The sequence below is a fragment of the Paenibacillus sp. G34 genome (assembly GCF_056856875.1).
In genome coordinates this window covers 6,286,192-6,343,862 of record NZ_CM166469.1, presented here as the reverse complement: position 1 = coordinate 6,343,862, position 57,671 = coordinate 6,286,192, and the positions used below count along the sequence as shown (strand labels likewise).

Annotated in this window: 54 protein-coding genes (2 of these 54 only partly in view); 41 read left to right on the top strand and 13 right to left on the bottom strand. The window is 44.8% G+C overall.

What is annotated here, in order from left to right:
* Window positions 1-364: the 3' portion of a sialidase family protein gene (locus AC1VYS_RS28575; RefSeq protein WP_482912461.1), read on the top strand. The gene continues 1,568 nt to the left of window position 1, outside the view; 364 of the gene's 1,932 nt are visible here — the last part of the coding sequence; its start codon lies off the left edge, out of view; it ends in the stop codon at window positions 362-364.
* Window positions 365-490: 126 nt separating this feature from the next.
* Here AC1VYS_RS28575 and AC1VYS_RS28570 read toward each other — a convergent pair whose 3' ends face one another.
* Both AC1VYS_RS28570 and AC1VYS_RS28565 read right to left on the bottom strand, forming a co-directional pair.
* The gene (locus AC1VYS_RS28570) at window positions 491-679 is read right to left on the bottom strand and encodes a hypothetical protein (protein ID WP_482912460.1); all 189 of its coding nucleotides are present in this window, start codon (window positions 677-679) and stop codon (window positions 491-493) included.
* Between the two features lie 261 nt (window positions 680-940).
* Window positions 941-2,032: a substrate-binding domain-containing protein gene (locus tag AC1VYS_RS28565; RefSeq protein ID WP_482912459.1), complete on the bottom strand. Its 1,092-nt coding sequence runs from the start codon at window positions 2,030-2,032 to the stop codon at window positions 941-943.
* Window positions 2,033-2,482: 450 nt separating this feature from the next.
* Here AC1VYS_RS28565 and AC1VYS_RS28560 point away from each other — a divergent pair, with 450 nt between their 5' ends.
* From AC1VYS_RS28560 to AC1VYS_RS28530, 7 genes are all read left to right on the top strand, one after another.
* The gene (locus AC1VYS_RS28560) at window positions 2,483-4,150 is read left to right on the top strand and encodes a xylulokinase (protein WP_482934445.1); all 1,668 of its coding nucleotides are present in this window, start codon (window positions 2,483-2,485) and stop codon (window positions 4,148-4,150) included.
* 2 nt (window positions 4,151-4,152) lie between these two features.
* Complete coding sequence (locus tag AC1VYS_RS28555; protein WP_090923505.1) at window positions 4,153-4,848, top strand: L-ribulose-5-phosphate 4-epimerase; 696 nt, start codon at window positions 4,153-4,155, stop codon at window positions 4,846-4,848.
* A gap of 500 nt (window positions 4,849-5,348) precedes the next feature.
* Window positions 5,349-6,773 carry an L-arabinose isomerase gene (gene araA, locus AC1VYS_RS28550; RefSeq protein ID WP_482912457.1) on the top strand — a complete coding sequence of 475 codons (1,425 nt, stop codon included), beginning with the start codon at window positions 5,349-5,351 and terminating at the stop codon, window positions 6,771-6,773.
* Between the two features lie 291 nt (window positions 6,774-7,064).
* A complete protein-coding gene (locus AC1VYS_RS28545; protein ID WP_482912456.1) occupies window positions 7,065-7,835 on the top strand; it encodes an AAC(3) family N-acetyltransferase in 771 nt (256 codons plus the stop codon).
* A 49-nt stretch (window positions 7,836-7,884) separates the two neighbouring features.
* Complete coding sequence (locus AC1VYS_RS28540) at window positions 7,885-8,064, top strand: hypothetical protein (protein ID WP_482912455.1); 180 nt, start codon at window positions 7,885-7,887, stop codon at window positions 8,062-8,064.
* 376 nt (window positions 8,065-8,440) lie between these two features.
* Window positions 8,441-10,141, top strand: coding sequence for a histidine kinase N-terminal 7TM domain-containing diguanylate cyclase (locus AC1VYS_RS28535; protein WP_482912454.1), 1,701 nt, complete (start codon window positions 8,441-8,443; stop codon window positions 10,139-10,141).
* A gap of 139 nt (window positions 10,142-10,280) precedes the next feature.
* On the top strand, window positions 10,281-11,591 hold the full coding sequence (locus tag AC1VYS_RS28530; protein WP_482912453.1) for an anti-phage deoxyguanosine triphosphatase: 1,311 nt from the start codon (window positions 10,281-10,283) through the stop codon (window positions 11,589-11,591).
* Window positions 11,592-11,649: 58 nt separating this feature from the next.
* Here the strand turns inward: AC1VYS_RS28530 and AC1VYS_RS28525 are convergent, their stop codons facing one another.
* Entirely contained in the window at window positions 11,650-11,982 is a 333-nt protein-coding gene (locus AC1VYS_RS28525; protein ID WP_482912452.1) for a helix-turn-helix domain-containing protein, read from the bottom strand.
* A 219-nt stretch (window positions 11,983-12,201) separates the two neighbouring features.
* On the opposite strand from AC1VYS_RS28525, the gene AC1VYS_RS28520 reads away from it, so the two are divergent.
* The 5 genes from AC1VYS_RS28520 (at window position 12,202) to AC1VYS_RS28500 (ending at window position 16,152) form a co-directional block, all read left to right on the top strand.
* Window positions 12,202-13,005: a DNA-binding protein gene (locus AC1VYS_RS28520; RefSeq protein ID WP_482912451.1), complete on the top strand. Its 804-nt coding sequence runs from the start codon at window positions 12,202-12,204 to the stop codon at window positions 13,003-13,005.
* A 193-nt stretch (window positions 13,006-13,198) separates the two neighbouring features.
* A complete protein-coding gene (locus AC1VYS_RS28515) occupies window positions 13,199-14,476 on the top strand; it encodes a WXG100 family type VII secretion target (RefSeq protein ID WP_482912450.1) in 1,278 nt (425 codons plus the stop codon).
* Window positions 14,477-14,487: 11 nt separating this feature from the next.
* Window positions 14,488-14,991: a hypothetical protein gene (locus tag AC1VYS_RS28510; RefSeq protein WP_482912449.1), complete on the top strand. Its 504-nt coding sequence runs from the start codon at window positions 14,488-14,490 to the stop codon at window positions 14,989-14,991.
* 119 nt (window positions 14,992-15,110) lie between these two features.
* Window positions 15,111-15,602, top strand: a complete 492-nt coding sequence (locus AC1VYS_RS28505; protein WP_482912448.1) for a hypothetical protein — start codon at window positions 15,111-15,113, stop codon at window positions 15,600-15,602.
* Between the two features lie 151 nt (window positions 15,603-15,753).
* Window positions 15,754-16,152 (top strand): Imm7 family immunity protein, encoded by a 399-nt coding sequence (locus AC1VYS_RS28500; RefSeq protein WP_482912447.1) that lies wholly within the window; start codon window positions 15,754-15,756, stop codon window positions 16,150-16,152.
* 73 nt (window positions 16,153-16,225) lie between these two features.
* On the opposite strand, the gene AC1VYS_RS28495 is transcribed toward AC1VYS_RS28500, so the two are convergent.
* From AC1VYS_RS28495 to AC1VYS_RS28485, 3 genes are read right to left on the bottom strand one after another with little or no spacing between them, the layout of a single operon-like run.
* Complete coding sequence (locus AC1VYS_RS28495; protein ID WP_482912446.1) at window positions 16,226-16,672, bottom strand: hypothetical protein; 447 nt, start codon at window positions 16,670-16,672, stop codon at window positions 16,226-16,228.
* Between the two features lie 25 nt (window positions 16,673-16,697).
* Window positions 16,698-17,474 (bottom strand): hypothetical protein, encoded by a 777-nt coding sequence (locus AC1VYS_RS28490; protein WP_482912445.1) that lies wholly within the window; start codon window positions 17,472-17,474, stop codon window positions 16,698-16,700.
* Window positions 17,475-17,493: 19 nt separating this feature from the next.
* The gene (locus AC1VYS_RS28485) at window positions 17,494-17,856 is read right to left on the bottom strand and encodes a WXG100 family type VII secretion target (RefSeq protein WP_482912444.1); all 363 of its coding nucleotides are present in this window, start codon (window positions 17,854-17,856) and stop codon (window positions 17,494-17,496) included.
* Between the two features lie 341 nt (window positions 17,857-18,197).
* Between AC1VYS_RS28485 and AC1VYS_RS28480 the strand changes: the two genes are divergently transcribed.
* The 19 genes from AC1VYS_RS28480 (at window position 18,198) to AC1VYS_RS28390 (ending at window position 32,391) form a co-directional block, all read left to right on the top strand.
* Window positions 18,198-18,689: a hypothetical protein gene (locus AC1VYS_RS28480; protein ID WP_482912443.1), complete on the top strand. Its 492-nt coding sequence runs from the start codon at window positions 18,198-18,200 to the stop codon at window positions 18,687-18,689.
* A gap of 21 nt (window positions 18,690-18,710) precedes the next feature.
* Window positions 18,711-19,112: a hypothetical protein gene (locus AC1VYS_RS28475; protein WP_482912442.1), complete on the top strand. Its 402-nt coding sequence runs from the start codon at window positions 18,711-18,713 to the stop codon at window positions 19,110-19,112.
* The gene (locus AC1VYS_RS28470) at window positions 19,105-19,683 is read left to right on the top strand and encodes a hypothetical protein (protein WP_482912441.1); all 579 of its coding nucleotides are present in this window, start codon (window positions 19,105-19,107) and stop codon (window positions 19,681-19,683) included. Before AC1VYS_RS28475 ends, AC1VYS_RS28470 begins: the two co-directional genes overlap by 8 nt.
* 23 nt (window positions 19,684-19,706) lie before the next feature.
* Window positions 19,707-20,006, top strand: coding sequence for a hypothetical protein (locus tag AC1VYS_RS28465; protein WP_482912440.1), 300 nt, complete (start codon window positions 19,707-19,709; stop codon window positions 20,004-20,006).
* 14 nt (window positions 20,007-20,020) lie between these two features.
* Window positions 20,021-20,623, top strand: a complete 603-nt coding sequence (locus AC1VYS_RS28460; protein ID WP_482912439.1) for a pentapeptide repeat-containing protein — start codon at window positions 20,021-20,023, stop codon at window positions 20,621-20,623.
* Window positions 20,624-20,673: 50 nt separating this feature from the next.
* Complete coding sequence (locus tag AC1VYS_RS28455) at window positions 20,674-21,084, top strand: hypothetical protein (protein WP_482912438.1); 411 nt, start codon at window positions 20,674-20,676, stop codon at window positions 21,082-21,084.
* Window positions 21,085-21,160: 76 nt separating this feature from the next.
* Window positions 21,161-21,574, top strand: a complete 414-nt coding sequence (locus AC1VYS_RS28450) for a hypothetical protein (RefSeq protein WP_482912437.1) — start codon at window positions 21,161-21,163, stop codon at window positions 21,572-21,574.
* Window positions 21,575-21,816: 242 nt separating this feature from the next.
* Window positions 21,817-22,491 carry a hypothetical protein gene (locus AC1VYS_RS28445; protein ID WP_482912436.1) on the top strand — a complete coding sequence of 225 codons (675 nt, stop codon included), beginning with the start codon at window positions 21,817-21,819 and terminating at the stop codon, window positions 22,489-22,491.
* A gap of 81 nt (window positions 22,492-22,572) precedes the next feature.
* Window positions 22,573-23,040, top strand: coding sequence for a hypothetical protein (locus tag AC1VYS_RS28440; protein WP_482912435.1), 468 nt, complete (start codon window positions 22,573-22,575; stop codon window positions 23,038-23,040).
* A 386-nt stretch (window positions 23,041-23,426) separates the two neighbouring features.
* Entirely contained in the window at window positions 23,427-23,885 is a 459-nt protein-coding gene (locus tag AC1VYS_RS28435; protein ID WP_482912434.1) for a hypothetical protein, read from the top strand.
* Window positions 23,886-23,887: 2 nt separating this feature from the next.
* Entirely contained in the window at window positions 23,888-24,217 is a 330-nt protein-coding gene (locus AC1VYS_RS28430; RefSeq protein WP_482912433.1) for a hypothetical protein, read from the top strand.
* 71 nt (window positions 24,218-24,288) lie between these two features.
* Window positions 24,289-24,786: a hypothetical protein gene (locus AC1VYS_RS28425; RefSeq protein WP_482912432.1), complete on the top strand. Its 498-nt coding sequence runs from the start codon at window positions 24,289-24,291 to the stop codon at window positions 24,784-24,786.
* Between the two features lie 48 nt (window positions 24,787-24,834).
* Window positions 24,835-25,356, top strand: a complete 522-nt coding sequence (locus AC1VYS_RS28420; protein WP_482912431.1) for an SUKH-4 family immunity protein — start codon at window positions 24,835-24,837, stop codon at window positions 25,354-25,356.
* A gap of 190 nt (window positions 25,357-25,546) precedes the next feature.
* Complete coding sequence (gene nikA / locus AC1VYS_RS28415) at window positions 25,547-27,106, top strand: nickel ABC transporter substrate-binding protein (protein ID WP_482912430.1); 1,560 nt, start codon at window positions 25,547-25,549, stop codon at window positions 27,104-27,106.
* Window positions 27,106-28,053, top strand: coding sequence for a nickel ABC transporter permease (gene nikB / locus AC1VYS_RS28410; RefSeq protein ID WP_482912429.1), 948 nt, complete (start codon window positions 27,106-27,108; stop codon window positions 28,051-28,053). Before nikA ends, nikB begins: the two co-directional genes overlap by 1 nt.
* Window positions 28,050-28,904, top strand: a complete 855-nt coding sequence (gene nikC, locus AC1VYS_RS28405; RefSeq protein WP_145414568.1) for a nickel transporter permease — start codon at window positions 28,050-28,052, stop codon at window positions 28,902-28,904. Before nikB ends, nikC begins: the two co-directional genes overlap by 4 nt.
* On the top strand, window positions 28,901-29,701 hold the full coding sequence (locus tag AC1VYS_RS28400; protein ID WP_482912428.1) for an ABC transporter ATP-binding protein: 801 nt from the start codon (window positions 28,901-28,903) through the stop codon (window positions 29,699-29,701). Before nikC ends, AC1VYS_RS28400 begins: the two co-directional genes overlap by 4 nt.
* Window positions 29,698-30,480 carry an ABC transporter ATP-binding protein gene (locus AC1VYS_RS28395; RefSeq protein WP_482912427.1) on the top strand — a complete coding sequence of 261 codons (783 nt, stop codon included), beginning with the start codon at window positions 29,698-29,700 and terminating at the stop codon, window positions 30,478-30,480. The genes AC1VYS_RS28400 and AC1VYS_RS28395 overlap by 4 nt, the downstream gene beginning before the upstream one ends.
* Window positions 30,481-30,885: 405 nt before the next feature.
* A complete protein-coding gene (locus AC1VYS_RS28390) occupies window positions 30,886-32,391 on the top strand; it encodes a malate:quinone oxidoreductase (RefSeq protein ID WP_441925199.1) in 1,506 nt (501 codons plus the stop codon).
* A 145-nt stretch (window positions 32,392-32,536) separates the two neighbouring features.
* Here the strand turns inward: AC1VYS_RS28390 and AC1VYS_RS28385 are convergent, their stop codons facing one another.
* Window positions 32,537-35,674, bottom strand: a complete 3,138-nt coding sequence (locus AC1VYS_RS28385) for a hybrid sensor histidine kinase/response regulator (protein WP_482912426.1) — start codon at window positions 35,672-35,674, stop codon at window positions 32,537-32,539.
* A gap of 175 nt (window positions 35,675-35,849) precedes the next feature.
* On the opposite strand from AC1VYS_RS28385, the gene AC1VYS_RS28380 reads away from it, so the two are divergent.
* Window positions 35,850-36,995: a response regulator gene (locus tag AC1VYS_RS28380; protein ID WP_482912425.1), complete on the top strand. Its 1,146-nt coding sequence runs from the start codon at window positions 35,850-35,852 to the stop codon at window positions 36,993-36,995.
* Window positions 36,996-37,111: 116 nt separating this feature from the next.
* Here AC1VYS_RS28380 and AC1VYS_RS28375 read toward each other — a convergent pair whose 3' ends face one another.
* Window positions 37,112-38,209, bottom strand: coding sequence for a hypothetical protein (locus AC1VYS_RS28375; RefSeq protein WP_482912424.1), 1,098 nt, complete (start codon window positions 38,207-38,209; stop codon window positions 37,112-37,114).
* A 576-nt stretch (window positions 38,210-38,785) separates the two neighbouring features.
* On the opposite strand from AC1VYS_RS28375, the gene AC1VYS_RS28370 reads away from it, so the two are divergent.
* Window positions 38,786-40,903, top strand: coding sequence for a TerD family protein (locus AC1VYS_RS28370; RefSeq protein WP_482912423.1), 2,118 nt, complete (start codon window positions 38,786-38,788; stop codon window positions 40,901-40,903).
* Window positions 40,904-41,287: 384 nt separating this feature from the next.
* On the top strand, window positions 41,288-41,521 hold the full coding sequence (locus AC1VYS_RS28365; RefSeq protein WP_482912422.1) for a hypothetical protein: 234 nt from the start codon (window positions 41,288-41,290) through the stop codon (window positions 41,519-41,521).
* Between the two features lie 586 nt (window positions 41,522-42,107).
* Here AC1VYS_RS28365 and AC1VYS_RS28360 read toward each other — a convergent pair.
* A complete protein-coding gene (locus tag AC1VYS_RS28360; RefSeq protein ID WP_482912421.1) occupies window positions 42,108-43,763 on the bottom strand; it encodes an extracellular solute-binding protein in 1,656 nt (551 codons plus the stop codon).
* A gap of 20 nt (window positions 43,764-43,783) precedes the next feature.
* Window positions 43,784-46,123: a helix-turn-helix domain-containing protein gene (locus AC1VYS_RS28355; RefSeq protein WP_482912420.1), complete on the bottom strand. Its 2,340-nt coding sequence runs from the start codon at window positions 46,121-46,123 to the stop codon at window positions 43,784-43,786.
* 289 nt (window positions 46,124-46,412) lie between these two features.
* On the opposite strand from AC1VYS_RS28355, the gene AC1VYS_RS28350 reads away from it, so the two are divergent.
* On the top strand, window positions 46,413-48,803 hold the full coding sequence (locus tag AC1VYS_RS28350) for an S-layer homology domain-containing protein (RefSeq protein WP_482915154.1): 2,391 nt from the start codon (window positions 46,413-46,415) through the stop codon (window positions 48,801-48,803).
* A 184-nt stretch (window positions 48,804-48,987) separates the two neighbouring features.
* Complete coding sequence (locus tag AC1VYS_RS28345) at window positions 48,988-49,605, top strand: hypothetical protein (protein WP_482912419.1); 618 nt, start codon at window positions 48,988-48,990, stop codon at window positions 49,603-49,605.
* A gap of 88 nt (window positions 49,606-49,693) precedes the next feature.
* Here the strand turns inward: AC1VYS_RS28345 and AC1VYS_RS28340 are convergent, their stop codons facing one another.
* On the bottom strand, window positions 49,694-50,314 hold the full coding sequence (locus AC1VYS_RS28340; RefSeq protein WP_482912418.1) for a hypothetical protein: 621 nt from the start codon (window positions 50,312-50,314) through the stop codon (window positions 49,694-49,696).
* Between the two features lie 100 nt (window positions 50,315-50,414).
* Window positions 50,415-51,200 carry a hypothetical protein gene (locus AC1VYS_RS28335; RefSeq protein WP_482912417.1) on the bottom strand — a complete coding sequence of 262 codons (786 nt, stop codon included), beginning with the start codon at window positions 51,198-51,200 and terminating at the stop codon, window positions 50,415-50,417.
* A gap of 890 nt (window positions 51,201-52,090) precedes the next feature.
* Between AC1VYS_RS28335 and AC1VYS_RS28330 the strand changes: the two genes are divergently transcribed.
* A complete protein-coding gene (locus AC1VYS_RS28330) occupies window positions 52,091-53,716 on the top strand; it encodes a rhamnogalacturonan lyase B N-terminal domain-containing protein (RefSeq protein ID WP_482912416.1) in 1,626 nt (541 codons plus the stop codon).
* Between the two features lie 197 nt (window positions 53,717-53,913).
* Window positions 53,914-54,876, top strand: a complete 963-nt coding sequence (locus AC1VYS_RS28325; RefSeq protein ID WP_482912415.1) for an SMI1/KNR4 family protein — start codon at window positions 53,914-53,916, stop codon at window positions 54,874-54,876.
* 237 nt (window positions 54,877-55,113) lie between these two features.
* Here AC1VYS_RS28325 and AC1VYS_RS28320 read toward each other — a convergent pair whose 3' ends face one another.
* Window positions 55,114-55,611 carry a DinB family protein gene (locus AC1VYS_RS28320; protein WP_482912414.1) on the bottom strand — a complete coding sequence of 166 codons (498 nt, stop codon included), beginning with the start codon at window positions 55,609-55,611 and terminating at the stop codon, window positions 55,114-55,116.
* A 244-nt stretch (window positions 55,612-55,855) separates the two neighbouring features.
* On the opposite strand from AC1VYS_RS28320, the gene AC1VYS_RS28315 reads away from it, so the two are divergent.
* The gene (locus AC1VYS_RS28315) at window positions 55,856-57,172 is read left to right on the top strand and encodes a sensor histidine kinase (protein WP_482912413.1); all 1,317 of its coding nucleotides are present in this window, start codon (window positions 55,856-55,858) and stop codon (window positions 57,170-57,172) included.
* Window positions 57,144-57,671, top strand: the 5' portion of a protein-coding gene (locus AC1VYS_RS28310; RefSeq protein WP_482912412.1) for a response regulator. The gene runs 375 nt beyond the window's last position; the window shows 528 of its 903 coding nt (coding positions 1-528); the start codon lies at window positions 57,144-57,146; its stop codon lies off the right edge, out of view. Before AC1VYS_RS28315 ends, AC1VYS_RS28310 begins: the two co-directional genes overlap by 29 nt.

Genomic DNA, 57,671 nt, shown 5'->3' with positions numbered 1-57,671 from the left:
AGGTCATAACTATGATATAACATGGGGCGATGGCAAATTTGTCGTGACCACGGCCAGTTATTATGGCAATGCGAGCACTGCAGTGATTTTGACATCTGCTGATGGCCTGAAGTGGACAGAATCCGGCTTCCCTGACCAATTATATGCTCATGGGATGGCAACAGGGTTCTTTGGTATTGCACATGCTGGGGGGCTGTTTATCGCAGTAGGCAGTGAGGGCTCTATTTTCGTATCTGAAGATGCAAAGAAGTGGACCAAGCAAGAGGTGTTATCTACGGAAGATTGGTATCAGGTGGTGGAGTTCGGAGGAAAGATTTATGTCTTTGGCAACACGGGTAAGATTGTCACGGCTAATCTTCCTTGATTGAAATCGTTGAAGAGAGTGGCATAGGAATGGAAGCAAAAAAGAGAACATATCTGGATACGAAAAATAATCTAGAGAAAGGCTGCCGAGGGGCAGCCTTTTTCCTGTTCTTATTCATCCTCTTAATCAACTCTGACTCAGGAAAATGAAGGATAGCGCTCGCCAGCTGCGGAACCTCTTGGGGAGTCCTACTTGCTCGGATTGAAGCCGGGCGCGTCGTGATTTTAAATAATCTCCCAACGTTTTGGCACGCATGCTGTTCAAGTCCCCAGGTGACAGATGGGCTGGTTGTGACAGGCCGTTCATTTCAACCATGACGAGATCACCTCCTAAGCTCTTTTTATCCCAATTCGTACTGCTCGTGTAAATGTGAATAAACGCAAATTCTACGGAACTCTACGCTATCCGTAGGATATATGTTACTCCGTGACCCATCTATTATATCACCCTCGTATCCATTGCTACTGGCTCATAGCGTTTTTTGTGTTTACAGAGTAGAGCAAGCATAAAGGTAAGGAAGTGCGGAGAATATGATTGCGAGCATGGGCATGAGCATGAGTATGAATATGAGTATACTTACTCCACCTCCATCTCCTTCACCGTCTCGCCTTCCACCAGCTCAGGCTGATAGTAGGTTTGATTGGGGAGGTCTTTCTTCCCCTGCAACTTGCGGATGACCCAATCGGCAGCATCACAACCCATCTGCTCTTGAGGATGGGTGAGTGTGGTGAGCCTAATGTTTGCATTTTTGGCGATGTAGGAATTGTCCTGACCAATAATCGACAGCTCATCCGGGATCGAAATACCGAGCTGGCGACAGGCATGCACTACCTCCAAACCAACCTCGTCGTTATAACAGACAATTGCGGTGAGTGCATCCCGATTTTCTTGCAGATAGGTTGTCACGTTCGCAGATAGATCAGCCTTTGATGCGGTGTCAAACGAGAGTACATGCTCAGGATGGAACCTCAGCTTTGCTTCCCCTAGTGCTTTAATGTACCCCTTCATCCGGTACTTGCCCTGCAGATCATCCATTTTGGCAATAATCCCAATCTGGGTATGCCCTTTAGAGATTAACTCTTTAGTGGCGAGATAACTGGACTGCACATCATCCAGACAAAAGAAAGGCACCTCTAACTCCTCATAAAATGCGTTGATCATGGCAAACGGCACATCCTGCTCTTTAAAGGACAGATAGTACGCAATATTCGGGTTGTACAGATTGCTTTTCGTCGGTTCAACAATCAGACCATCCACACCATACGAGAGCATCATTTCAAGTGCTTTTTTCTCTTGTGCTACATCATTATTCGTACTGGCGAGCAACAAAGAATAGTTGTCCTCATTCAGACGACGTTCGATACCGCGAATAATGGACGGGAAAATATAGTCCGAGATATAGGTGGTGATGACACCAATCGTCTTCTTGGAAGTACTGCCACCTGCTCGCGATCGGTATTGATTGCTGACATAGGTGCCAGACCCCTTTTCACTGCGTAAAAATCCTTCGTTGGATAATTCCAAAATGGCCTTGCGAACCGTCTGCCGGCTCACGTTATAACTTTCTTGCAAAGCCGATTCCGTGGGAATCTGCTCACCCATGCTGTATATTCCCGACAGGATATCGCTCTTTATATCATCAATAATCACTTGGTATTTCGGCTTCACATCGTCCACTTCTTTCGTTGTAACTTCTATATAAATTGAACTATAGGTTCTTGCACTGTACTTTGATGGCAAAACAACCTTATATCTATATTATTTCGATAAATAAGTTATTAAATCACCGCCTAAGTTGTACGTACATATTCTAGCATGATCCGCTTGACTTGCAAGTAAAACCGTACATTTTTCGGAAAGATACGTACAACTGACAATCCATTTGTCGAAATGAACCTTACATATATATTAGAAAAATGAATAAAAATTCGTTGGTATTATTGGATATTTTACAAAATCAGTTCTTTGTGAGTATAACTTGGATATCTCATTGACAAATGTACGTACAAAAAATATACTAAGGCTGTCAGAACAGGAAAGCGCATTCTTGGAATGCTGAAATAGATTATAGCCATAAGCGGAAGTGGAGCTGCACTTAGTGTGCGTGCACCTGAATAGATGCCATTCCTCGGACGTAGATGGCAACGAGAGAGGGGATATGCGGAAGTGACAAGTCATGTGGATGTGAAAGAGGCAATTGCCCAGGGCGCAACCTCACTTGGGATTGAGCTTGGATCAACGCGCATTAAAGCGGTATTGATTGATGAGCATTTTGAGACGATTGCCTCTGGCAGTTATGAATGGGAGAACCTGCTGAAAGACGGCTATTGGACGTACAATCAGGAGGATATCATTACGGGTTTGCAGACGGCATACCGCGAGTTGAAGCAGGATGTAGAGCAGAAGTATGGTGTACCGCTGAAGACTGTAGGTTCAATCGGCTTCTCTGCAATGATGCACGGATATATCGCGCTGGATCAGGCGGGGGAAATGCTCGTACCGTTCCGTACGTGGCGTAACTCAACGACAGGTGCGGCTGCACGCGAGCTGACAGAGCTGTTGCAATTCAACATCCCTGAACGCTGGAGCATTGCCCATCTGTATCAGGCGATTTTGAACGGAGAGCAGCATGTGCCTCAGATTGATTACCTGACCACACTGGCAGGATATATCCACTGGTTGCTGACGGGCAATAAGGCGATTGGGATCGGCGATGCATCGGGGATGTTCCCGATTGACGAGACAACGCATAATTACCACCCGGCAATGATCAATCAGTTCAATGAGCATATTGCTGGCAAAGGTTATCCGTGGAAGGTCGAGAATTTGCTACCTAAAGTGTATCTCGCAGGTGAACATGCAGGTGCATTGACGGAAGCTGGAGCAAAGCTGCTGGATCCGTCAGGAGAACTGGCATCAGGAATTCCACTCTGTGCACCTGAAGGTGATGCAGGAACAGGTATGGTCGCAACAAACAGTGTGCGCAAACGGACAGGGAACATCTCCGTGGGCACGTCAGTCTTTGCGATGATCGTGTTGGAGAAGGAATTGTCCAGCGTGTATCCCGAGATTGACATGGTGACCACGCCAGACGGCAGTCCGGTCGGCATGGTGCATGCGAACAATTGCTCCAGTGATCTGAACGCATGGATTGCATTGTTCCGCGAGTTCGCTCAGGCGATGGGCATCGAGGCCGATTCCGGCAAGCTGTTCAGCGTGTTGTTTAACAAGGCGCTTGAAGCTGACCCGGATGGGGGCGGATTGCTTAGCTACGGGTACTACTCCGGTGAAAATATTACAGGGCTGGAACAAGGACGACCGCTGTTTGTCCGCTCTCCGGAAAGCAAGTTCAACCTGGCGAATTTCATGCGCACACATCTGTTCAGCGCCTTTGGCGCACTCAAGCTGGGCATGGATATCCTGACCGAGAAGGAGCAGGTTGCGATCGACAGCATTTTGGCACATGGCGGTCTGTTTAAGACACCTGTAGTGGGACAGCGGATCGTAGCCGCAGCTATGAATGTTCCGGTATCTGTGATGTCTACCGCTGGTGAAGGCGGAGCATGGGGAATGGCTTTGCTGGCTTCGTACCTGATTAACCAGGATCAGCAAGAATCACTGGACGTGTTCTTGGAGCAGAAGGTGTTCAAGGACGTAGAAGGGGTCGAAGTGGCGCCAGACGCTGCCGATGTGAAGGGCTTTGAAGCATTTATCGAACGCTACCGGAGCGGACTTGCCATTGAACATGCCGCTGTAGAGCATCTGGTAGAGAACGGAGGAAACTAAACATGTTAGAGCAACTGAAACAAGAGGTATTCGAGGCCAATCTGGAGCTTCCAAAGCACGGACTGGTGAAGTTCACTTGGGGCAATGTGAGTGCGATTGATCGGGAAAGCGGTCTGTTCGTTATTAAACCAAGCGGAGTCGATTATGAAAAAATGAAAGCCAGCGACATGGTTGTCGTCGATCTCGACGGTAACGTGGTGGAAGGGGAGATGAGACCTTCCTCGGACACTGCTACGCATGCTGTCTTATATAAACACTACAAGGAAATTGGTGGCATTGTGCATACACACTCCACCTGGGCAACGATCTGGGCACAAGCGGGGCTGGATGTACCTGTCATGGGAACAACTCACGCGGATACGTTCTACGGAGCCGTGCCATGTGCACGTTTCCTGAACCAGGATGAGATTGATCGCGGATACGAAGCAGAGACGGGCCGTGTAATCATTGAAACGTTCGAACAACGCGGACTGGATGTAATGGCGATCCCAGCAGTGCTCCTGCATGGTCACGCACCGTTTACTTGGGGCAAAGACGCCAAGTCGGCTGTAGTGAACAGCGTTGTGTTGGAGGAAGTGTGCAAAATGAACCTGTACGCCCGCCAGCTGAACAACTTTGCTAAAGAACTGCCACAAGGCATCTTGGATAAACACTACCTGCGCAAACACGGCAAGGACGCATACTACGGCCAGAAGTAATCTGGAACTGTATAAATACGAGATGCTGCAATCGCGGCGTCTCGGTGTAACGACCCTGCCAACCCGAGGTTGTATAGAACTTTTACACCAATTAACGGAGAGTGCAGAACCAATCTGTAGAAGCGAAGCTAAAAGCTTTCGGCACGAAAGCTACTTCGGAAGGATATGCTTGGCGTTTATCATCGGATTTCCCCCTTAAGAGGGGAATGGAAAGAAATCCGAGGATAACCAGCGATCGAAAGATGGTACTGCAATCGGAGTGTCCTGGTGTAACTACCCTGCCTAACCCGCAGTTGAATAACCTTTTTACACCGATTAACGGAGAGTGCTGAACCAATCTGTAGAAGCGAAGCGCTCGCGTTTATCATCGGATTTCCTCCTTAAGAGGGGAATGGAAAGAAATCCGAGGATAACCAGCGATCGAAAGATGGTACTGCAATCGGAGTGACCCGGTGTAACCAGCCTATCCAACTATAATCTAACGAAATGAGGATGATTCCATGTCAGCAACAGCAGCAAAAGAGTTTTGGTTCGTTGTCGGTTCACAACATTTGTACGGTGAAGAAGCACTCGGTGAAGTTAAAGCAAACGCACAGAAAATTACAGATGCCCTTAATGCTAGCGGCGTACTCCCTTATCCACTCGTATTGCAAGATCTGGCTGTAACCGCAGACAAAATCACCAGCATCATGAAAGAAGTGAACTATCGCGACGAAGTAGCGGGTGTCATCACTTGGATGCATACCTTCTCTCCAGCAAAAATGTGGATTCGCGGTACGAAATTGCTGCAAAAGCCATTGCTTCACCTCGCAACGCAATATAACGAGAGCATTCCATGGGCAACCATTGACATGGACTTCATGAACCTGAACCAAGCGGCACACGGTGACCGTGAATATGGCTTCATCAATGCTCGTCTCAGAAAACAAAATAAAATTGTTGTGGGGTACTGGGAGCGTCCAGAAGTGCAACAGCAGGTTGCAGACTGGATGGACGTAGCGGTGGCATACAACGAAAGCTTTAACATCAAAGTTGCTCGTTTTGGCGATAACATGCGTAACGTAGGGGTAACCGAAGGGGATAAAGTCGAAGCTCAAATCCAGTTTGGCTGGACTGTAGACTACTACGGCATCGGTGACCTTGTAGAGTACGTGAACGCTGTAACTCAGCAAGAGATCGATGAATTGATCACACAATATGCCGACCTGTATGAATTCGATTATGGCACCAACAGCAAAGAAGCATGGGAAGCTAGTGTGCGCGTGCAAGCAAGCTATGAAATTGCGATCAAAAAGTTCCTGGATAACGGCGGTTACACGGCCTTCACAACGAACTTCGAAGACCTGCACGGCATGAAGCAGCTTCCGGGTCTGGCAGTACAACGCCTGATGGCTCAAGGCTACGGTTTCGCGGGTGAAGGGGACTGGAAAACAGCCGCACTGGACCGTTTGCTGAAAATTATGGCTCACAATGAAAACACAGGCTTCATGGAAGATTACACGTATGAAATGGCATCTGGCCAAGAGGCCATTCTGCAATCGCACATGCTTGAGGTTGATCCAACACTTGCGAGCACTAAACCGAGAATCATCGTATCTCCACTGGGGATCGGCGATCGTGAAGACCCGGCTCGTCTCGTATTTGACGGCAAAGCTGGCGAAGGTGTCGTGGTATCCATGGCAGACTTCGGTACGCACTATAAATTGCTGATCAACGAAGTATCTGCCTTCGAACCAACGGTTCCGGCGCCAAATCTGCCAGTAGCACGTGTACTGTGGACGGTAAAACCGAACTTCCAAGACGGCGTTAAAGCTTGGATCGAAAACGGTGGCGGACACCATACGGTGGTATCCCTGAATCTGACTACAGATCAGATCGTAACGTATGCGAAGCTGGTGAATCTGGAGTACGTTATTATTAAATAGTCATACTGACAAACATGGAATTATGAGATTATAAAGTGTATATATCGTTTTAAAATCTTCACTAAGGTCTTTAATCCACACCTTGATTCCAATTACAAAGGATGAATCTCGGTTGTAATCCGATCATGCCTGAAGTATGATCAGTGTATCTGAGATCAAGCCAGCAAGCATACTCAACGTTAAAGCGAGCATCTGCTTGCCGTATAAAAGTTTATTACAGAGGCCGAGAACCTATCTCGGCTCTTTGTTTTATTTTTCGATACATCATTCGATCCCAAGGAGGTTACCAAGATGACACATACATACGACAGTCTTATCGCGCAGCTAGAGGAATTAGGCATAGATCGTCACGGCACCTTGCTGATGCATTCTTCCATGAAGAGTATGGGGGAGGTGGAAGGCGGAGCAGATACCGTACTGGATGCGCTGAGTGATTATATGAAGGATGGGTTGCTCGTTTTGCCTACGCATACGTGGTCTACCATTAACAAAAGCAATCCATTGTTCCACGTGGAAACGTCTTCCTGTTGTGTGGGCATTCTACCGGAGTTGTTCCGTAAACGTGATAACGTTGTCCGTTCCTGGCACCCTACACACTCTGTAGCAGCATTAGGCAAGGACGCACGGGCGTTCACGCAGGACGATCATCTCTTCGATACGCCATGTGCACGTGGTTCTGCATGGGGCAAGCTACTCGATCGCAAAGCGACAATCCTGCTGGTGGGTGTCGATTTGAAACGGAACACGTTTATTCATGGAATCGAGGAATGGGTGGATATTCCGGGCAGAATGACCGATGAACATGAGATGCTCTATACCGTATTGCCTGACGGAACTAAAATCTCCGTGCCTTCACGCAGACATTGCGGATTATCTTGGTCAGAGCACTTCTGGAAGGTGGATGAGGTGCTGGTTCAAGCCGGCGCGATGCACAAAGGAAGCTTCGGGGATGCTGTCGCAAGTGTCTGTGATGCCGCTAGAACAACCGAGGTGCTTACGGAGATGTTGAAGGAAAATCCGGATCTATTTTCGGACAATGAGCCGCTGTCAGATGTGAAGTAAGCGGACTTGAATCGTCGATATCAGGTACGAAAAGGGAGTCTGATTTTTTATGGAAAGCAAGCGGTCTTCTAATCAATTGGATGGAAACAACGGACTAGCTGAGGCGAGACACGAGCTTCAACTTCGTTTAATCGTTGCAGAGAAGCAGATTGCTGCTAAAGAACCTTTGATGGATCATGAGCAAGTTATGGACAGATTAAAAAGAAAAATAGAAATAGTACGGACATAGGAGAGTTACGGGTAGTGAAGCTTTCTTTTCGAAAAAGTAAATCACGTATCCCGCTACATGCTGGATGACGCTCAGTTGAAAGCTGGGCGTTTTTTTGACGTGGAGCTTTCAAAAAACGTTCACAAAAGTGCAAAAAATGAATGCGATTTCAATCAGAGGTTGGGCTGACTTCCAGTGAATGGGCTACTCAGCGTATCAGGGGTGTGGTACGATATGGGTAATTTAACCAGAACAAAATCAAATCGTTGCAGAAGTATCTCGTCATAGTTATTTCTAGAACGATCAGAAGAAAAATCAAAGTTCAACGTTTGGCAACGTATCAGAGTTATCCTTGATAACCATGGAATCAGTGTCACATCCAAGAAGGAGAAGATTTGTGAACCCATTAGTGTGGTATGATCTTTCGTTATTCGTGCTATTGTTTGGTGTGGGCGTGTATGTGTTTGCTACCGTTAGAATTACCAATTTACATAAGGTATATTTTTTGTTTCACGGTTTGATGATGATGTGGCCTTTCTGTCAATTTGCGAGTACGCTCACCGATGATCCGGGCCTGCAATTATTCTATGTTTTGTTGTCCTTTGTGGCGGTATCTCTGCTGGGGAGCGGATGGCTGCTACTGACTCTATTTATTACCGGTTATGCGGAACGATTAAGCCAAAGGCGGCTGGTGTTGCTGTTTGTACCTGCTGTGTTCGGAGCAATTGGGGTTGTTGCGAATCCATGGCATGATTTTGTCATGCCTCTGGAGGGCGGTTATATCGACCGTGCCTACGGCCCGTGGTTCTGGGTGGTTATGTTCATTTTGGTGAGCTATTTCCTTACTTCCCTCGTCATTATGTTTCGTGCGGTATTCTCGTCCAAGACACCCGTCATGATTCAAAAGCAGGTCAAAATCACCCTTTGGGGTATTTTTGTGCTGGCCATGTTCGCGACGCTGGATGCGGTCCTCAATGTGCTACTGAGCCGCTGGTTGCCGATTATTCCGGGTCTGACTTCGCTGGGTATTTTCCTGTCCGACCTGTTCTTCGTGTATGTGATCAAAAGGTACAACGTGTTCAACCTGGTCTCCATCGCCCATGAGGACGTCATTAATACGATCCCGTATGGCATAATGGTGCTGGATGAGAACGAAGTGATTGTGGAGGTGAACAAGGCCTCTCGTTTTTTCATAGAACAACATGTAGGGGATGTCTGGGACATGGAGGCATTTCTCGCTGGGGTGTCTGTGGAGGGGAATAGTCGGAAGTTCCTGAACAAGTATCGTTTGAAAAAAATGGAGCTGTGCCAGATCGAAGTGATCGTGGAGAAAGACGGCCAGCTCTGCCACTATATTCTGCAATCTTCTCCGATTGTAGACTCGGCGCTTGCACCGCTAGGGCACCTGCTGACGTTCCAGGATGTCTCGCAGGAGCGCTTCTATGCGAAAACGATGAACCAGCAGTACAAGACGCTACAAGAGCGCAATGAGGCACTGGATCTGATTCGGCAGGAGTTATCCGATGCCAACCGCAAGCTGGAAGAACTGGTGCTGACGGACAGTCTGACGCAGTGTTATAACCGCCGCTACCTGACGCAACATCTGAATCATGAAGTACTCACGAACCTTCAATATAAAATGCCGTTTTCCCTCATGCTGCTTGATATTGACCACTTCAAAGCTATTAATGACCACTATGGTCATGTTGTTGGGGACGAAGTACTGATGCGCACGGCAGAGGCACTCCGGCAATCAGTGCGCAGTACCGATATTCTGACCCGGTATGGTGGAGAGGAGTTCATGATCTACCTGCCGCATACCGAGCATGATCTAGCGATTGATATGGCGGAGCGTGTAAGACAGACCGTGGAGTCCAACCGTATTTCATTGAATTATGGGATGGGAGAAATAGCAATTACCATTAGCGTCGGGATTCTATCGATTGATGATTTTGCATATGAGGACGAAGACGTGCCGGAAGATGGCGAACGCTATTTAATTCAGCTATTTGATGCAGTGGACAAGGCGCTGTATCAGGCGAAGCAAAAGGGCCGAAACCGGGTGGAGTATGGGGTGTTGGCGCGGGGAGTGGTGTGAGTTGTTGTAACTTTAATCCAATTCTCTTGAAAATTAAGGAAAGTGTTTATGATAGAATGTAGAATACAATGAAAATTTGAATTAAAACTTTTAGCGAATATTGTGTGGGTTCAAATACTAATAACTAGGGGTTGTTTAAATGATTCAGACGAAGTTGAAATCTAATAGTCTATATAATGCTAAGGATATTCAAAGAATTAAAGAACTACCTGCTCGCTCTGGATATCCTGTCAGAGACGATTTTGAGAGAGATTACAGCAGAATAGTTCATTCAGCTGCTTTTCGTAGGTTGCAATCAAAAACACAAGTAATAGGCGTGGGTGAGGGAGACTTCCATCGTACACGGTTAACGCACTCTATGGAGGTAGCCCAAATAGCAAGGGGGATTGTTTTATCTCTTAATCTTAAATCAAATCATTTAAATAAAGAGCACAAACAAATCGATACATCCCTGATAGAAGCTGCGGCTCTTGCACATGATTTTGGACATCCTCCATTCGGCCACCAAGGAGAGCGTGCATTAAATGAGATGATGTACAAAAAGGCTAAATCCGGTTTTGAGGGGAATGCGCAGACACTTAGAATTTTGACGCGGCTTGAAAGAGGAGTTGGATTGAATCTGACACGCGCAACATTGCTAGCAATATTGAAATACCCAATTAAATTTGATGAAGCAGTTGAAGAAAGTAGATACAAAGATCTATCACAGTTCAGTCCGCCTAAATCCAATATATATCCAGAAGATTCTGAAATATTTAATTGGCTTTTATTACCTTTTAATGATAAGGAAAAAGATTTCTATCTTACTTTGGAAGCTAAACATGCTAAGGAACATAAACAAACTAGTTATAAAACCTTTGAATGTTCAATTATTGAGTTAGCAGATGATATTGCTTATGCAACACATGATCTTGAAGATGCCATGAGATTGGATTTTATTAAGGTAGAAGAAGTTATTGAATTGTTGGAAAATAATAATCAAATTAATGGAGTACCGGCAGTAATTGAAAAGTTTAAAAAGAAAGTTAAAGGTCATTTATCTGAACAAATCAAAGATGCAACAGCTGATTTAATATCTATTTTTATTTCTAGTGTTGAAATTAAAGTTCGGGATGAAATAAAACACCCCCGATTGAAGTATTATGCTTATCATGATAAAGAGATTAGAGAACTTATTAAATCATTTAAGAATTTAGTTTATGCTAATGTAATCAGATTACCAAGAGTACAAACTATTGAATGGAAAGGTGGACATATTATAAGAGAAATGTTCAATGCCTTCTTTGATGAGACTAAGTTGTTACCGTTAGAAGACCAGGAACTGATTAAGAATGGTTACGATAAAGCAAGAGTAGTATGTGATTATATAGCTGGTATGACCGATTCTTATGCATTGAAAATGTTTTCTAGATTATACGAGGCTAGAGAGAGCAGGTTATTTGATATTTAATATGATGTGCGTAAAAGGCCCTTAAGGGCCTTTGCCTTATGCTTGTATAGAGATAAATCTAATGGAAAGCTAATTTAACTTTATTCAGAATTTCTCTTAAAGTTTGAACTTGAGCAGAGTCGAGCTCACTTATAATTCCGATATATTCCACAATAGCATCTTTATGAGAATTGTCCTCGTTGTTTAAAGCTATTAAATCTCCGAATGATATATTTAAACCTACAATAATTTTTTCTAAAGTATCAATCGAGAAGTTTCTTTCCCCGCGCTCTAGTGATCCTATATAGGCATCGTCCAATCCCGATAATTCTGCTAGTTGTTGTTGTGTCAAACCCTTCGCTTTCCGTATTGCTCTTATCCGTTCTCCAACTGAATTACGTAATTTTGTCATAATAACCACCTCTCCTAAAGGTTAGGAGAGTATAGATGTATTTAGCAGAGACTTAAAGGCGGTAAAATCTATTGAAAAAACTGCAATTAAGTACTATATTTGATTTATTGTACTACTTCTTTGGAGTTTCTGAAAGTGAATAAATGAAAGGCTGTATCTTAAAGCATAAATAGCTTTGTTTCATTATCTCTAATATTCATATTATAAGGAGGCTTCCTTTTGCGATCATCAATCCTGAAATCCCTCAAACCGGACATTATCGTTGAGATGCTGGATATGGCTGTGGCTTTTGAAAATTGGAGCAAGGTGCTGGAGACAGCGGATGTGTTGTACCAGTGCGCGCAGTATATTTATGAAGAACGGGTGGAGTGTAAGGAGAAAGGTGGGTATAAACCTCATATCCATACGGAGCGTCCATTGGTTTATTACATGGGATGGAGTCATATGATGCGAGGTATGGCTTATCAGAAGCTGGGGCAGATTGATCAAGCGCGAACTTATATCCGTCAGTATGCAGCATTGGGGTGTATGGAAGGAATGGATGAGGCAGAGCTGCAAGTTGTGCAGGAGTTCAAACGTAAAGCCGAAATCCATCGCTATGCACTCGAGATTGAAGCAGGGCAGGTTGAGTTGCTGGAGGGATATGTGAACCTGTTGCTGGAGTATCCGAAGGAACGTTTGTCAGGGTTGAAGGTGATCACAGAGGCCGCGGTGCGGCATGGGTGGCGGATTGATTTTATCATACAGATGCTTGAGGAGAAGGTTGATGGGTCAGGAGTGGGGATGGATTCGTTAAACAACGATGATATGTACCACTATTGTTACCAAAGGGCTTTATATGAACAGTGGATGGGAAGGCCGCAGGATGCGGTGGAATTTATTTTGAAGGCGATGTGTATATCGTACAGACTGGGGCTGGAAAGGCAAATTATCAGGTGTACAGCAGTTTTGGAATCATTGCGAGAAATGGCGACGGAGGAGCAGATTGAGCGGTATCGGGTGTTTTTGGAGGGGATAAAGTAGGGGGCGTTATTGGGTTTACTGAAAATGGTAGGATATGCTTGGATGTGGGTATATGCATATAGGACTATAGCACCGATGAGTGGTGTGTCAGATGTCGGGTTATAGGTAAATTCAGGATGTTAGCCGGATGGTTTTACATATTACACTTCTGCTAACATGGGATAATCCTATTTCGAATGAGCGGAGAAAGCGTATGAGTACAATTAAAGTGACCCCTGAACAATTACATCACGTATCGAATCAAGTGGATCAGGCGAGACAACAGTTGGAGCATATCCAGGATAACCTTTCAAGGCAGATCATGTTCCTTCAGGCCGTATGGCTGGGTGTGACGCAAGAGCGTTTTTATGGTGATTTTGCACGGTCACGTCCTGTATTACAGAAAGCACTGGAGAGCATGTTGCATACTTCAAAAGAGTTAAAGGATATTGCTACGAGGTTTGAGCAGGCAGATGCGGAAAAGGGCAGTCTGGGTGGTATTATTGGTGCTGTAGGTGCGGCAACGATGATGAAGAGTTCTGGGAGTGATATGGGTTCAGAGGATAAGGGCTACCGGATGGCACAAGTGAATGTGTTTGGGAGACTGGTGCAGATGCCTGTTAATGAGGATGGCGTTACCGATCAGGCAGCTCTGCAGGCGTATCAGAAGGATCAGGGGCATTTGGATTTTAATCGGATGCAAGCTGTGGGGACTGAGGAATCAGGGGAGGATATTATTGCCTTGCAGATTAAAGCCTTTGAAAATGGAATTCATCCCTTCACAGGCGAACCAGTGAACGATAGATATGCACAAATGATGGTGATTTCTCTGAAGTTCAGCCAGATTTTAATGGCTTTTCAGATGGTTCGCGGAAGTATGCCTGGGCGCAAAGGCCCGTTTCACTTGCCTTCCTCTCATCCGACTGTGGCGAAGATGAAGGCTAATGTGGCAAATGCAGAGAAGGCTAGCGTAAACAACAAGATTCACGAAGTGAATCCAAGTCATAAGTTTACCGGCTCCGGGATGAAGGATTATGATAAAGTGGCAGAGATGGAGTATGAGTCCATAAGACAAACAAAAATGCATGATATCAAGGACGTCGCGGCAAATACTGGATTAAGTGTAGATGAAATAAGAGCCATGAAGAAACATTTATTCTTTGGCAAGCATCAGGTACCTCAACCTGGTGGTAAAGAGTTTAAAATGGAACGGTTCATAGCAGACGACGAAATAGCATACGCATGGAAAACTGCTCAAAAGGGTGAACTGAGCGTTGAACAAAAATCTTGGTTCAAGCAATTGGCAGATCATGAACTAGTTGAGCGGAAGTTGATGGCAGAGGGACAAAAGTATCGGACTTTAGAATCATGGAATCCAATAACGGGAAGATATGATGGATTTCCACCTGGAGCCCATGAGAATGCTCCTAAACAACCTAGAGCTACTTTTCCTGGATATGAAGAGTATTTCTTTAATAAATCTTTTAAGTAGGTGGAAGATAAATGGAATATTTATTAAATAAAGCTGCTGAACGTCTAAAGTCAATAAATGATGTGACAGAAGTGAAGTTACAGGAATCCCATCATGTTTTGATCGTAGAATATTTCAGAAGAGTTAATTTATTTTTGGACATGAAGGCTATTAACATAGATCGGTATCCTATATTTAGTTTCGCCAAGATTATAGGAGAAACAATAAACAGTGAAGTATATGATTGCCTTCCAAAACTAAAGATCTTTCAAAATGTATATATGAAGGCAGTCTGTTATAGTTTTTTAGAAATTTCAGAATTGGCAGATCGAGGGGTACAAGAAGCATATAACCATATTGATTTATTTGAACCTATTATTAAATTTATGGAGAGAGGTGGGAGCTTCACGATTCGGCAAGGTGAAATGATGGTAGGAAGTTCAGCATATCCTCTTAATTATTGGAGAGATAAGGTTATTGAAGAACAAGATATCAGTGAAAGGACTCTACAAATACTTGATGAAAGGCCATTTTAAAAGTTCAATACAGATTTTGCTCAAACAAAAAAACATGCGAAATCCGCTTGGTCAACTAGCGCCGGGTTTCTACGGCATTCTTTACGTAAAAGAACGGAAATGAACAAGAGGTGACCAGAGTGAATCTACAAGCGGCAGTAACCAGGATTAATACGATTAATTGGGAAAGCGTAGGAACGCGTTCTTCCGATATAGAGGCCGATTTAGCGCGGGAGTATCTAAGAAGATTAGCGCTCTTCTTTAGAGATATGTCTACTAGACCTCTGCTTCCTTTCATAGCTAATGTTGCTAATATACTTGGGGATGAACAAGCAGTTGAAATCTCAAATTATTGCAACATGGAGGCCATGGGAACACACGGTAGTAACGTTTATGTGTATAAAGTTTTTGAATACTACTTGCAGTTAGCGAAGCTAGCTGATCAGGGCCATGGTTATGTTGATTACTTACTTATATATGAACCATTCATCAAAATCTTTGAAAGAGAAGGATTGGTTGTACTAAAACCAGGAGAATTAAACGTGGTAGGGTGTGCGCATATTCCATTAAATAATTGGTACGATAAGTTCATAGATATGGAACCGCTCGATTTAAACAATTTGAAAGAATAATGATCGGGATAGGCCTACTTATGGAACTAGCATTGTAGTCTTTGAGAAACAAGACAGATGCAAAGTATATATTGAACAGATTGAGTGGAACCGGAGTGCCCAAAATATGCTCACCAGTTACATAACACAAATACCGGGAGGAGCTTGAGCCATGTTCGAATACCATGGATGGGCAACAATAAGAGAAAGTGCCTCGTTTGAAGAAGGTGACGATCAATATGATGCAGCTATTCAGGAGTTGCAGAAGTACATTGAGGAGTTGAACTGGCCTTCAGGTGTACTAGATCTGAGAGCAGTTAACGGTGACTTTCAGCTTTGGATTGCTGGCCTGGATAATCACAAACCTGAGACAAATTATGATCCGATTGAAGTGTTCAGAAAAACAGGTGAGCTAGCCTCGGGTTCCTACGGCATTCTTTATGTAAGAGATAGCGATGATGTAGCATCGTCTAATCAATTCAAGGCGTACACGTTAATCCGAGGCAAGATCGCAGAGCAAGAAGATCGGTTTCTTTCACCTTTTGTGCCTAAGTTAGAGGATCAATGCTGAGCGTTTGTTCTAAGAGCGAAAATGAAAAATGATAAACAATTTTGATCTACTCCCTAAAATTCAATAGCATCTTTTAGTCTTGATCAGGAAGAATAGGCATTTTATCTTCTAAATGAAACCATTTTTCGATATGATCATTTAAAGCAGGGATGTCCTTAATACCTAATTCGCAGATTTTATTGTATCTTTCACCCAATATACGCTTTAAGTCATAATGTTCTTTAAAATCGTCTGTTGATCTTGCTAAGAATACTTCATACGGCTCTAAGCTGTAATTTTGATTACGGCTCTCAAAACTGAGATATAGTTTCCACTGAAGTTCCCCTTCTTGAAAAGAAGCTACACATTCAGCTAATTGGTTATACACTTGCCCTGGACAATGAAATCGAAAATATAATCCAGGTGTACTGTGGTAAATGTTCTCTTTTGCAAACATATTAAATTTGACCCATTCGTAGGTACGAAGTTTAGATAATGTATAGCCTATGAGGTGGGTCAATTGGACATCTTTTCTAGCCATACTATATATATTCATAACGTCACCTCTAATTCTCTAATGATTTAAATGATAGTTGTATTTTCCCGTTATTATGTTGTTGCATTGATTCCAGATAACTTTCTTTAAGCACAGGCTTATCACTATATCTGGGATCATAAACATATTTGCCATCTGAATATACTGTGTGATAATAGAAGTCTTGCCTCGTTCCATATTGTTCAATCTCAATGGTTCCTTTATCCGAAGATTTGAGAGTGATTATTTGACCTTTCCCTTTAGCTGCTATAGCTAAATCCTCCGCTATTTCGGAACAATCATAGGATAGGTTTGCTCTATACATCTCAGATTTATCCAACATTTCTTGAATTACGTTAGGATTACTAAATGCAGGGACGGATTCTTCTTTAAGGTTTGATTTTTCTTCAGTATTCTCGTTCCTATTCTTGCTTCCCCCAGAATCGGTATGAGGTGAGTGATGTTGTTTACCATCTATGGATTTGATACCGACCTTCCTGCCAAAAAAGCCAAGAAGCATGGAAGTTGTGATATTTGCAGCGTACTCTGCTCCGCCTTCTTCCTTCATCTTGTTGAATTCGTACGTGACATACTTCTCTGCTTGATTTCGGGTATCTCCGTTATCCCAGGCGTAGTTCCAAGTAAATGCAACGCCATTTCCGATGTCTGCAATTGTACCGACGGTATTATCATACAAGAAGTTACCCGTAGTATCTAACGGATGTTCAATAAAATCTTTACCTAGTTGCAGGGCAGAATCGCCAATGGATTCGATGTTCTCTCCAGCCTGCTTAAAAAAAGCTTCCAAGTGTTCTTCAACGCTCCGTTTAGAGGGGGGGCTCGTCAGGACCACAAACAAGATCATTAAAATGATTTGCCCCTGTGTTAGTCTGGTATTGTAATAATGCAGAAATATTAACCATAGCGGAATCACTATCTACAAAACGATTCCTTATCTCTTCCAAACGAAGAGAAATTATATGAAGCAGTTCTAAAGTGGTATTTAAGTTTTTCTCTGCATAACGAGACAAGTGGGCAAAGCGCTCGGCAGTATCGCCCTCAAAACTGCCTAGGAGAGGAATCAGTTGACTGTTCAGCCTAGCTAAAATTTCTTGCAGATGCCCATGTCCTAACTTGAATAGACCAATAGTATGTGTCATTTGATCCACAGGAATCTGTATCTTTGCCATGATTTCAACCCTCGTTTTCAATATATTCTATATTTTAATCCATGTTAGATGATGTATTGAGAGTCCATAGTGCTAATTTTTTGAATTTAATTCCTAATTTTGTGTTCTTATGAGTGGCTGGAATGGAATTTTCTCAGATAGAAATGTTATGTACCCTGTAAGAAAGCAAGTGACGTAGATCCGTTATTCTATGTGTATAGGACCGTAGCACTGATGGAGATGTTAAATGATTTTAGAAGAAAGGTGTAAGTCAGGAAGTTAGCCGGATAGAGCAGTGTGTCGGACTTCTGCTAACATTGTATTATCATTTTGTTCAGAGAAATAAGGGAGAATCATATAGCTTGGGAACAACAGCATTTTTTCTAACGGAGCGTAAAAGGTATTCACCAGAGAAGTTTTTATTTGACACTATAATTGCTGTGTTTCAATCAGATCATAGGCTAATTTTTGATAATCATAAACATATTGAAAATGGGCGATTTTCTTCAACAACCTTGAATGTTCTAAGTCATTCGTACAATAGTGAAGAGAATAACCACCAATTTATTCTATATGTAAAGACAAAAGAAAATAAAAGTGTTTTATTTCATGATTATGAAGATCTGAATCTAGACCCTAAACAGGATCTCATTCGGGTAGGTACAATAGAAGAGGTATTTGGTGCAGAAGAGGTTATTTATCAGTTTGTGTATGAATATTTGAAACTTAACAAGGCGGACTACTTTTGGGTAGCAGATTACGACTGGGTCTATACGTGGGAAGATATTAAGAAACTACACTCCATGTCCTATGACTCAGACTGGTGTTACAAAAATCCTAAGATGAGGGGATAGATCAAGGAAGGATTAGTTTAAATGAAAGAAAGAATGAATGCCACCTATTATGTTGGATACGAGGGACAACCGGAAATTTCGTTTTTCTTTGAGAGTTATACGGAAAAGAATATTCTAAAAATGTGGAATGGATATTTTGAGACTCTACTTGATCTTATGACTCAGTACGCCCCTTCTGATGAATATATATTGCATGAATACTGTGCTCATGAAGGGTGGTACGATGAGAGTCCTTGGGAAATACAAAACATTGATGCGGCTATCCGTTTATTCGAATCTTTTGATCTTAATAAAGCCAGTGGTGAGCAACTAAAACAAGTAATAAACATCGTTCCTGACATTCCAGGAGTAGCAAATCAGATATTGGCTTTTCTTGAAAAGGCCAAAACCAACGGATGCAAAGTATATATTGAATATGATTGAGTGGAACCGGGGTGCTCAAAATATGTTTACGATTTCATTTAAAGCAATAGATGATTTGGACGCGCTGAAGCAAATGTCGGCAGAGCAGTTTGATCAGGCCAAACAAGATATAGATGGAATGATGGAATTAGATTTCAACGGAAGTACATATGGTATGTTTTTTGATGATTGCCCATTCGGTAATGAGAGACTAATCAGATGGTTTGTTGACTTACTGACGGTGGCTCAGATGGTGAGCGTGAATCCGTATGTTGCTTATCGAATTCCTGATAGTGCTCATCTATGGTTGGAGTTTAAAGCACATGGAGATGAACTGCTAGTTAGCTTAGTGGAAGATACGGATCGTGAAGTAGTTTTGGACTTATTTATTACTGAACCGCTTGAGGAATTCGAGTACTCAACATGGAGTGGGGTTTCTATAAAATTGGAGTCGTTTGTCAAAGAAATCATACGTAATACACATCTGTTTCTGGATTTCATCTCTGAGCTCAACGCTAAACTATTGAAAAGTGAGAATGTTGCAAGAATGAATGCGAAGTTATCTGATTTAGAGCAGAGGCCCTCAACTTAAAATGGAAGGGCAGGTCTATCTACATGTACCAAGAAGTTAGGGAGATCATACGAAAAAGAGCGGTTCTTCATATGAATGATCCCGTTATTGAGAAGTATAGAGAGGAACTTATTCATATCTTAAGTCAAAACGAAAAAGATACCATCGATTTTCTGAAAAAGTGTAGTAAAGAGGAAGCTCTTTGGGTCAGTGAGGTGTTCGAAGAGATAGCTTATCATCTTCAAAGTGTTGAATATATCAACACGCTCAAGGGTGTCGACCAAAAATACCCCGAATTAAAATTAAACGATACGATCAAGACAGCTGTTTCTTACATGGATTAGAGGACGAGGGACGGATGAGAAACGATATGTATAACAGATTCGAACTTCATAGAAAATGGGTAGAAACTAGCGGTCAAGAAGGTGAGCAATTTCGTTTGCAGGATGTTGATTTTCGCGAATTTGATATCTCTGATATTTGTTTAGAGCAGTCATTTATGGCGAGTTGTACGTTTGAGGGTCTGATTCTGAACAGCATGGATTTTCATGCCTCTGTTTTAAGTTCGTCATTATATAAAAATAGCAACTTGATCCATTGTGATTTTTACAAATCAGACTTGTCATATGCAGAATTCTCTAACTCCAATATGAATTCAGTTCGATTTTCAAGAGGCGATCTATGGGAAACACGATTTGATAATGCAACAATTAAAAACTGTAATTTTTCAGCCTGTAACCTCTCTTTAACTGATTTTAGCTATGCTTCATTAACAGATGTAGACATAAGTGAAGCGAGGTTTGAAGGGGTTTTGTTTTATGGAGTAACGTTAAGAAACATCAAAGGAATAGAAGAGGCCAATTTTCACAGCATTCATATTGGTTCAGCCGATAAACCCCTAATTCTCAAAGGGCAGGAAGCAAGGGACTGGCTTCGCATGAAGGCCGAAGAAAGCATATAAGATCAAAAGCAATCCATCACTATGTATCTTTTTAATTGGGAGTAATCCATTTGATAAAATATATGAATCTCGATTCCTTCAGAGGATATTTACTTAAGACACTAGATGAGTTGTCTACTTATCATAAAGTGGAACTGGGGGATCACAGCACGTTTATCCTTACTCCTGTCGAAGAGAGGGGGAAGACGTTGAACTCTACAGATGAATACATTCACCGTGGAATGCTGAACTCCGATAATTTAGAAGGTCGTTTTTTTGATGTCGATTCGGTTATTAAAATGTTAGGTTGCAGACTTCCGCTATGCCCCATGTGGGTAAAAGTTTCACTTCGAGATCCAGGGGATGAAGCACTTATCATAGAATTGCAGACAAGCTTGAGATTCCGCAAGCCCAGCTTATTGCAAAATCAAGAAACAGGACATCCACCGTTTATAGCAGTTTTCCCCTCTCAAAATGAATAAATTTAGATGGATACATAGACGTTTTACCAAGAGCTAAAAGTGAATGACATCATAATTGGATGGGGAAATCAGAAGTATGTACAAACAACTTGATCATCTTTTATCCGCCGAGACAACAGTTGATTCCTGGTACGATGACGGCTGTGTTATAGCCACAGAAATTCTTGAAGGTTTTAATCCAGATGATTGGCATATTTTATCTAGAGAAGCATGGAGCAAACCCCTCAACTGGCAGAAAAAGCTTGCATACTGCTTGGACAGTACTCGAGAGATGCATGAATTTGAATTGTTGCTGTCTCTAATGACTATTGAGGATAGAGAGTTATTTGTAATATGTATAGATACACTACGGAGCTATACATCCCCTGAGCATAAACAAAGATTAATGCATGAGCCTCTGTTACTAGAGCGTGTGTCTGCTGCATTGTCTGAAGCAGGCATTGCGAAACGAAGGGTACTGGAGGATTTCCTCAGAGAATTAACAGTCTAGTACAGCGGTATGGAGTAAATTCAGAGGAGAGAGTGCTTGTTGGAGTGCAGATCATAAGCTCACTTTTTGTGCCTAAGTTAGAAGATGAATGCTGAGCTTTTACTCTCTTCTAAGAACGGAATGAATAATTTGATAAACAATTTGAATCTAATTTCTAAAATTCACTAACCTTTAGAAGGGGAGCGGTTCAGATTTTCAAAAAGTATGCAATATTACTAAGTTCAATTGTTGCCGTAAGTATTATGATATCTGGCTGCAGTACTGAAAATTCAGAAAAGACAGCAAATAAAACAGGAAGTACATCCGTAGAGACAAACAAAAAAGAGAAAGTTGAAAATTTAGCTTCAGATTCACCTTATGCTAAAGTAGTACAAATTGATTCCAATCAAGATAACCCTACCATTCGAGCGCAGATGGGTGAAGATAATAGTGAGTTACAAGTAGTTTCAGAAGGAAAAGAAATGATCGGTCACTTCACTACACCAAGTGTTTTAGGTCAAGAGGGTGACTTCTTTTATCAAGGTAATTATTCCGTCGTTTACAACCATAATGACGAGAAAAAAGAAATAAGGGAATTACAGAGTCTTGTTTTTGTTCAACCTTCCGAAGAACCTATATCCTTCGAAAAAATAGGTTTTGAATCAATGGACGTTTTCTTGCTTACTCCCGAATACACAGCATCGAGAGGCTATAACTCCTATGCATTTGGCATTGATAAAAATAGCGGAGAAGCTTTTGCAATTACGTTTAAAAATGGGGAAACCGTACGCGATACAATGAATTACGAAAAAGATAATACCCCTGTAAACAAGAGCGAAAAACTGGTTGTAAGTACAAGAAATACAGAAGGTCAAGGCGAAACTTTAACTACAGAGTACAGCTTCGATACGGACAGTAAACAATTTGATGCACAATAGTAAGAAGCATTACTCTTAGGCAGAACTTTACCGCTCAGCGTAAACAACTTGAAAGAATAATGATTCGGGATGGGTCTTCTTATGGAACTAGCATTGTATGTTTTCAATAAACAAGATACGAAACACCTAGCGACATTATTAATGAGTGCTATACAGTCATTTTCGCCAGAGACTCGCATGAAATGCAAAGATGATTACTACACTTTAATGAATGCTACCTTTTCTTTTATTGTACAGGATGATGATGAATTAGTGAGTTTTACAAGGGAAGAGTTAGGTCTAAATATTAACTATGGTATCCCTATTATAATTTTCTCACATTCGCCAGAAGAAGCACTGCGGGTTATCTTTCAAGCGGTGAATAAACTAATTGCACAACTGGATAAAGATGTAGCACTGACAGATAGTTCATCTGGAGTGATTTTTTTGAGGTCTAACGGTCAGCTCATTATGAACTCACATTGCCGAGAGAATCCTGACATTTATGACTGGCCTTTTGATGTGCTGGAAGGCAACTTTATTGAGAAGGACATGGCGGGATTGCTTTGAGAAGGATCTTGAGGAGAGGTGAACTCATGTCTGAATCATCATTTTATGATTGGTTGAGATTGTTCGATGTCGACGATGAGAATTCGAAGAAAGAATGCCCTAACTGCGGACATGCTGCTATCCATTTTCAATATGTTGGAGATTTACGAGTCAGGATTGGCTTCCTGGATATATGGTATGATTCATGTATACATGGAATCCATATTTCTAGAACTAGGGCACCTGAACATGTAAGCATGATCTCGTTTGAAGATGGGGCTGAATATAAAAGAACAGTGCCTGATTATATTCGTATAGAGCCATCTTAAGACATTCTAAGAGGAGAGGGGTAACAGGGGCCTACATTAGCTAAAGGGATCGAGCGTTTGTCTGTGATTTCGTTTCAAATGAATAGCTTTTCTCCCCAAAACTCACATCACATATTAATCAGTGAGTATCTAAGACGTGTGAATGTATTCCTAGACAAGCTGAGCCTATTCCCAGATGGTTATCCCCTATTTAGCTTTGCCAAGATGATTGGAAGAGAGATAGATGCTGATGTGTACCGTGCTTGTCCCCCGTTGGATACACTTCATAATGTCTATATGAAGGCTATTTGTTATAGCTATCTGGAATTGTGCGAATTAATCGATCAAGGAGTAGATGGTGCGATTCAAAATGCTGATTTGCATGAGCCAATGTTGAAATTCTTCGAACGAGGTGGGACGTTTACTATACGAAAGGGTGAACTGGAAGTAGATAATGCAGCATATCCACTAATGTATTGGAGAACTCTGGTGATCCCCGTTCAAGATATTAGCGATAATTCCTTGGATCTTATAGATTGTAACGGACTGGAGGGATAATGATGTCGGTGGGGCTGTATAGATACAGCGGAGAACTAAATGACCGAGAATCGGAACTAACGTTTAGTGAGAATATCTCATCTCAGGATTTTTATGATGAGCACTGGGAGAGAGCTATTCATGAACTGGGCATCTTGATTATACAGGATGGCTCCGAGATTGCCTTTCATCAGCTTGAGGATGCCCTGGATGAATTGGAACGTTTGAGAGAGTGGGCTATCCAGCGATTGGACGGCGCCAATCTGGAGTATATGACAGGCAGAGTAGAGCATTTACAGCGGATTTTACCTAATGCTTTTGACAGTGAGGAAATTATTTTGTACATATTCTAAGAGCCTGGAGATTTGGTGGGACATTAACAGGGAGCGGATAGTCAGATAAGGAATAAGAGATGGAGGTATTCATGAATCAGCTCGTGACAGGGATAGAGAGAATAAAACGTATAGACTGGAGTGTTTCTACACAAGTAGACGATCCCTCAAATATGGCATTGGTGCAGGAATATATCCGCAGAGCAGCATTACTGATTACTACATATGATTTAGAAACATCCTACCCATTCTTCAATGCTACTCGCGCACTTGGACATCATTCCACTTTAGATGTAATGGATCAATGTCCTCGATTAGGCGAGTTAACGAACAGTTTTATTAAAGGAACTTGTGTAGCGTATCTGGAATGGCTGAGCTTAGTCGAGTCTGGTAATGAAGAGGCTATAAAGTTTCATGATCTGTATGAACCCCTCATACTTCTGATTGAACGAGGCGGAAGAACTAGCATGCGGCATGGTGAGATTAGAACAGGTGGATATGTCTTCCCTTTGGCAAATGCAGAATATATGTCTAAGCAGGCTCCAATAGATATTAGTGATGAGGGGTTGAGAGGATGGGCACAGCAATAAATATCTTACGATATGTTCTGGACTCGGCTACAGGGAGAGATAAGATCGATGAATTTCAACATTCGGGAGATAAAAGAACACTATGACACAGATGTGCTGGGATATGATTATGCCAAACTATCACTCAGAGGCATAAGCGAAGAGAATGCTCAGTTTCTAACCCAGATTGGTGTACCTGAGCACTATGATGATTTTTTCTTTTATAAACTGGATCAGTTCAACGACAAGGATGTCACAGGCAAGCAATACATTCAGATCGGCCACTTTACGAGTTATGGTATGCGAGCTGCTTACGGCCTCTATCTCAAGCCAGAGAGTGACATATTCTATATGAACTCGTCTCTAGATAAGTCCGCAGTATATGCGTTAAATAAAAATATAGAAACCTTCTTCTTATTCCATCTAATTCGCAGTGAGCTGTCTACTAAGATCAGAAACGAAGGCATATATACCCAAGCTCATTATGCCAGCAAACTGCGCAGGTACTTTGAACAGATTGATCCTATAGCGATGCAAAATGCCGAAGGTTACTGGTCACATCTACTTGAAGACTACGAAACAGGCTTGTAGCACAGTATATGAAACAAAAAACATACCCAATCCGCTCTCGTTTGAGAGTCGGATTTTTTTGCGTACAACCAACCAAAAACATCTTGTCAAAACGTAATCATTACGATAAGATAATACTCATTGTTTAGATGATAATGATTACGATTAACAACCATACGAAACAGAATGAGAGAGGGGCATGACCTTGTTTATGAAAAAGAAGCCTTTGCTGACGCTAATCTCCTTGGCCCTGAGTGCGACAGTATTACTTACCGCTTGCGGAGCATCCACATCTAGCCCGGCGGCGCAAGGCGATACCAATACCCAAGGGAATAAAAACGTTCACTTCCTATATAACTTCTCCACCAGTTCACTTGATCCACATGTGGATTCCAGTTATGTGCCGCTGCGTGCGGGCATTACGGAAACGCTGCTGCGTCTGGATGAGGACAATCTGACGGTTGCACCGTGGCTTGCGGAGAGCTGGGAGAGTAAAGATGGTCAGCATTGGACGATTACGTTGCGCGACAATGTGACCTTCCAGAACGGCAAACCGATGACAGGGGAAGCGGTTAAGGCATCCCTAGAGCGATCACTGAAAGAGAATGTAGCTATCCAGAATACATTGAAGGTGGATACGATCAAAGCCGAGGGAAACAAACTGGAGATCACAACGACCGAGCCGTTCCCGGAGTTTGCATCCGAACTGGTTAACCCGAACACGGCGATTATTGATGTTAGTGAGCCGGATACTGTGAACAAGCCTGTCGGAACAGGCCCGTTCAAGCTGACTTCCTTCACGGCAGGTAGCAAGCTGGAGCTGAGCCGCTACAATGCATATTGGGACGGGGCTTCTCCGCTGGATTCCGTAACATTTTCGTTTAATGAAGATGCTAACGCCCGTTCACTTGCACTGAAGTCCGGTCAAGTAGACGTTGTCTACCGTCCGGAAGTGGAAAGTCTGGAATCCCTCAAAGCCATCGACGGGTTGAAAGTTGAGTCCACATCCACGTTCCGCGTGCACCAGTTAACGATGAATATGCAGCGGGAGAGCATAAAGGATGTGAATGTCCGCCGAGCACTGGATGCGCTAATTGACCGTAAAGGCATTGTCGATACAATTCTGCTTGGATACGGCGAGCCTGCCATTGGCCCATTCCTGCCATCGCTGCCTTTTGCACCTAAATATACACATGCAACAACGGAGACCGGTTCAGATGTGGCCGTAAAATATCTTGGCGAAGCTGGCTACACCCAGCAAAACGGCGTAATGACCAAAGACGGCAAACCATTGAAGCTGACTTTACTCACCTATTCGTCACGCGCTGATCTGCCTCTGATTGCACAAGTGTTCCAATCGGATGCAAAAAAGATCGGAATTGATGTGCAGATTCGTCAGATTGATGCACCGGAAGAATACATGGCTTCCAACCGGGATTGGGACATCGCTACATACAGTAATCTGACCGCTCCACGCGGGGATGCGGGTTATTATTTGAATGCGACATACCATCCGAAGGGTGCGCTGAACTTCAGCGGATCGGAAGACCCGGCACTGACCAAGATCATCGACGAACTGAACCTTGCGGTGGAACCCCAGAAACGCGCGGAGCTGGCAGAGAAAGCAGCCAATTATGTACATGATAACGTGCTGAACTCCTTTGTGCTGCATCCTGCAACGATTGTGGCCTACAACGGCAAAAAGGTGAAAAACTGGGTCACCACGCGCAGTGAATATTACATGATCACAAACAAGCTGGACGTGATGTAATGTTTCGTATTTTGCTTCGCAAGTTTCTGGAGGTATTTGTATTCCTGCTCTTCATTATGTTTGTAAGCTTCCTGTTCATCCGGCTTGCTCCCGGCGATCCGGTGTTGACCATCCTGAATGTTGAGGAATTATCGGTGAGTAAAGAACAAGTCGAAGCACTGCGTGAGGAGATGGGCTTTAATGACTCGCTTCCCGTGCAATTTGGTCGCTGGCTGCTTGATTTTGTACGGATGGACTTCGGTGTGTCCTATTCAACAGGTCAGCCGGTCATGCAGACACTGATGCGCGCACTTCCGGCAACAGCCGAGCTGACAATCGGGTCACTGCTGGTCATGCTATTCGTGGCTATCCCGCTGGGTTCCCTGTCCGCACTATATCGGGGCAGCTGGATTGACCAGGGTAGCCGCATTCTGTCGATTCTGGGCGCAGCGGTTCCGAGTTTCTGGCTGGGACTCATCCTGATTGACCTGTTCGGCGTGCGATTCGGCAGTTTGCCGACGATGGGACGGGACGGATTTACTTCACTTATTCTGCCATCACTGACGCTGGGACTTGCTATCTCCAGCGTTTATGTACGTCTTTTACGTTCCAGCTTGCTGGACTCTCTGAGCCAGGAGTTTGTGCGATCTGCCCGGGCCAGAGGGCTTTCGGAGGGGCGTATCTTCTTCCTGCATGCGTTCAGATACAGTCTGCCTCCGGTGATCACCGTATTTGGCGTTAGTCTGGGCAGTCTAATTGGCGGCGTTGTGGTGATTGAAGTGCTGTTTGCTTATCCGGGGATCGGCAAGCTGGTTGTGGATGCCATTCGCCAGCGCGATTATCCATTGATTCAGGGATACATCCTGATTATGGCGGTTGTCGTGTTCCTGGTGAATACGGCGGTAGATCTGTCTTACCGTTATTTAAATCCAGAGATGAAATTGAAGGAAAGGGAGGCCCACCGATGAAAACGATGCCCCTGCGCATGCCGTCAACCAAAACAAAAAAGCACAGCTGGCAGGCCATCATCGGCATGCTGTTTGCACTGCTCGTTATCGCGGCTTCCCTTTACGCCTTTCTATATCTAAAACATGATCATACCCTCACCGACCTGCGCAGCAGGTTGCAAGGGATGAGTGCGCTTCATCCGCTGGGCACCGACCACTTGGGCCGTGATGTACTGACACGTCTGCTTCTCGGCGGCGGTCAGACGCTCGGTTACAGCCTGCTTGCACTGGGTGCGGCACTGCTTATCGGCATTCCGTTTGGTCTGATCGCAGGGTACAAACGCGGCTGGATCGACAAGCTGTTCATGCGTATTGCAGATGCTTTTCTGGCTTTTCCGGACACCATCGTGGCGATTGTACTGAGCGGTCTGCTTGGTGCAGGCATCGGCAATCTGGTGCTGGCGATTGTTATCGTGAAATGGGTGAGTTACGCGCGTCTGGTTCGAAGCACTGTCCTATCCGAGTCGCAAAAGGATTACATCCGTGTAGCCCGAACGAACGGTCTGTCCGATGCACGAATCATGACCAAACATCTGCTACCGCATATTGCAGGTCATGTGCTGGTACTGGCGAGTCTCGATCTCGGCAAAATCATCCTGCTGATCTCATCCTTATCCTACATTGGACTAGGCGCACAGCCACCGACACCTGAATGGGGAGCGATGCTGAATGACTCGCGTCCTTATTTCCAGTCCAGACCTGAACTAATGGTCTTTCCGGGACTCGCTATTGTATCGGTTGTACTACTGGCGAATATGCTGGGCGACTACTTGCGAGACCGGTTCGATGTGAAAAAGGAGGTGCAGTCATGATCCTCTCTATCGAGGAACTGAGCATCTTCAGCCAAGAGCGGACGATTGTGGACCAGGTGTCCCTTGCCATCCGCGAAGGGGAATTCATGGCGCTCGTGGGACAGAGCGGCAGTGGAAAAAGCCTGCTCTCGCAGGCCATTGGACAGCTTCTGCCTCCCAACCTGCGCGCATCTGGCCGTGTCATGTTCGAAGGCAGTAATCTGCTCGAACGGAAGCCAAAGGAGATGCGTGCACTGCGCGGACGCGATATCTCGTATATCTTTCAAGACTATCAGGGAGCCTTCACCCCTTTTCGCAGCATTGGCGGACACTTTGATGAATACCAGAAGGTGCATGGCGAGACGTCTTCTGTTATCCGTAAAAAGCGTGCCGCAGAAGCGCTGGAGTCTGTCGGACTCCACCCGGAGCTTCTTCGCCGCTATCCGTTTCAGCTGAGCGGGGGTCAACTACAGCGAGCATCGATTGCTACATCGCTCATGCTCTCCCCACGTCTGCTTATTGCCGATGAAGCAACGACAGCGCTGGATAGCATGTCCGCGCATCGCGTAATGGAACTACTCGCACGCAAGCAAGCCGAGACGGGCTGTGCAATTCTGTTCATTACGCATGATTGGCGGCATGTGCGCCGATATGCGAACCGCTTGTCTGTCATGAAAGAAGGGAAGATTGTGGAATCAGGCGGCAAACACCGGATTCTGGATCATCCCCAGCATGAATATACACGCCAATTGATTGAAGCAGCGCCTGTGTTGAGTCATGAATTGAAGTCTGGTTTGAAGGAGGTGGGTGCGGAGTGAGAAGCCAAGCCAGCCAAGTCGTGTTACACGTGGAACAGCTCACCCGCACCTATGCTGGTGCGGAACATCCTGCGATCAACGATATCTCGTTCACCCTGAATCGCGGCGAATGCCTGGGTCTTGTCGGAGAGAGCGGCTGTGGCAAAAGCACACTGGCCCGCTGTCTGCTGCGCATTGAGGACGCGGATCATGGTTCGATCCAGCTTGGCGGGCAGGATATTGCCCGGCTGGATGGACGCCGTTTGCGCCCGCACCGTCGCAAGATTCAGATTGTTTTCCAGAATCCTTCGGCTGCACTAAATCCGAAACTTACCATTGGAGCATCCTTGATCGATCCCTATGAGCAACTAGGCCGGGATGCCGAACTCACACATTTCACCTATACATCGAAAGAAGCCTACATCCGTCAGCTACTGGAGGCCGTAGAGCTTCCGAGCGAACTGGCGAACCGCTACCCGCATGAGCTGAGTGGCGGTCAGCGGCAACGCGTGACCATTGCCCGAGCCATCAGCATTGAGCCGGATGTGATCGTACTGGATGAGCCAACCGCCAGTCTCGATGTCATTTCACAGGGAGCCATCCTGCAACTGCTGACGGATTTACGGACATCGCTTGGCCTGTCCTACGTGTTCATCTCACATGATCTGGCGGCGGTGCACCGAATGAGCCAGCGAATGATCGTGATGCAATCCGGCCAGATCGTAGACCGGTTTGCCGCAGATGCGTTGTTCGCCGAGGAACGCCACCCGTATACGAAGGAACTGATTTCGATATTCTGAGGGCGCAGCGTGTATGAGCATGTGAACTGACTTCTTTCTATTATAAGAGCCGTTATGCGAAGGTTGTGATGCATGCGGCTCTTTATGCACCCTTTTTCACAGAGAATCATAGGCTTTAAAAGAGGGCCTTTTACCAGGCGAATGAAAAATTCCTTCTTTGCTTTGAACAAATAAATCTTTCAGGCCTATAACCGGGCTAACGAACCGTGACAAACTAGCGTATACTGAGGAAATAGCTAATATCTTGAAATTGCATATTTAAATTGCTCCATATTATTGATACACTAGTTCAAGGTTATATTCATTCAGACAAGGCGTGAACCCTCGAAGAGTGGGCTTGCAGCCAATGCCAAATCGATAACGCTTACATCCTTTTGGCAAATATAGGGTATAAGGACGGTAAACATGAGCCAGGGACAAACGAGTACAGATGTAATCTTGATCGGTGCCGGAATTATGAGTGCAACTTTGGGAACTTTGCTTAAAGAATTGGCACCAGACTGGAATATTAAGGTTTTTGAGAAGCTTGCCACCGCAGGAGAAGAAAGCTCGAATGAGTGGAACAATGCCGGAACCGGGCATGCTGCGCTGTGCGAACTTAACTATACTGTTGAACGACCAGACAAAACCGTAGATATTAGCAAAGCCATTAAGGTGAATGAGCAATTCCAGGTTTCCAAGCAATTTTGGTCCTATCTGGTGAACAGTCGTCTGATTCGGAATCCGAGGGACTTCATTATGCCGATTCCTCACCTCAGTTACGTGCACGGGGAGAGCAATGTGCAGTTTCTGAAAAGACGATATGACACGTTGTCGAACCACCCGCTGTTTGCAGGCATGGATTTCTCGGACAACCGGGAAGAGCTGGCGAAGTGGATGCCGCTCATGATGAAAGACCGTACAAGCAGCGAGCCTGTTGCAGCGACCAAGATTGACTCTGGCACGGACGTTAACTTTGGTGCTTTAACGCGTATGCTACTGAAACATCTACAGGAACAAAAGGTGGAAGTCCACTATAAACATAGCGTGAAGAATATTAAACGCAAGAGTGATAAATCATGGGAATTGACCGTGAAAAATCTGACAAGCGGAGCCGTTGAGCGCCATCGGGCGAAATTCGTCTTCATTGGTGCGGGCGGCGGAAGTCTGCATCTGCTCCAGAAGTCCGGCATTCCGGAAGGAAAACATATCGGAGGTTTCCCTGTAAGTGGGATCTTCATGGTATGTCAAAATCCACAAGTTGTGGAACAGCATCATGCCAAGGTGTATGGTAAGGCCTCCGTAGGGGCTCCGCCTATGTCTGTACCGCATTTGGATACAAGATACATCGATAACAAGAAGTCCCTGCTGTTCGGACCCTTCGCCGGTTTCTCACCGAAATTTTTGAAGACTGGATCGAATGCGGACCTCATTGCATCGGTGAAACTGCATAATTTGTTAACTATGCTTGCGGCTGGCGTGAAGGAACTCTCGCTCACCAAATATCTCATCCAACAGCTCATGTTAACGAAGGAACAGCGTATGAAGGAACTGCGTGATTTCGTACCGAGCGCGAGGAGTGAGGATTGGGATATGGTGCTGGCAGGTCAGCGTGTGCAGGTGATCAAAGACACGGTTCAGGGTGGCAAGGGTACGCTGCAATTCGGAACCGAAGTTGTGACTGCGGCGGATGGCTCCATTGCGGCACTGCTAGGCGCATCCCCGGGTGCTTCAACAGCGGTTCAAGTCATGCTGGAGATACTGGAACGTTGTTTCCCGCAGAATATGAAGGAATGGGAGCCAAAGATCAAAGAAATGATCCCGTCTTATGGCATCTCGCTTGCAGACAATCTCGATCTATTGCGTGAAGTGAATCTGTCTACGGCGAAATCGCTGGGGCTATCGGACGAGAAGCAAGCATTACATGTGTAAGGGTAAATGGCTTCAGCTCATTTAAACCAGAAGATGAAGCAAGTAAAAAGGCAATAAAGTAAAAATGTTAATAGTAAAAAAAGCTGAGTCCGGATCAAGTCCAGGCTCAGCTTTTTGTGGTTTAGTTTTCCCCCTCAAAAGTAACTTATAACGAATCCATATCCATCTGGTCAGGTATAAAAAAGGAAACTTTCGTCCCTTGCCCAGGAGAGCTGACGATCGTCAAACCTTGCCCATACAGCTGATTCAAGCGCCGATGGGTATTGGTTAAACCAATGCCTCCAGGCTTTAACGGATTCGGTTTAGGCCATGCGAGCGCTCGTTCAATCTGCTCCGGCTGCATCCCTGAGCCGTTATCTTCAATCTCGATCAGCGTGCCAGTGTCTTGGGCAACGATGCGAACCCATACCGTTCCGCCGTCCACTTGGCTGAGGACACCATGGCGAACGGCATTTTCGATGAGCGGCTGGATCGTGAGCGGTGGCAATATCACATCGATGTCTTCTGGAATGTCCCAGACTACGTTTAATCGTTCCGCGAATCGTTCCTTCTCAATGTAGAGATAGGCCTTCGAAAGGTCAATCTCGTGGGTGATCTCCACCATTTTCTCCGAATTTACAAAGTGGAAGCTGGTCTGCAAATATTCGATAAAAGCATCCCCCAGACGCTGCATTCGATCTGTATCGATCTCACTGAGCATCATAATGGAATTAAGTGTGTTGAACAGGAAGTGAGGCTGAATCTGTGCCTGCAAATAAGCGGCTTCCATCCGTAATCTCTCATCTATTGACTGCTTCAACACAATCAATGAACCAATGCGGTGTCTCAACTCCACGGCATCGACAGGCTTGGTTACATAATCGGTAGCACCCGCCATGAACCCGGCATAGACATCAGCCGGCTCGTTTCGAGCGGTTAACAACAGGATGGGAAGCTCGGATACGGAGTAACGCTTACGTACATTTTCTGTCAGTTCATAACCGGACATATGAGGCATCATGACATCCGCAATCAATAAATCCCATGACTGCGTATTCAGTAATTCAAGTGCATCTAACGCCGAAGTGACCGGTTGTATATCATACGGTTCATTCGATAGCATTGAGATGAGCACACGTAAGTTTACGGGATCATCATCAACAGCGAGGATACGGGCAGTCGTCTTCCCAGGTATGACGGGTTCCACAGGATACTGATTTTCACTAGCACTCACTGCAATTTCCTCATGTGGTGCACCCCATCGCGGTTGCTCCGTCTGATCGGTTAAGGCAGGTGTATCTTTTCGTGGCAACGAAACTTGAAAAGTAGATCCTTGTCCAAGCACGGACTGCACAGTGAGTTCACCACCATGAAGCTCTGTAAGCTGTTTGCTGATGCTTAAACCGAGTCCGATCCCTCCACTCAAACGCGCTTGGGCTGTGCCCTGTTCATACGCGTCAAATATACGGGCTTGTAACTCATCGCTGATTCCGGTACCTGTATCCGAAACTTGCATGATGACGCTGTTATTATCTGCTCTAACCGATACTGTAATGGTACCCTCGTCTGTGAACTTGAGTGCGTTATGAAGCAAATTGTACAGGATCTGAACAAGTCGTCTCTCATCCGCCTGAACAAGCGGTAATCCTTCAGGAGTATCCACGATGATCTGGACTCGCTTGCCTTCAGCCATGAATCGGAACATACCGATGACACCGGATATGACTGAGGCGAGGGATAGTGGTTTTTTCTGCAATATGATGCGTTTTTCCCTCAGACGAATGACATCCAGAAGATCATCAATCAATTGTGACATCTGTCTTCCGATGCTCACTAACAGCTTCATGTCTTCCGTATGTTTTCCCCCGGATTGGCGCTGTTCACGCTGTTCGCGCACCGCAATACTTTCGGCAATGTTAATAATTCCATGCAAGGGAGTCCGTAATTCATGTGCTGTGTTCACCAGGAACTGGTCTTTCTGTTGATCCTCCACTTTGAGCTGTTCATACAGTTTTTCAATTTCAGTGGCATTGCGGAAATATTTCCTGAACCAGTAGGCCGCAAAGCCAAATATGGCTGCAATGACATCAATCGGATAATATACATTGGTGATTTCGTTGTGTGAATTCACGATGCCCCATAGGACACTGGAAAAACTGCTCATTGCCGCAAAGAGCAAAAAGCTTGCGTCACTTTGTTTGGCTGCGGCCATTTTGAAGAACAGGAACACAGACCAGCCAATGGCAAACAAATACAGGAAATCAGGAATCTGAGTATGAAGTGCTTGGTATACAAGCTTCACGGGTACAACGAGCAAGTATGCAAGGTATCCACTCACCACACTTGCATAAGCCAGAAAGAACCTTCGCCCATGGTTCGGATTCGCAAAGCTTCTGGCCAGCATAAGAAGGAAAAGCGCAAATGAAGCATATGAAATAGCCTTGGCTTTAACCATCCAAGTGAAGTTCAGTGGCAGCCAGTTTAATAACAGCCCGTCATGGTCAGATACAACCGTTAAGGCCGTGGCCAGTATTAACAAAGAAAACGTGAGCAGCGCTCGCTGTTTCCGGATAAACAGAAACATTACAAAGGCATACAGGCTGTGCAGAAGCAGTATGGCAAACGTAATTTTCTGCAAGTCAATCGAAAGGCCCCGTTCACTTCCAATAGCCGCAGGAGAGCCCAAATACATAGAACGCGTAATTCCTCCGCTGAACGGGTCGTCGAAATTGGCCGTCTGCACAAGTAGAGTGAGTTCACTTGTCTTGTCCAGTGCATAAGTGGTTACAAATGCAGTCCTTTCTGGTTGATAGCTTTCGGCATTGCTGGCGGGTTGACCAAATTTGGCAACAACCGTTCCGTCAATCTCAATGAGGGATGAAGTCTGAATTTTCTGAGCCCAGAGGGAGACTTCCTTTACGGATGGGTCTAGCAATATGCGAAGCTGGTATGTTCCATATCCGAACGACGATGTAGATTCTGGATGTAACGAATTACGCCAGTCACCCGGTACTTGAATCCATGTCGCTGGCGTGTCAGAACCTGTAGGCCCTGAATCTGTATTTGTTTCTTCTCTCCCAGAGATCAATGCATGGGGGGTGAATCCCCATTCCCCATTAAGAGAGATTGGTGAAGCATCGGCAAGGTTCCAGCCTCGAAGATCCAACACGCCTCGAACGGGTTCTGGATGCTCGGGTATAGCAAAAGAGACAGACCACACCCAGCGGAACCCAAGTAGAATAGTCAAAAATAGAAGCGACAACACGACATATCTAGGTATTTTCACATTAGTTATTAGTTTCATGGCAGATTCTAACTTTCGACACAATATGTCTAACTCCTGCACCGTAGTGTTTAAGTCGGATCTTTTTTTATCCAGAAATGTAGGCTATATTCCCAAATTGATAGCGTTCGCAACCCAAAGTTTATGGTAAAATTATAGATTAAAGGATGATCAAGCGAGTCGGAGGAGCGTGCATATGAGAGTGATTTTGGTAGATGATGAAAATCTCGCTCTGAGCAGGTTGAATAAATTGTTAGTCGAGAGAGAAGATTGCGAGGTCATTGGTTCTTTTTTGAAGGCAGAAGAAGCGATTGAGCAAATTAAGCACCAGCTGCCCGACCTTGTTTTCATGGACATTGAAATGCCGGGGATGAATGGAATCGAAGCAACTGAACGAATTCATGAGGTTTCCCCCAGAACAGAAGTTATTTTCACAACAGCATATAACGAACATGCACTGACGGCTTATGGGCTTGAAGTGCTGGATTACATTATGAAACCCGTAACGCGGAATCGTTTGGATAAAACGATGAAAATGTATCAGCGCAGAGCCGTACCGGCACCAATGGACGTGATCGAAGACCCAGCAGAGCAGGGAATGTTAATCCGCTGCTTGGGAATTCTTCGGGTACAGTTACATCCATATGATCCACCCAAACATTTGAAATTCAGAACGACTAAAATCAGAGAGCTATTCGCATATTTGCTCCATCATCGCAATAAACCGATCAAACGGGACACCCTGCTTGAACTGTTATGGCCAGAACTGGATGAGAGGAGAGGGATAACGAATCTGCACAGTGGCATTCATCGTTTACGTGGCATGCTGAACGAATTCATGGGCGAAGATCAGATTTCGTTACGCTATCAACAATTTGGCTATATATTGGAAACGGGTGAATTCAGGCTTGATGCGGAAGAGTGGGAGAGCCGTCTTAACCGGTTGCCTTCATTATCCTTGTCTACACTTGCTGAGCATCGGTACGTCTCGGATCAATATGAAGGCAAGTACTTCGGCGAGGATGACTATGCATGGGCAGAGTTGGAACGTCAGCGGTTGCATGCACTCTGGCAGAATCATGCGTTGAAGCTGACACAGTTCTACATGGAATCGGGCCATCCCAATGAAGCCCTAATGTTGTATCACCAGATGCAGCAGTTTGATCCGATGATGGAGGAAGTCAGTCTTTCTCTGATGAAGCTGTATGACCACTTAGGCAATAAAGACCCGGTGGTGGCTCAATATAATCAGCTGGCAGCCGCATTACAGCAAGAGGCGGGTGTGAGACCTGGTCTTGAAGTGGAGTCATGGTATCGGGAATGGAAGCTCAAAAACATGTGAATGTCTGCTTATCGGGATAGTGAAAGTAAGAAAAATGAATATGTCATACCTTCTGACAGCCTCATGGATGAGGCTGTTTTCTATATAAGTAACCTGTGTTACTCATTGTATGGGTACTACAGATACCACTGTTTATCCTCATCATTAAAGAACCGGGTCACTTCCGGGTACTGGTTCAGATCAATCTGCTGCTGTCGCATCATCTTCTGAAGGAAGATGGTGTCTGTGAACATTTTGTTGATGATGAAACTGCATTCCTCTGGCGTATCACGGAAAGCACTCACGAACACTCGGATCTCGTTAAAATCAAAGAACAGGATATATGAAGCGTAATTTTGAAGTAGAACGGTAAAACAATAGTCATGGTATGATCTGAAATCGTTTGAAGCATTTCCCGCACCAACACGAAGTGAATCCACATTGGCAGTGGTATCACCATGCTTATTATCACCAGCACTTGTTTCAATAGTTACATCCCTGGTCGTACCATGGAGCAGGTCTCTTATAACTTGGAAAAATGCTGCAGAATCATCCACATATAGCTTAAGCATCTCATCCACGTCGTTGATAAGTGGAATGGCTGTCTCCACACTTTTTACAGAAGGTAAGATTAACTTGTTGGAACGACCCTCGATAACATGTAACAGCTCCATGGTTAACGTTTTGCACACTTGAATCTCTTCTGCTGAGATCACTAGTTGTTCTGTGTATTGGTCTCGATGTGTGATGTAATGATCATGATAAGCAACGAAGTATTCCCCGAGTGGGATGCCAGTCTTTGTATGGATTAAACGTTGTTCGTGAAATGAACAGGCATATAATGTTTCCTCATTGACCGGATGCGCGTAGAGATAAAAAAAGAAGAAAAAATCGCGTAGTTGCTGCTTTTGTACATCATCTAACCGAGATATGCCGTGCAGATGGGACAGCTGAAGGAAGCTATATTTTTTCATCACATCATTCATCGCACTGTAGGTATTGTGCATGTTGATGGACAGTGTGCTATTCATCGTGAACAGCAGATAGTAGAGAATCATTTCATCATACACATCCAGTTGCTCAAACGTTTCAGCTAAAACGGGCTTCCAATCCGGCTTTGGTCCATAGTAGGGGTCTTTCGGACGTATTTCAGCCATCCAGTCTGAGAAGGTTTCCTCCGGCTGATCAGTGAAAAATAACGCTGCACTGTCATCCTCATATTGACCAAATACCATGATTATATCCCCGTGTGTGGGTTCCGGGGGGAGATGGAATTTAAGACGAATGTAATCGTTATATAACGTTTGTAATTTCATTTTCTCAGGTACCCTCATTTCAAAAATACATTTGGATTTCCTGCACTTCTGTCTCGATCTTCACTATGCTCTCTGGTATGTATCCTCTGATCATTCCTCATGGACATTTCATAAGAAAGCACCCAAAAATCATGTCGTAATACTTTCGCCCTGCTCATGGATACCAAAATCTGAGATGATGAGTTCACCAAAGGTTCGGGTGACGAACTTCGGAACTTCGAGCTTTTGGCCTTCAGGCTATGGCGGTCCTTCCTTCTACATCATTGGAGATACTAGGGTCGCCGCTCTCCTGAAGATTTCAAATCAGAGAGGAGGCGTCCAGGCTATCATATTCCTTCCTTCTCAAGCTAACCACCAAATGTTAATAGGGATATGGCTTTCCTGGACTCTTTGATCATGAACAATAAATATAACGACAATATCAATAATAGTAATAGTAACACTGACAATTGGAAAGCAAATGTCGATAATCATGTAGATTACAGCAATATAAAAATGAACAGTATCTATGTGCGCAGAGCCGGCAAACTGATGATTCAACCGAGCGAACAGCGGCAGCATCCATTGCCCAAAAAAGTTCTGGCGACTGCGCTCAAAAATATAGAATCTCTCGGGTTCACCTTTTCCACTGAGCTGATGCAGGCACTGCGGACGCTGTCCGAAGAACAATTTACAGTGTTGATGGGGCAACTGGTCAAAGACCTAGAAGTGATGGTCGGTGCCCATGTGAAGTACAAACCGATGTATGCGGGATTCCCGGAGCAGGTAATGGAAGCAGACGAAGCGGAGCTTTACTTAAATGCTGTGCTTCATTACCTGACACATCTTACGCACGGCGATTTTGAGCCTTCGGCTATGACTGCTGGCGCGCGGTCTCCTTCCCTGGAGCAAACGAAGCTGAAAATCATTGATCTGGGGAGCAAGCAAGCATTCCAGAAGCTGATCCGTCAGTTAATCGAAGCGAAAGGTTCCATCTCGGATACCGACAAAAAAGATATCAAACACGCCCTGAAACATGCCGATCCGAGTGATGTTGAGAACATGTTGCCGGAGGAGATTCCGTTTAAGGAGAATGTAGGCTTCGTCGTTGCGGTGCTATTGAAATATGAACTGGCAAGCATGGAACGTATCGGGTCCTATTTTAAAACGGCAAGCGATGTGCTCCGACTGGCAGTATCCTGGTCGGAAGGGGACGTCAGTCTGGCAACCGCCACGCCCTTTCGTAAATTCAAACGCCGTGAGCGCCGCCTGCTCCTCAGCTTGTTGGAGCAATGCGGCTCCATCACGGAAGATATGCTGCGCTACAAGGATCGCTGGATTCGGCTGGGGGAGATTTTGCATCCATCTGAATACAAGCTACGGTATCCGCGGTGCCAGGAAGCCTTCGATATCCTGCGAAATAACAAGTCGTTTACAACCTTTAACGGTAGCGTTGAACTGGCATTCCAGTATCGGAACATCTGGAGCCTGATCGACCTGTTGTCTCAGCGTCCGGGTGAATTTGCACGGAAGCTGGATCATATGCTGCGCATTACAGACAATGAAGAATATGTGCTGCTTGCTTTTGGAGAGGTCACTGCACAGGTGTCTACGCCGGTGTTATTGCAGGTGAGGCAGCATTTCGCAAAGCGGAATGAAGCGTCAAAAATGCGGGTGTTTTTTCCGAAAGGCAATGTCGCCAAGGCGGTTGGTATCCCGAATGGGCTACCGGAGCTTGACGAAGCTGTCTGTCAGGAAGTGGTGCAATTATGCGAGCAGGCCCTGATTGCACGATTCACTGAATTTCCTTCGCTCGGAAAGACGTATGTCGATGAGCATTTGCGGCATTATCTGGTGCCTTTTTCACAGCGTTCCGCGAGCAAAGCCTTACGAACGATTGTGAGAGGAAGCCGTATCCCGATGGGGGAGGGCGACACAATTCGTTTCTTCAGCTGGTGGAAAGAAGGCGAGGTTGAGGGTACACCTACAGGGCGTGTGGATATTGACCTTTCTGCGATCATGTATGACAAGGACTGGAACTATGTTGAACATATCTCATATACGAATCTGAAGTCTGTTAAATATAAGGCTGTTCACAGCGGGGATATTGTGACTGCACCTTATGGGGCGAGTGAGTTTATTGATCTGCATATCCCTTCAATTGTGAATTATGGCGGAAGGTATGTGGTGACCACACTTCACTCCTTCACCAGCCATCCGTACTGCAACTTGCCGGAATGTTTTGCAGGTTGGATGATGCGCAAGAAACCCGGTTCGGGCGAAATTTATGAGCCATCCACGGTGGAGAACAAGATTGATATTACGGCTGATACGCAGATCGCCATTCCCGTCATTCTGGATCTGGTCGATCGTACAATCATCTGGACGGATCTGGCGCTGACAAGGTATCCGGACTATTACAACAATGTGGAAGGCAATCGGGGAGGCATCGTGCTGATGGGGAAAGCGATGACTTCATTACGCAAACCTCACCTGTATGACTTGTTCATGATGCACGCCACAGCGAGAGGTGAATTGGTGGATACGAAGGAGCAGGCCGATACGATCTATGCGGTCGATGAAGGTGTGACACCGTATGATATCGAGCAGATTATGGCTGAGTATCTGGCTTGATCCGCGGATCGGCATGGGCTGATTAGGATAGGGACGGCATGATTTGGAGTGAAATGGTGGTTTAATAAGATGTGTTATATTGGAAGTATATGAGCGTGTGAAGAAGCAAAAGCATAGAGCATGTAATGACAAGAAGGAGCAGCCGCAAGGTTGTTTCTTTTTGTCTAGCTTAGAAGATAAAAGTTGAAAAGGAATATAGTCAGAAGATACACAGGATCATATCGAATGAGATTAATATTTTAACTCGGGTTTCATATGCTGACGTTCCACTGCTAACTTGACTTCATTTGACGACGAGTTCCATTTTATAGTAACCTTGGCGTGACTATGAGGGATTATTGCTTTCTTTTCCCAAGAAATGCTCAAAGGAGTGATCTAATCTACATGAATAATAATACAAGTCAAACTACAAGCGTGGATGTCATTCTTGACCAGTATGCCTTTGACGAGCAGTCATCTTCCACTGAATTGATCGACTTCACATTAAAATCATTGCAGAGCTTGTTGCCACTCGCTGGCTTCAAGATTGTCAAATCCCGCAAAGCGCTCGATATGAAAACGAAGGAATTGTTGATATCCATCTATTTGCAGGCCAAGAAGGAGATGCATGAAATATGACAATTACCCCTGTCATTCTGGTGTTATTTGCGTTGGTTAGCTATTTCTTTATTTACTTTATGTGTAAAGTGATTAATCCTCAGGCACCCAAAGAACATGTTAGGTGGGCTGGAGTTTGTTTTGCAATTCTGACGGTGATGTTGTGTAGTCTATTGCTTCTTCTCCCTCAGCTGATCTAGAGATGCAGTTTACGGACGAAACCGTAGCCTAAGTGTTCACTTTCTTGACATAGCTCCATAAGTTAGCTGAGCTCCCGTCCCCGAAGCTTTGGACAGCGGCTAACGATCACAGATAACTTTATTTGGAGCATTTAAGCCTGTTTGAAAATCTAACGATCACAGATGACCCTATTTGGTTTTTTTCAGCGGAAAACTGTCGTCTGTGATGCATTTTGACAACAATAAGGTCGCTGGTGATCGTTAGATTTATAAATGTGCGAAAATCAGTCAAATAAGGTTACTGGTGATCGTTAGAGCCCGAGAGTGCGGAGCGAGACGGTGGATTTCTCGCAATTGTATGTTGCGTCTCTTTCCCTTGACATGCCCCCTCGGTACGTCTGCGAGGAACTCCATCCAATCTGCGCTCGCTACTGTTTCCACGCATTCGCTTCTTTCACCACTTCTGCACCGCCTGCGGACATGAACTCCTGTACAAACTCATCAAATTCAGTGAGCGGTCGCTCGCCTGTAATAAAGGCAATATAGGCTTTGTTTTTTAACCGGATCAACGAATCGCCGTATTTGGCCAAAGCAGGTGTGGCGACCTCCAGCGCGTTATAAATGCCGTTCTGATCGAGGTGTAGCGTTGAAGCCCATTCTTCCCGTTCTCCCGTCTCTTTCAACGGAACCGTCATGCCGATATTGGCACCAATCGTATTCTGGTACCCAAACAGGGTGTCATATGGCTGCATGATCACGACATTCCGGGGCTCCGTTGGTGTCCACGTCCAATGTTTATTTTGCACACCATAGGTCATACTTGCTGCCTTGTCTGAATCAGGGTTTGCACTTACTTCATCCAAAATACGCAGGATCATCTCCAGTTTGCCGGGCTCCTTAACCGCATCCGCTCCGATGGCAGTGAAGCTCATTAACATGTCATTGCCTTTGGAGCCACGTTGTCCGTGAGGTCCCATGAAGGGTTGGCCTAATGTGACCCCAGCTTCAGGGAACTTGGCCGTTAATTCTTTGACATTAAATGCTGCTTGGACTGGACTCTTCACGACTTTACCGCCACGTTCAACACGCCAATCCTCATAATCGCCATCCTGAATCCAGTGGTAGTAGTTGCCCATCGAGGTCATCCCGATTTTACCGTTAATAAATGCATGGGACAGATGTTTGTACCCGCCTTTATTCTCGCCTGTGACAAACTCGGGATCGATCACACCATCTTTGTACCATTTCCGCAGGTAGGTCAGTGCCTGCTTCATCTCGGGTTGCAACGTACCAATAACTTTCTTCCCGTCCTTCGTGCCGAAATACAGCTGGTCTGCAAAAACAATCTGACCGAAGGCACCGAATACCACATTCATGCCTTCGCTGGACAAACCATACGTATCCTGAATACCGTTGCCGTCGGGATCATCAAAGGTAAATGCATAGATCACCTTCTCGAATTCCGCCAGTGTCTGCGGAACGGACAAACCCAGCTTGTTCAGCCAATCCTGCCGATATACCACCGGTGTACGATAGATGTTCGTTGGATTAATGACAGGGATGCCGTAATACTTCCCGTCGATAACTCCTGCATTTTCATAGGCCGGGGCTTGTTCATGGATGATACGCATGAGATTCGGTGCATATTGCTTCAGCGTCTCTAAGGGGATCTCGGCTAGCACCCCTTGCTGCTGGTATTTCAACAGATCTTGCGGCTGACGGATACGAAATAGGTCGGGAATGTTGCCTTGGGCTAACTTCATATCGAGAAGTGACTCATATTTGTTGTTTTCCATATTCCAGATGTCCAGATCGACATCGAATTGTTCTTCCACCTGTTTCAATATCTCGGCATCTTGCGGAACGGGTAGATTTTGATGTAGTGTCCACGAGATATGGTACTTGGCTTTGCCCGAAAGAGTGGAGGACGTGCCGCCGGGCTCTGATTCGACCATGGCACTGGGGCCGTTCAGCAGATTACAGCCACCAACAATAGCGCCCATCAACGTCAGCAGTGCCGTAGTCAGAAATATCCGATAGCGATAAGGAACTTTCGCTCCTGCTATCTGTTCCTTCATCTTCATCCGATCCATCCTCCTTGTCCCTATGACCTGGCCTCGGATATCGCTGCCGAAGAGAGATTGCGTACATAATTGCCTGGTGTACAGCCGTACATTTCTTTGAAACGTTTAATGAAATAGGCAGTTGTGCCGTAACCAACCGAGCTTGCAACCCGGTCTATGGTCATGTTGTTGTTTTCAATCAATACTTTGGCTTGTTCCATCCGCCTTGATGTGACATAGTCCGTGTAGGTGACACCCATTTCTTCCTTAAAGAGCTTGCTCAGATACTTGGGACTCAGGAATACTTTGGCTCCAACGGCCTCTAGCGAGAGGTCGTCCGAAAGATTGGCTTCAATATATTGCTTGGCTAGCTCGATGGTTGAGACAGCACGGTCACTGTTACGATTCTCGGTTTCTTCTATAAATGTAGTGATCGAGGCTGTCAGCCAGTTACGGTATGCCAATATATCATGCAGATTCGTATATTCGTGATACAGATCGGGGTGTCCAAATTGCAACGGGTGCTTGTAACGCACATTTTTGGCAACATCCGAGTAGATAAACACGATGTTTGACAGGATAAAATGGCAATAATCCGCAGGATGCTGCCCCTCCCGCATATGTTCAACCACCTGCTCAATGGTACCTATAGCTTCATCAAGCTGCCTGCTCTGGAGTTTGTCTCTGAACTTGGCAAGCAGGGTCTGCGGAATTTCATCCAGACTGTGCTCGCGCTGAATCAGGGAATAGTCTTTCAGAATGTGCAGCTCTGGCAAAAAATAAGCATATTTCATCAATACCTGTGCTTCGTTGAAGCTTTGATGAATATCACGGAGATCCTTGACCCAGCAGCCTGTAGACAGCTGGATGTCTGGTTGCAACTGCTGACGCGTCTCTGCGAGCAGCAGCTGGGAGAACTTGTCCAATAATGCTTCGGAAGCCACATCGGTACAGAGAATGACAGCAAGTCGCTTATCCGGCAACTCTTCTGCAATAAGGCGACTGTCTTGCAAGGATAGGCATTCCAGTCCATGCATCAGTCTGGCAATGGCCTCAGGCTGTTTGGAAGAGTCATTTTCAGCAATCGTAGACCCGGTATTCATCAGCATACAGCAGTACTCAGCATACGGCCTCGCGATACCAAGAGCAGCGCGTTCCTCTTTCCATGGCCTCTTCTCGGGGTTACCCTGCAGTAGGTTAAGCACCGCTTTGTGTCTTACAGCTGCGCTGTTCGCGATCATGGTCTCTTCGAGATTGTTCACTTGTTCTTTGAGATGAAGAAAGGCATTGTCGATCATGCGAAATTCATTAGTAACTTGGTTTGGTGCAGTTCCGGACAAATCCTTAATACGACCAACCAGACGTTTGATTGGGCTATAATTAGCGCGGACAAACACAGCTGATAAGACCAGACCGACCAATAGTGCGATCAGACAGATTCCGAGAATAAGCTTCTGGATCATGATGGACTGTTCATAATAATAGCTGGATGGTGTTGCACTATAGATCATCCAATGAGTGGATGGTAGCGTTTGATAGGAAACCACATAAGGTGCATCTCCAATCTTCTCGTCGAAGCTACCTTTGGCATGTCCTAACTCCAGAGCTTTCTTCAGACTTGTAGTGTACATATCAGACTGCCCTGAAATTTGTTCCTGCAATCGACTTACTGCATGTCCGGCAGCGTTGACAATCACGGTATGCTGATACTGGGAAGGCATCATATTTTCAATGATGTTATTCACGGCTTCTTCTTTGACATCAATAGCAATGATGACATCGCTCGTTTCCCCTGTTGAGCGAAATGGATAGCTGTGTGCATACGTAAACAAACCATTGGTACTCCCGCTCGTCTGACTGGAGAAAATGTCCTTTGGAATATGACGCGCTGGCGTCCACAGACTGTTATGTTTGCTGGCACGCATCTCTTGAAGCCAGTCTGCATAATACACGGAGCCTTCGCTCTGATCCGCGTTATAGCGCAGTCCATAGAGCGAGGAAAGCATGATATTACGTGCAGGATAATAGAGATGAATACCTTGAACGATATCGGTATTGGCGGCAACCTTGGCTTGAAGTAGTTCTTGCAGGTCTACCACCTGATTCAGTCCATTTCGATCCTCCTGATCCGCAAAGAGACGAATGTTGGCTGATTTATCAAGCGATAGATCAACATACATTTGCTGCACTCGTTTGAGTACGGTTTCTTCGATAGTACGTGCTGTATTTTCAAGAATCAGCTGATTCTTATTTCTTAATTCTTCATTGTAACTGCGTGAGAAATAGATATAGAAAAATGAGCAGATCAGCAGCACAATAACGATGACGATTGAACCATAAGAAAGGGCTAGTCCCGCCCATGCAGAGCTCCACTTTTTCATCAAACATTCCTCCCGGCCCAAATTATACACTACTCACATTCTGCAAGGTTCGCGATTTATATTAACTTCATGTAAAATGTTGAGGATTTATGATATTGCGTCGAAATTGATACAATGACGAAATTGTTTTATTGCTGGTTTTACGGCTCCAATGCTACATTTGAGACCGAACCGAGACCAACTATTAAACGATGGGAGTCGACATGATTTGAAAACAAAAGTTGCTACAAACAAAAACAAGAAAAGATTGTTCACTGCTGCTCTAGGTTTGGTCGTTCTGACAAGTTCTATGGCACCAGGCGCTGCACTCGCAGCACAGAATAATGATACCGTGGCATTACCGAAACAACCGGCATGGGGTTACTTCGTAGACACGTACAAAAATAACAAACCGGATAAAATGACGGTAGACAGCAATCCGGCGATTGGCACGTTATCCAAGTTCCTCGACCTGTGGACACCAGGAAGTGCGTGGGATAATGGTACGAAGCTGAACAGCGCCGTTCTGGACTACAACATTGATTATGTGGCACAACGTGCTAAAACACGTTCCAAAGCGGACGAAGATGCTGCGTACTATACAGACCGTACGAATCAATCGTATGGCGCAGTGGAGGGTCTGGGGAAACTAGCTGGTGTATATCGGGAAAAGTCAGGCACATTCACTTCCATTACAAGTATTCCGGCAGATGCAGCGACAACCAAGTATTCGGATAAAAATGATTCCAACAAAGCAGGCGATTCCAATTCCGAGTTGGGGAAAATGGTGGACCTGATCGGTAAAGTTCGTGGTGACTATGCTTCAACACAACAGGCGAAAATGTTCTACCAATATAAACGCCCGTTCCGCTGGCAGGGTCAACAACTGATCGTACCTTCACTGGTTGCTGTACAGAGCAGCAAACCGGAGACGGATGGTGGTTTCCCAAGCGGTCACACGAATGCGTCCTACCTTGCGGCTATCGCTCTTGCTTACGCTGTGCCTGAACGTTATCAGGAGCTCATGACTCGTGCTTCTGAAATGGGCGATGACCGAATTGTAGCTGGTATGCACTCCCCACTGGATGTTATGGGCGGTCGTGTGCTGGCAACGGCATTCGCAGCATCTGCACTGAATGATCCAGATAATAAAGAGCTGAAAGAGCAAGCGTATGCTGAGGCGCATGAAATTCTTTTGAAAGAGACAGGCACAAGTAAAGACCGCTTTACAGATTACGCTCGTAACAAATCCGAATTCACAGAGCGCATGACCTATGGATTCCCGCAAATTGGCTCCACAACTGAGGCAGTACAAGTACCTAAAGGTGCGGAAGTATTGCTTGAAACAAGACAGCCTTACCTGAACGATCAACAACGCCGCGCGGTGCTGTCCACAACAGGAATCGCATCAGGGTATCCGGTACTGGATGATCCGGAAGGTTGGGGACGTCTGAACCTGTTTGCCGCAGCTGACGGATATGGCGCGTTTAACACCGATGTAACGGTCGTTATGGATGCAGCTAAAGGTGGGTTTAATGCAAAAGACGTATGGCGCAATGACATCTCTGGTACAGGCAAGCTAACCAAAGAAGGTAGCGGAGCACTTCATCTGCAAGGTAATAATACGTATTCCGGTGGTACTGAAGTAAAAGCCGGTACGTTGGAAAGTGATTCTGCCAATGCATTTGGTGCCGGTTCTGTCGTGAATAATGGCGGTACGGTTGCGGAAAAAGTAGAAGGTAAATGGAACATTAAAGGTGACTTCACACAAGCATCAAGCGGAACATTGGAGCTTAATATGAGCAGCGCGAATGACGTATTGGATGTTAAAGGTGCCGTGAATGCGAACGGTAAGCTGCAAGTGAATTTTGACAACAACTATGTACCTGCTCAAGGCAACCTCACATTGATCAGTTTTGGTGCGAACAAACTGAATGGTAAATTTGCATCGGTAGATGTGAAAGGTCTGCCAAGCCAATATACAACGGAGGTTATGTATCAAAATGACCGAGTTGTCCTTGCTGTTAAGGATACTACAAATCCGGGTGGCGTAACGACGAATCCGTTCAAGTCGGATGTTGTAAGCCAAGATAGCGTATTGAAAAACGTAAATGCAGCCATTGAAGCAACGAAAAATGAACAGCTGGCGATGAGTGATATCTCCACACACTGGGCCAACAAAAATATTAATGCTGCATTGAAACTGCGTGTCATCAACGGGTATGAGAACGGCACATTCAAGCCAAATGCTTCTGTAACGCGTGCTGAATTCACAGCGATGATTGCTCGTGCACTTGGCCTTGGCGAGAATAAAGCAGCTAATAGCTTCAAAGATACAAACGCAAGCTGGGCGGCTGGATACATCGGCACGCTCGCAGATAAAGGTGTAATCGGCGGATATGCAGACGGTTCCTTCAAGCCTAACGCAACGATCACTCGTGCCGAAATGGTAACGATCATTGCTCGTGTACTGGATCTGAACACACTTGCAACAGGCACGAAAATCAGCTTCAGCGATGTGAAATCCGATAACTGGGCTGCAGCAGCAATTGAACTTGCTTCCTCCGCGAAGCTGGTGAATGGATTGACTGCTTCCGAATTCCTGCCTAACGGCAAATCGACTCGCGCTGAAGCGGTAACGATCATCATCCGTGCACTGGAAAGTGACAGCTCGATCAAGTCAGTAATTGCAGGTCTGTAATTGTAATCACATCACATCTCATCCTACTTGGATCTGATCAAGATTGCCGGGGCGGTTCGCATATGCGAGCCGTTTCGGTTTTTTTGTTGTAAATGATGGTGTAGACATCTATGTCATCTGAGTTTGTAGTAAAATATGGATAATTACCTGTACGAATCTAACTTACGTAAAGGGCGGGGAGAACATGAGTCGACTGACTAATAGCGGGTTCTACAAAATCAAGTTTTGGATCACACCGGAAGAGTGGGGCGAGATCCTGGAACTGTTTAAGGAGCGAGAGGCTTCATTCATTTCACCGAATTATGCCCAGACCCCATATGACAAACAACAGGTGCTTCAGACCTATAAGCAATTTTATGATTACTATGCAGCTACGGAGAAGGCAACAGATTACTTCCCGCACTTTGTATATTCGATTGTACTTACTATGGATCAGGGAATGGCTGGGTTTTTCGTCAGAAATGAAGGTATCCGTTTTCCTTATCGCGAGCAATGGGCTGTGGATGAGCTGCCTAGCATTATGATTTCGCTCCCCAAAGATATCCGAATTCAAGCCGAAAGTGGCGAAGGAACAGATTATACGTATGAGGATATCCGGGAACATCGGCCATTCACATATAAGTTATACGAAGAACTGGTGAGTGAGATTAAAAACAGAACACAACTGCTGCGGTTTTCGGTAACCGAACCAGATGGTTTGCGGGTGCAAAAACCTTCTGTGCGTATTAGCAAGAAGGCTGCCGAGCAAATCAGGAGTGGATGGATTTTTGATCAATACGAGCTTGTAATGGACACCAAATAAGACAAGCGGTACGAAATTAAGATAAGCATCGATCTTGCGTGATAATCGATGCTTAAGTATTTTGGGTAAATAGAGATATTAAGTTTGATCAGCGAAGTAGATTCACGAGATTAGCAAAATTTTCGTTCAGGGCTGACATGGTGCTCTGATAATCAGGTTTCGGAATGAAGTTTTCCGGATAGCTGATTATGTTATATAGCGTTGTATCTGTGGAAGACCCAGAGGCCAGAAGTACTTGGGTTTCTTTTAGCAAGCTTTTAATACCTTTCCATTGCTCAGGGAAGCTGGCATCATTCTGATGTACTGTGAAATAGTTTTTCAACTCATAAATCATAATCTGCAGATTTTCATTAGTTTCGATAATATGTCTTAATTCTTCGTTGTAATCCGCACTTTCCGTTTTTCTAATCAATGACTCTAAATAAGTGTAATAATCTGAACTAATTCCGATGTAGAAACCTTCTGATAACAGATAACTAGCGTTCGGTGTTTTGACATTATCCAATTGAACTAGAAACTGATATATATTCTGAATGCGGCTTGCGTAATCAGAATATAAATTATATTTACTTTCATAAATGGGCTGAAAGGTAGTAGAACTTTGCTGTTTATTACTGTCTTGATTAAAGATATAAAATTGCAAAATATTTGATGCTAACACAGCTGAGATGATTATGAGTCCCCACTGACATACACTGATTTTTTTCATATCTGCACCCCCATACTCAATTAGTAAGCTGAAATTAAATAAAGTAAACGGAAAAATAAGATTTTCCGTTTACTTTATTTATTAAGATTTGATTATCTAATTAAAGGGTGACCTTAACACTTGCAGTGGCAGACTTTTTCCAGTTAGCCTCTACTGATGAAGTTTTAACTTCATACGATACTCCTACACCAAGCGGACTCCCCCAGCTCCAATCGGCAGTACCACTATAAGTTGTACTCTTTTGGGTTTTGTCATAGGTATGGGTGTATTTCACTGCTGTTGTCGTTGATCCTGCTTTCTTGGCAGATAACTTTGCATAGGCACTTACTGTACTTCCGTGGTCAAGGTTATCGTAGATATTAAAAAGGATCGTTCCTTTATCTCTAAAATCAGCGTCAGCCAGCCACATATTTTGGTTTGTTACTCCATTTGCAACATAATTAAAGTAAGCTGGATTCCAGTTAATGGACACTACATCATATGAAGCGGGGTATGCCTCAAGAGTAGCATCTGCCGGAAGTGTTGGCATTCTGTCAATCTGAACCCATGCATAATATCTTCCGCTGTCTTTGGTCACGCGAGTTGTTACTTTTCTATCAGCAGCATTAATATTCATGATAGATACTTCTCCACTGCTAGCACCAAGTTCATTTCCGTTTTCGTCTAAAGTCATTGTATTACTCGATAATACTTGAACACCTTGAGATTTCAGAAATTTATCAATCTCTTGATCAGTTGCACCACTATCCTTTAGCTGATCAGCCTGCTGTATCAGTTTAGGGAAGTTGTCCTCTGTCTCTTTGACGCTCTCAGCACTAGCTAGTCCAGAAAAACTACTCAAAACTAAAGAAATAGCGAGTAAAAATGATAGCTTAATTTTTCTCATGTTGAACCTCCAAAAATTTATTTTTCTCAAAAAATAGTATAAATGGAAAAATTTTATTTGTAAATAATTTTATAAAAATATAGTTATAAAAATTTCTTTGTTGTTTAGTTGAGCCAATATAAATTTTAGGACGCGGCGAAGTCTGGCTTTGCTACCAATCATATATACGTATGCGAATGTACAACAATATTTAAAATCCTAATTACAACAAAAGATATTAAAATACATATATTGGATATTTAATTTGTGGATTATTATAGAACGATAACCATAATCTCTTGTTATTGCACCTCATTCGACAATATAAGTCAGCCATTAGGAGTAAAATGAATCAAATTTACCACTATATCTGGGATATATATACTATAAATTTTCTGTAGTGGGCCTTCGCTAGAGAAGAGGTTCCATATCGTGGGCACGATGATGGAAAAATAGCTTGAGGTAAGATCATCATCCGTGCGCTGGAAACTGACAGCACATTCAAATTAGTGATTGTAGTCTGTAATTAGATCCCATAAAACTCATATTTGAGGAGATCAAATGTTGTCGGAGCGATTGGTAAATAAGAACTGTTTCGTTTGTTTTCATATAAGAGAGATATTCGTTGAGAAAATATGTAATATAATGGTATTATAATGATGTGATTGTAAGAAAACTTGATCATCGATCCAAAGGTTCTGGAATAGGTGGAGATTATATAGGTTGTAATCAAATCGAAATGGATGCGATCGTGAATATATCTTTAACAACTCGTAAACGTTAGATAGACGTATCTATGGAAGAATGATTGAAGATCACCATAGAGGGTTGACCATACATCATAGGGAAGTGTATTGCTCAGATATGTAAGCGCTTCACAAATTAATAGTGTGATTAGGAGGGATATTGACGTGGCTCAACGTTTCGTTAAAAAGGGAATGAGTATGCTGCTGTTCATCGCCATGGTTGCTTCCGCTTTTGCATTTCCTGCTTCAAAAAGCCATGCTGCCACCATCCAAGTGACAGACAATGGCTCCAGAATTGAAGTGAATACCGGGTCGGGTCTTGTGTATGTGGTCAATAAAACGAATGGAGATATCATCTCGGCTAAGATGAATGGAACGGAGCTGAATAGCAATAGAGGATCACATATTGGTTCAGGTTTGGGGTCTTCCGCAAATGTAACATGGAATAAATCCCCCTCCGGTTCAACGGTGTTGATTACCGTTTCAACCAACACGCTGACTCATTATTATGCTTCGCGCGGCGGCGAGAACATCATCTATATGGCGACACATATTACGGCACAGCCGTCTATTGGTGAACTGCGTTATATTTTCCGCGGCAATGGGAGTGTGCTGACCGGTGTGCCTGCGAACTCGAACAACCGAGGTAATACGGGAGCGATTGAAAGTCAGGATGTATTCGGATTCTCGAATGGGCAATCGGCCTCCAAATATTATGGTAATGATCAGGCGAAAGATCTGTCTGTCCGAGGAGTAACGGGTAATGGAGTAGGTGTATTCATGGCATACGGTAACCGAGAGAAGAGCTCAGGCGGGCCTTTCTTCCGTGATATTCAGTTCCAAAGCGGCTCTGAAACCGAAGTCTATAATTATATGAACTCTGGACATGCCCAGACGGAAAACTGGCGTCTTGGCCTGCATGGTCCATATGCACTTATTTTTACAACTGGTAGCACTCCTTCGGCACCTGATTTCAACTGGATGTCGGGATTAAATCTGCAAGGTTGGGTGACCAGCCGGGGTAATGTGGTGTTGAATGGACTTTCTGGCATGGAGGCAGGTTACGCTTATACAATTGGATTTGCCAACAGCAACGCTCAGTATTGGGCAAATGCATCATCAAGTGGGTCTGCAACCAAGTACGGCATGATTCCGGGAACGTATACGATGACGGTATATAAAGGTGAACTTGCCGTATACACGGAAAATGTGAACGTGAATGCTGGACAAACTACAACGGTGAACACCCGCACCATTAACAATGATCCGAGCAAAGCCTCCAGCATCTGGAGAATCGGGAACTGGGACGGGACACCACGGGAATTCCTGAACGGACAGACGATTCCGATTCGTCATCCATCGGATAGTCGCAACCCAAGCTGGGGGCCGGTGACGTATACTCCAGGCAGTGCAACGAATCGTTTTCCGGCTATTCAATTCCGGGGCCAGAACTCGCCTACAACGGTGAATTTTAACCTGAATGCAGCACAGGCATCTTCCTCGCATGTTCTGAACATCGGGATTACGGCTGCTTACAATAATGGAAGACCGAGCGTAACGATTAACGGCCGAACCTTAAGCAATCCAGCTCCTTCTGCTCAGCCAAACTCTCGTAGTTTCACCATCGGCACGTACCGGGGCAATAATACCACCTTTAGCTGGAATATCCCTGCATCATATTTTGTTAACGGTGCAAATACAATCACCATTACACCGATCAGCGGCTCCAGCGACTTGGGGAATTGGCTAAGTGCAGGTTGGGTGTACGATTGTGTGGAACTGCTGAATTAACTAAGGATTAACAAAGGAAGCTATAGCTTGAGTGGCCTGACTGAATGGATAACATGAGGTCGGGCTGCTTTTTTATGATTTTCAGGTGAAAATGTGCTTCTTACTTGAGCGTGTCCCTTCTTCGCTGGAGAAGCAGTTCGGTATAGTGGTATAATTTTCAATACATAATGATGAGATGAAGGAACGGAGGCGCAATGATGAACGAAGAGTTATTGGAACAATTGGAAACATGGCACGAGCAAGATGAGTACGGGAAGATTGTGGACGCGGTGCAGGAGGTTCCAGTCGAAGAGAGAGACTATGAGCTGGTGAACCACCTGGGCCGAGCCTTAAACAATCTGGAGCGATATGAAGAAGCTGTGGACCAATTCCTGACCGTGGCTGAAGAGGGAGCAGATGACCCGCTCTGGCAGTACCGGATTGGACTAGCTTATTATTATCTGGAGCAATACGACAAGGCAGAGCAAGCTTTTGAGCGTTCCGACGAGCTGGAGCCGGGGGACGAAGATACACTGGAGTTTCTGGAATGGATTCGAAACAGGGAAGAAGAGGATGATGACGTAGCGGATGAGGTGCAGGAAGGCGTCGAATTGGAAAATGGAACAGCCGAAGAGCAGCCTGGGGCGATCTCATCTTTAAATGTAGTTCATGTTGATCCACCAGTTCCGACATCTGGTGAGTTCTGGAATGATAGTGAGCTGGCTCTGGAGCACTATGTATCTGATCCGCCAAGCGAGGGTTTGATTGAATCGGTGGAGGAACAACTTGTGTTCCGCTTACCTGCCTCCTACATTAAGATGATGAAGGAACACAATGGGGGCATTCCATATAACCGCTTTTTCCCGGTGACGGACGAAGCATCTGGAGAAACCGAGTATGTCGAAATTGAGGGAATATTGGGCATTGGTCGTGAGAAACGCCATGCGCTATGTGGTACAGAGGGTAGCTGGGCCGTGATTGAACGTGATGGATATCCGGAGATTGGTGTAGTCATTGCGAAAGCACCTTCCGAAGCAGGAGTTGTCATGTTGGACTACCGTTCTTACGGCAATGATGGGGAGCCAGAGGTCGTTTACGTCGACAAGAATGAGCGAAAAATCACTCCGCTTGCACCGAACTTTGAGACGTTTATCCAAGGTTTAATGCGTCCCGAAGTTTAGTACTATGCCAAGAGTTCATATTGAACAACTTATCGTTCTCTGAACCGAACCGGAATGGTAGGGCAAGAAGATTGAGTGAATATGAGTAAATACGAACCTATAAGATATGATCTTAAACAACAAGAAGCCGCAGGGGGTGTGCCCTTGCGGCTTCTCGTCTACAGTACATGCTTAAACATGCTGAATACCAACATATCTGGGCTGTAAAACTTGTTTCATTTTCGTGTGACTTATCTCTTACGCCGGGAACCCGCCGCCTGGAGGTGGCCATTCGCCATAGAAACGACGAAGCAAGACAATTTCACCCAGATGATAAGAGTTATGTGAAGCGATATTACGCAGTAATCCACCTTTGGTTTCCCCTGGAAAATAGAGCAATGGATCATCCAGCTGTGCTGTCTCTGCGATGGATACCGCTTGATCAATACCGCTCAGAAATGCCCGAATGTCTTCTTTCCACGTCGCTTCATCCTGTGGGCCTGTCTCCACTGGCCAGCTCTCGCTCACATTCGCTGGCATCTGCGGTTTGCGTCCTTCCACATGCTCCAGCATGAAATTCTGCCAGTAGTGCATATGTTTGACCAATTGGTAGATGGTATAAGGCATGGCCTCATGTGTACGTCCAGCAAGTTCTACATCAATATCGGGAAGTGCTTTGGCAATACGAATATGTCCGCGCTCTCCAACCAGGGATTTCACCAAGGCTTGACCAAAACTTTGATTAACATCTGACATGTGCAATCTTCCTCTCTGAAGAACAGGTCTCTGACCTGTCGTTATATACATTATACAATTAAATTGTGGGAAACTAAAATAAGCTAAACTTCCAGCCTTTATAGGCTCTCTGGCTTCAAAGAAGTTATACCCCCAAATTTTAATTATTTCTAATGTTTCTCGCGTATGTTAGTATATTTAACATCAGAAGCACGAGCCTTAGCAGTGCGGCTTGTGAACGTTGCGATAGTAGGTGGAGAGAGCGATGCGCAATTGGGTCAAAAACGAGAATGTGCAGATGGCTGCCGTTGCCTTGGCTACATCCATAGGCGCACAGTTCAAAATCAATCCCTTTCGGGAAGATTATTTCCGGATCGGCCTCGGGGTCAGCATTCTTTTATTTTTGCTGATGATTATGCCACATTTATCTTATATAAAAACAGGGATTCTCACGGGGCTAGCGAGCATTGCTTTTCAATCGGCCGATCTGATTCACCATGTACACACCTTATCCATGCTGGAGAGCATGTGGGATAACCTGGGGGCCGGTTTGTACTATGTAGTCTTTGCCTATGGGTTGAGTAAAATTAAGCGCCGTTTTCATGAAATTCCTCCACTTCTGCTCGGAGGCATCATCACCGGCATTGATTTTTCCTCCAATCTGGTGGAGTTATTTGTGCGAGGTGTGCTGAGCGGGACGAATATTTTTTATATGCGTGAATGGCTGTATCTACTGATCGTGGGCGGTTTGCGGAGTTACTTTGTCATCGGGCTGTATAACAGTTTCGCGGTCAGACAGATCAGGCTCCTGCATGCAGAACAGGAAAAGCGGATGGAACAGATGTTAAGTGTGAATTCGGGACTATATGGTGAGGTTTTTTACCTGAAAAAAGCGATGAATACCATTGAAGGTATCACGGCTAACAGTTATGAGCTATACCGCGATCTACGTGAGCAGGACATGAACGAATACAGTCAGCGGACACTGGGAATTGCTCAACAGATTCATGAAGTGAAGAAGGATTCCCAGCGGATTCTGGCCGGGCTATTGAAGCTTTATGATAATGAGAAGACGGTAAACATGAGCTTGTCGGAAGTGGTGCATTTTGCAGGTAAGGCCAATCGGAAATACAGTGAGATGCTGGATAAAGAGGTCAAGATCGAGATTGAACAGCAATATGAAGGGGAATCTCCTTACTATATCCCACTGCTCACGGTTATGAATAACTTGCTGGCTAACGCGGTCGAGGCGATTGAGCAGGAAGGCATGATTCGAGTACAGGTGTTTGAACAGGATGCGGATGTACATTTTGTAGTGACGGATTCGGGAAAAGGGGTACCTGCCGCGAAGCGCGGGGTTATTTTTGAACCCGGTTATACGACCAAGTTTAACGAAGTTGGCATTGCGGCCACAGGGATTGGCCTGTCCCATGTACGTGATATCGTGCAGTCACTGGAAGGACAGATTCAGGTAGAAGCCGCTCCATCCGGGCGGGGTACGGTGTTCACAGTCATGATCCCCAGGGTCAATCTAATGAAGGAGGCCGATGCCCATGACACTTTCGATCCTGATCGTGGATGATGATGTGGTGAGCCGCAGCATGTTGCAGGATATTATTGAGACTTGCGGAACCTTAGAGCTTGCTGGCATGGCCGAGGGTGGCCTGGAGGGACAGCGCATGATTCTGGATCTCAGACCGGATGTGGTACTGATCGATCTGTTGATGCCGGATCAAGACGGGATTGAAACCGTGGCGAACCTGAAGCAGAGCGGCTATAACGGCAAATTTATTATGATCTCACAGGTGGTCAACAAAGAGATGGTGGGAGCGGCCTACCAGAAGGGGATTGAATTCTTCATTCACAAACCGATCAATCGGGTAGAAGTGGAACATGTGCTCAATAAAGTGAATGAGCAATGGAAGTATGAGCGTTATGTGCAGGAAATCAAACAGTCCATGGCTCGCCTGAATCTGGTCGAAGCTCCGGCCCCGGCTCCAGCTCAGACCCGAACGGTGCGAGATTCGGCGCGAAGCATATTAATGGACCTGGGCATCATCGGTGAGAGCGGGAGCAAAGAT

Bases quoted from the DNA above. Each gene is read 5' to 3' on its own strand.
- AC1VYS_RS28570 (WP_482912460.1), bottom strand. From the start codon at position 679: ATGGTTGAAATGAACGGCCTGTCACAACCAGCCCATCTGTCACCTGGG.
- AC1VYS_RS28560 (WP_482934445.1), top strand. From the start codon at position 2,483: ATGCCATTCCTCGGACGTAGATGGCAACGAGAGAGGGGATATGCGGAA.
- AC1VYS_RS28555 (WP_090923505.1), top strand. From the start codon at position 4,153: ATGTTAGAGCAACTGAAACAAGAGGTATTCGAGGCCAATCTGGAGCTT.
- araA (WP_482912457.1), top strand. From the start codon at position 5,349: ATGTCAGCAACAGCAGCAAAAGAGTTTTGGTTCGTTGTCGGTTCACAA.
- AC1VYS_RS28545 (WP_482912456.1), top strand. From the start codon at position 7,065: ATGACACATACATACGACAGTCTTATCGCGCAGCTAGAGGAATTAGGC.
- AC1VYS_RS28540 (WP_482912455.1), top strand. From the start codon at position 7,885: ATGGAAAGCAAGCGGTCTTCTAATCAATTGGATGGAAACAACGGACTA.
- AC1VYS_RS28530 (WP_482912453.1), top strand. From the start codon at position 10,281: ATGATTCAGACGAAGTTGAAATCTAATAGTCTATATAATGCTAAGGAT.
- AC1VYS_RS28525 (WP_482912452.1), bottom strand. From the start codon at position 11,982: ATGACAAAATTACGTAATTCAGTTGGAGAACGGATAAGAGCAATACGG.
- AC1VYS_RS28515 (WP_482912450.1), top strand. From the start codon at position 13,199: ATGAGTACAATTAAAGTGACCCCTGAACAATTACATCACGTATCGAAT.
- AC1VYS_RS28510 (WP_482912449.1), top strand. From the start codon at position 14,488: ATGGAATATTTATTAAATAAAGCTGCTGAACGTCTAAAGTCAATAAAT.
- AC1VYS_RS28500 (WP_482912447.1), top strand. From the start codon at position 15,754: ATGTTCGAATACCATGGATGGGCAACAATAAGAGAAAGTGCCTCGTTT.
- AC1VYS_RS28495 (WP_482912446.1), bottom strand. From the start codon at position 16,672: ATGGCTAGAAAAGATGTCCAATTGACCCACCTCATAGGCTATACATTA.
- AC1VYS_RS28485 (WP_482912444.1), bottom strand. From the start codon at position 17,856: ATGGCAAAGATACAGATTCCTGTGGATCAAATGACACATACTATTGGT.
- AC1VYS_RS28475 (WP_482912442.1), top strand. From the start codon at position 18,711: ATGAAAGAAAGAATGAATGCCACCTATTATGTTGGATACGAGGGACAA.
- AC1VYS_RS28470 (WP_482912441.1), top strand. From the start codon at position 19,105: ATGATTGAGTGGAACCGGGGTGCTCAAAATATGTTTACGATTTCATTT.
- AC1VYS_RS28465 (WP_482912440.1), top strand. From the start codon at position 19,707: ATGTACCAAGAAGTTAGGGAGATCATACGAAAAAGAGCGGTTCTTCAT.
- AC1VYS_RS28460 (WP_482912439.1), top strand. From the start codon at position 20,021: ATGAGAAACGATATGTATAACAGATTCGAACTTCATAGAAAATGGGTA.
- AC1VYS_RS28450 (WP_482912437.1), top strand. From the start codon at position 21,161: ATGTACAAACAACTTGATCATCTTTTATCCGCCGAGACAACAGTTGAT.
- AC1VYS_RS28445 (WP_482912436.1), top strand. From the start codon at position 21,817: ATGATATCTGGCTGCAGTACTGAAAATTCAGAAAAGACAGCAAATAAA.
- AC1VYS_RS28440 (WP_482912435.1), top strand. From the start codon at position 22,573: ATGGAACTAGCATTGTATGTTTTCAATAAACAAGATACGAAACACCTA.
- AC1VYS_RS28435 (WP_482912434.1), top strand. From the start codon at position 23,427: ATGAATAGCTTTTCTCCCCAAAACTCACATCACATATTAATCAGTGAG.
- AC1VYS_RS28430 (WP_482912433.1), top strand. From the start codon at position 23,888: ATGTCGGTGGGGCTGTATAGATACAGCGGAGAACTAAATGACCGAGAA.
- AC1VYS_RS28425 (WP_482912432.1), top strand. From the start codon at position 24,289: ATGAATCAGCTCGTGACAGGGATAGAGAGAATAAAACGTATAGACTGG.
- AC1VYS_RS28420 (WP_482912431.1), top strand. From the start codon at position 24,835: ATGAATTTCAACATTCGGGAGATAAAAGAACACTATGACACAGATGTG.
- nikA (WP_482912430.1), top strand. From the start codon at position 25,547: ATGAAAAAGAAGCCTTTGCTGACGCTAATCTCCTTGGCCCTGAGTGCG.
- nikB (WP_482912429.1), top strand. From the start codon at position 27,106: ATGTTTCGTATTTTGCTTCGCAAGTTTCTGGAGGTATTTGTATTCCTG.
- nikC (WP_145414568.1), top strand. From the start codon at position 28,050: ATGAAAACGATGCCCCTGCGCATGCCGTCAACCAAAACAAAAAAGCAC.
- AC1VYS_RS28400 (WP_482912428.1), top strand. From the start codon at position 28,901: ATGATCCTCTCTATCGAGGAACTGAGCATCTTCAGCCAAGAGCGGACG.
- AC1VYS_RS28390 (WP_441925199.1), top strand. From the start codon at position 30,886: ATGAGCCAGGGACAAACGAGTACAGATGTAATCTTGATCGGTGCCGGA.
- AC1VYS_RS28385 (WP_482912426.1), bottom strand. From the start codon at position 35,674: ATGAAACTAATAACTAATGTGAAAATACCTAGATATGTCGTGTTGTCG.
- AC1VYS_RS28380 (WP_482912425.1), top strand. From the start codon at position 35,850: ATGAGAGTGATTTTGGTAGATGATGAAAATCTCGCTCTGAGCAGGTTG.
- AC1VYS_RS28375 (WP_482912424.1), bottom strand. From the start codon at position 38,209: ATGGTATTTGGTCAATATGAGGATGACAGTGCAGCGTTATTTTTCACT.
- AC1VYS_RS28370 (WP_482912423.1), top strand. From the start codon at position 38,786: ATGAACAGTATCTATGTGCGCAGAGCCGGCAAACTGATGATTCAACCG.
- AC1VYS_RS28365 (WP_482912422.1), top strand. From the start codon at position 41,288: ATGAATAATAATACAAGTCAAACTACAAGCGTGGATGTCATTCTTGAC.
- AC1VYS_RS28360 (WP_482912421.1), bottom strand. From the start codon at position 43,763: ATGAAGATGAAGGAACAGATAGCAGGAGCGAAAGTTCCTTATCGCTAT.
- AC1VYS_RS28355 (WP_482912420.1), bottom strand. From the start codon at position 46,123: ATGAAAAAGTGGAGCTCTGCATGGGCGGGACTAGCCCTTTCTTATGGT.
- AC1VYS_RS28350 (WP_482915154.1), top strand. From the start codon at position 46,413: ATGGCACCAGGCGCTGCACTCGCAGCACAGAATAATGATACCGTGGCA.
- AC1VYS_RS28345 (WP_482912419.1), top strand. From the start codon at position 48,988: ATGAGTCGACTGACTAATAGCGGGTTCTACAAAATCAAGTTTTGGATC.
- AC1VYS_RS28340 (WP_482912418.1), bottom strand. From the start codon at position 50,314: ATGAAAAAAATCAGTGTATGTCAGTGGGGACTCATAATCATCTCAGCT.
- AC1VYS_RS28335 (WP_482912417.1), bottom strand. From the start codon at position 51,200: ATGAGAAAAATTAAGCTATCATTTTTACTCGCTATTTCTTTAGTTTTG.
- AC1VYS_RS28325 (WP_482912415.1), top strand. From the start codon at position 53,914: ATGAACGAAGAGTTATTGGAACAATTGGAAACATGGCACGAGCAAGAT.
- AC1VYS_RS28320 (WP_482912414.1), bottom strand. From the start codon at position 55,611: ATGTCAGATGTTAATCAAAGTTTTGGTCAAGCCTTGGTGAAATCCCTG.
- AC1VYS_RS28315 (WP_482912413.1), top strand. From the start codon at position 55,856: ATGCGCAATTGGGTCAAAAACGAGAATGTGCAGATGGCTGCCGTTGCC.